At 48.5% G+C, this 57671-nt stretch carries 48 protein-coding genes, 2 pseudogenes and 1 riboswitch (2 of these 51 cut by a window edge); of the genes and pseudogenes, 21 read left to right on the top strand and 29 right to left on the bottom strand.

All coding sequences use genetic code 11. From position 1 onward, the window contains the following. The 7 genes from CW734_RS04945 to CW734_RS19570 form a co-directional block, all read left to right on the top strand. A protein-coding gene (locus tag CW734_RS04945; RefSeq protein ID WP_374703199.1) for a galactokinase crosses the window boundary here: on the top strand, positions 1-403 show its 3' end. It extends 785 nt beyond the left edge of the window; only the last 403 of its 1188 coding nucleotides appear in the window; the start codon falls outside the window, past its left edge; its stop codon occupies positions 401-403. Next, a complete protein-coding gene (gene galE / locus CW734_RS04940) occupies positions 400-1401 on the top strand; it encodes a UDP-glucose 4-epimerase GalE (protein WP_101189682.1) in 1002 nt (333 codons plus the stop codon). The genes CW734_RS04945 and galE overlap by 4 nt, the downstream gene beginning before the upstream one ends. Next, complete coding sequence (gene galT, locus CW734_RS04935; RefSeq protein WP_101189681.1) at positions 1398-2894, top strand: UDP-glucose--hexose-1-phosphate uridylyltransferase; 1497 nt, start codon at positions 1398-1400, stop codon at positions 2892-2894. The genes galE and galT overlap by 4 nt, the downstream gene beginning before the upstream one ends. A 42-nt stretch (positions 2895-2936) precedes the next feature. Next, positions 2937-4034, top strand: coding sequence for an ABC transporter ATP-binding protein (locus CW734_RS04930; protein WP_101189680.1), 1098 nt, complete (start codon positions 2937-2939; stop codon positions 4032-4034). Between the two features lie 133 nt (positions 4035-4167). Further along, positions 4168-4593 carry an HTH domain-containing protein gene (locus tag CW734_RS19580; protein ID WP_101807014.1) on the top strand — a complete coding sequence of 142 codons (426 nt, stop codon included), beginning with the start codon at positions 4168-4170 and terminating at the stop codon, positions 4591-4593. Beyond that, complete coding sequence (locus tag CW734_RS19575) at positions 4521-5342, top strand: IS3 family transposase (protein WP_332871044.1); 822 nt, start codon at positions 4521-4523, stop codon at positions 5340-5342. Before CW734_RS19580 ends, CW734_RS19575 begins: the two co-directional genes overlap by 73 nt. After that, on the top strand, positions 5311-5493 hold the full coding sequence (locus tag CW734_RS19570; RefSeq protein ID WP_332871016.1) for an IS3 family transposase: 183 nt from the start codon (positions 5311-5313) through the stop codon (positions 5491-5493). Before CW734_RS19575 ends, CW734_RS19570 begins: the two co-directional genes overlap by 32 nt. Positions 5494-5560: 67 nt before the next feature. Here the strand turns inward: CW734_RS19570 and CW734_RS04920 are convergent, their stop codons facing one another. The 3 genes from CW734_RS04920 to CW734_RS04910 form a co-directional block, all read right to left on the bottom strand. After that, the gene (locus tag CW734_RS04920) at positions 5561-6109 is read right to left on the bottom strand and encodes a GbsR/MarR family transcriptional regulator (protein WP_101189679.1); all 549 of its coding nucleotides are present in this window, start codon (positions 6107-6109) and stop codon (positions 5561-5563) included. Positions 6110-6151: 42 nt separating this feature from the next. After that, on the bottom strand, positions 6152-7321 hold the full coding sequence (locus tag CW734_RS04915; protein WP_101189678.1) for a M20 family metallopeptidase: 1170 nt from the start codon (positions 7319-7321) through the stop codon (positions 6152-6154). A gap of 63 nt (positions 7322-7384) precedes the next feature. Then, a complete protein-coding gene (locus CW734_RS04910; RefSeq protein WP_101189677.1) occupies positions 7385-8977 on the bottom strand; it encodes an ABC transporter substrate-binding protein in 1593 nt (530 codons plus the stop codon). Positions 8978-9511: 534 nt separating this feature from the next. Here CW734_RS04910 and glcT point away from each other — a divergent pair. The 3 genes from glcT to CW734_RS04895 all read left to right on the top strand — a co-directional run bounded on the left by glcT (position 9512) and on the right by CW734_RS04895 (position 13506). Next, complete coding sequence (glcT, locus tag CW734_RS04905) at positions 9512-10354, top strand: glucose PTS transporter transcription antiterminator GlcT (RefSeq protein ID WP_101192142.1); 843 nt, start codon at positions 9512-9514, stop codon at positions 10352-10354. A gap of 186 nt (positions 10355-10540) precedes the next feature. Further along, complete coding sequence (gene ptsG / locus CW734_RS04900) at positions 10541-12601, top strand: glucose-specific PTS transporter subunit IIBC (RefSeq protein WP_101189676.1); 2061 nt, start codon at positions 10541-10543, stop codon at positions 12599-12601. Between the two features lie 113 nt (positions 12602-12714). Continuing rightward, positions 12715-13506: an endonuclease/exonuclease/phosphatase family protein gene (locus CW734_RS04895; protein WP_101189675.1), complete on the top strand. Its 792-nt coding sequence runs from the start codon at positions 12715-12717 to the stop codon at positions 13504-13506. A gap of 162 nt (positions 13507-13668) precedes the next feature. Here the strand turns inward: CW734_RS04895 and CW734_RS04890 are convergent, their stop codons facing one another. Next, positions 13669-14607 (bottom strand): Gfo/Idh/MocA family protein, encoded by a 939-nt coding sequence (locus CW734_RS04890; RefSeq protein WP_101189674.1) that lies wholly within the window; start codon positions 14605-14607, stop codon positions 13669-13671. A 349-nt stretch (positions 14608-14956) separates the two neighbouring features. Between CW734_RS04890 and CW734_RS04885 the strand changes: the two genes are divergently transcribed. Beyond that, the gene (locus tag CW734_RS04885; protein WP_101189673.1) at positions 14957-16393 is read left to right on the top strand and encodes a carbon starvation CstA family protein; all 1437 of its coding nucleotides are present in this window, start codon (positions 14957-14959) and stop codon (positions 16391-16393) included. Positions 16394-16442: 49 nt separating this feature from the next. Here the strand turns inward: CW734_RS04885 and CW734_RS04880 are convergent, their stop codons facing one another. Beyond that, positions 16443-16994 (bottom strand): Ltp family lipoprotein, encoded by a 552-nt coding sequence (locus tag CW734_RS04880; RefSeq protein WP_101189672.1) that lies wholly within the window; start codon positions 16992-16994, stop codon positions 16443-16445. Positions 16995-17030: 36 nt separating this feature from the next. After that, positions 17031-17687, bottom strand: a complete 657-nt coding sequence (locus CW734_RS04875; protein WP_101189671.1) for a vWA domain-containing protein — start codon at positions 17685-17687, stop codon at positions 17031-17033. A 257-nt stretch (positions 17688-17944) separates the two neighbouring features. Further along, positions 17945-18049, top strand: a riboswitch (SAM riboswitch). A 117-nt stretch (positions 18050-18166) separates the two neighbouring features. Here CW734_RS04875 and CW734_RS04870 point away from each other — a divergent pair. The 3 genes from CW734_RS04870 (at position 18167) to CW734_RS04860 (ending at position 20516) form a co-directional block, all read left to right on the top strand. Next, positions 18167-19012, top strand: a complete 846-nt coding sequence (locus CW734_RS04870) for a transporter substrate-binding domain-containing protein (protein ID WP_101189670.1) — start codon at positions 18167-18169, stop codon at positions 19010-19012. 62 nt (positions 19013-19074) lie between these two features. Continuing rightward, entirely contained in the window at positions 19075-19758 is a 684-nt protein-coding gene (locus tag CW734_RS04865) for an amino acid ABC transporter permease (RefSeq protein WP_101189669.1), read from the top strand. 14 nt (positions 19759-19772) lie between these two features. Beyond that, on the top strand, positions 19773-20516 hold the full coding sequence (locus CW734_RS04860) for an amino acid ABC transporter ATP-binding protein (RefSeq protein ID WP_101189668.1): 744 nt from the start codon (positions 19773-19775) through the stop codon (positions 20514-20516). 70 nt (positions 20517-20586) lie between these two features. Here the strand turns inward: CW734_RS04860 and CW734_RS04855 are convergent, their stop codons facing one another. The 10 genes from CW734_RS04855 to CW734_RS04810 form a co-directional block, all read right to left on the bottom strand. Continuing rightward, the gene (locus CW734_RS04855) at positions 20587-21573 is read right to left on the bottom strand and encodes a macro domain-containing protein (RefSeq protein WP_101189667.1); all 987 of its coding nucleotides are present in this window, start codon (positions 21571-21573) and stop codon (positions 20587-20589) included. A 234-nt stretch (positions 21574-21807) separates the two neighbouring features. Beyond that, positions 21808-22650, bottom strand: coding sequence for an aldo/keto reductase (locus CW734_RS04850; protein ID WP_101189666.1), 843 nt, complete (start codon positions 22648-22650; stop codon positions 21808-21810). 444 nt (positions 22651-23094) lie between these two features. Then, complete coding sequence (locus tag CW734_RS04845; protein ID WP_101189665.1) at positions 23095-24756, bottom strand: glycerol-3-phosphate dehydrogenase/oxidase; 1662 nt, start codon at positions 24754-24756, stop codon at positions 23095-23097. Positions 24757-24900: 144 nt separating this feature from the next. Next, positions 24901-26397 (bottom strand): glycerol kinase GlpK, encoded by a 1497-nt coding sequence (gene glpK / locus CW734_RS04840; RefSeq protein ID WP_101189664.1) that lies wholly within the window; start codon positions 26395-26397, stop codon positions 24901-24903. A 36-nt stretch (positions 26398-26433) separates the two neighbouring features. After that, the gene (locus CW734_RS04835) at positions 26434-27273 is read right to left on the bottom strand and encodes an MIP/aquaporin family protein (protein ID WP_101192141.1); all 840 of its coding nucleotides are present in this window, start codon (positions 27271-27273) and stop codon (positions 26434-26436) included. Between the two features lie 392 nt (positions 27274-27665). Then, complete coding sequence (locus tag CW734_RS04830; RefSeq protein ID WP_101189663.1) at positions 27666-28334, bottom strand: type 1 glutamine amidotransferase domain-containing protein; 669 nt, start codon at positions 28332-28334, stop codon at positions 27666-27668. A gap of 96 nt (positions 28335-28430) precedes the next feature. After that, positions 28431-29279, bottom strand: coding sequence for a tryptophan-rich sensory protein (locus tag CW734_RS04825; protein WP_232787156.1), 849 nt, complete (start codon positions 29277-29279; stop codon positions 28431-28433). A 181-nt stretch (positions 29280-29460) separates the two neighbouring features. After that, entirely contained in the window at positions 29461-31731 is a 2271-nt protein-coding gene (locus tag CW734_RS04820) for an excinuclease ABC subunit UvrA (RefSeq protein ID WP_101189662.1), read from the bottom strand. Between the two features lie 246 nt (positions 31732-31977). Next, complete coding sequence (locus CW734_RS04815) at positions 31978-33624, bottom strand: hypothetical protein (protein ID WP_101189661.1); 1647 nt, start codon at positions 33622-33624, stop codon at positions 31978-31980. Further along, on the bottom strand, positions 33617-34417 hold the full coding sequence (locus CW734_RS04810) for an ABC transporter ATP-binding protein (RefSeq protein WP_101189660.1): 801 nt from the start codon (positions 34415-34417) through the stop codon (positions 33617-33619). The genes CW734_RS04815 and CW734_RS04810 overlap by 8 nt, the downstream gene beginning before the upstream one ends. 241 nt (positions 34418-34658) lie before the next feature. On the opposite strand from CW734_RS04810, the gene CW734_RS04805 reads away from it, so the two are divergent. Next, on the top strand, positions 34659-35708 hold the full coding sequence (locus CW734_RS04805) for an aromatic acid exporter family protein (protein WP_101192139.1): 1050 nt from the start codon (positions 34659-34661) through the stop codon (positions 35706-35708). A gap of 76 nt (positions 35709-35784) precedes the next feature. Here CW734_RS04805 and CW734_RS04800 read toward each other — a convergent pair whose 3' ends face one another. The 4 genes from CW734_RS04800 to CW734_RS04785 all read right to left on the bottom strand — a co-directional run bounded on the left by CW734_RS04800 (position 35785) and on the right by CW734_RS04785 (position 39864). Further along, a complete protein-coding gene (locus CW734_RS04800; protein ID WP_101189659.1) occupies positions 35785-36063 on the bottom strand; it encodes a toxin-antitoxin system YwqK family antitoxin in 279 nt (92 codons plus the stop codon). A gap of 123 nt (positions 36064-36186) precedes the next feature. Then, positions 36187-37413 carry a DUF819 family protein gene (locus CW734_RS04795; RefSeq protein ID WP_101189658.1) on the bottom strand — a complete coding sequence of 409 codons (1227 nt, stop codon included), beginning with the start codon at positions 37411-37413 and terminating at the stop codon, positions 36187-36189. 310 nt (positions 37414-37723) lie between these two features. Next, positions 37724-38239 carry a YfiT family bacillithiol transferase gene (locus CW734_RS04790; RefSeq protein ID WP_101189657.1) on the bottom strand — a complete coding sequence of 172 codons (516 nt, stop codon included), beginning with the start codon at positions 38237-38239 and terminating at the stop codon, positions 37724-37726. Between the two features lie 146 nt (positions 38240-38385). Further along, positions 38386-39864 (bottom strand): flavin-containing monooxygenase, encoded by a 1479-nt coding sequence (locus CW734_RS04785; protein ID WP_101189656.1) that lies wholly within the window; start codon positions 39862-39864, stop codon positions 38386-38388. Between the two features lie 227 nt (positions 39865-40091). Here CW734_RS04785 and CW734_RS04780 point away from each other — a divergent pair, with 227 nt between their 5' ends. Continuing rightward, positions 40092-40940, top strand: a complete 849-nt coding sequence (locus tag CW734_RS04780; RefSeq protein WP_157824120.1) for a CPBP family intramembrane glutamic endopeptidase — start codon at positions 40092-40094, stop codon at positions 40938-40940. On the opposite strand, the pseudogene CW734_RS04775 reads toward CW734_RS04780, so the two are convergent. After that, a pseudogene (locus CW734_RS04775) lies at positions 40919-41251 on the bottom strand (serine/threonine protein phosphatase); the annotation flags it as partial. The gene CW734_RS04780 and the pseudogene CW734_RS04775 overlap by 22 nt on opposite strands. 45 nt (positions 41252-41296) lie before the next feature. Between CW734_RS04775 and CW734_RS04770 the strand changes: the two are divergent. The 3 genes from CW734_RS04770 to CW734_RS04760 all read left to right on the top strand — a co-directional run bounded on the left by CW734_RS04770 (position 41297) and on the right by CW734_RS04760 (position 43366). Continuing rightward, a complete protein-coding gene (locus tag CW734_RS04770) occupies positions 41297-42073 on the top strand; it encodes an MFS transporter (protein ID WP_101189654.1) in 777 nt (258 codons plus the stop codon). A gap of 120 nt (positions 42074-42193) precedes the next feature. Beyond that, on the top strand, positions 42194-42646 hold the full coding sequence (locus CW734_RS04765; protein WP_101189653.1) for a VOC family protein: 453 nt from the start codon (positions 42194-42196) through the stop codon (positions 42644-42646). An 81-nt stretch (positions 42647-42727) separates the two neighbouring features. Then, a complete protein-coding gene (locus CW734_RS04760; RefSeq protein ID WP_180956278.1) occupies positions 42728-43366 on the top strand; it encodes a peptidoglycan-binding domain-containing protein in 639 nt (212 codons plus the stop codon). A gap of 189 nt (positions 43367-43555) precedes the next feature. Here CW734_RS04760 and CW734_RS04755 read toward each other — a convergent pair whose 3' ends face one another. Beyond that, positions 43556-46318, bottom strand: coding sequence for a M14 family metallopeptidase (locus CW734_RS04755; protein ID WP_232787155.1), 2763 nt, complete (start codon positions 46316-46318; stop codon positions 43556-43558). A gap of 280 nt (positions 46319-46598) precedes the next feature. Between CW734_RS04755 and CW734_RS04750 the strand changes: the two are divergent. Next, positions 46599-48055 (top strand): annotated as a pseudogene (locus CW734_RS04750) (amidase family protein). A gap of 108 nt (positions 48056-48163) precedes the next feature. Here CW734_RS04750 and CW734_RS04740 read toward each other — a convergent pair. From CW734_RS04740 to CW734_RS04715, 6 genes are all read right to left on the bottom strand, one after another. Continuing rightward, a complete protein-coding gene (locus tag CW734_RS04740) occupies positions 48164-49000 on the bottom strand; it encodes an SDR family oxidoreductase (RefSeq protein WP_101189648.1) in 837 nt (278 codons plus the stop codon). A 26-nt stretch (positions 49001-49026) separates the two neighbouring features. After that, positions 49027-50436 carry a glucuronate isomerase gene (gene uxaC / locus CW734_RS04735; RefSeq protein ID WP_101192138.1) on the bottom strand — a complete coding sequence of 470 codons (1410 nt, stop codon included), beginning with the start codon at positions 50434-50436 and terminating at the stop codon, positions 49027-49029. 74 nt (positions 50437-50510) lie between these two features. Then, positions 50511-52910, bottom strand: coding sequence for a glycoside hydrolase family 31 protein (locus CW734_RS04730; protein WP_101189647.1), 2400 nt, complete (start codon positions 52908-52910; stop codon positions 50511-50513). Between the two features lie 64 nt (positions 52911-52974). Then, positions 52975-54270 (bottom strand): TRAP transporter large permease, encoded by a 1296-nt coding sequence (locus CW734_RS04725; protein ID WP_101189646.1) that lies wholly within the window; start codon positions 54268-54270, stop codon positions 52975-52977. Positions 54271-54283: 13 nt separating this feature from the next. Then, the gene (locus tag CW734_RS04720) at positions 54284-54793 is read right to left on the bottom strand and encodes a TRAP transporter small permease (RefSeq protein ID WP_101189645.1); all 510 of its coding nucleotides are present in this window, start codon (positions 54791-54793) and stop codon (positions 54284-54286) included. 86 nt (positions 54794-54879) lie between these two features. Beyond that, positions 54880-55914: a TRAP transporter substrate-binding protein gene (locus CW734_RS04715; protein WP_101189644.1), complete on the bottom strand. Its 1035-nt coding sequence runs from the start codon at positions 55912-55914 to the stop codon at positions 54880-54882. Between the two features lie 443 nt (positions 55915-56357). On the opposite strand from CW734_RS04715, the gene CW734_RS04710 reads away from it, so the two are divergent. Beyond that, on the top strand, positions 56358-57350 hold the full coding sequence (locus CW734_RS04710) for a LacI family DNA-binding transcriptional regulator (RefSeq protein ID WP_101189643.1): 993 nt from the start codon (positions 56358-56360) through the stop codon (positions 57348-57350). A gap of 166 nt (positions 57351-57516) precedes the next feature. Here the strand turns inward: CW734_RS04710 and CW734_RS04705 are convergent, their stop codons facing one another. Then, positions 57517-57671, bottom strand: partial view of a LacI family DNA-binding transcriptional regulator gene (locus tag CW734_RS04705; protein WP_101189642.1) — the final stretch only. Its footprint extends 850 nt past the window's final position; 155 of the gene's 1005 nt are visible here — the last part of the coding sequence; the start codon falls outside the window, past its right edge — the gene reads right to left on this strand; its stop codon occupies positions 57517-57519.

The raw sequence follows: 57671 nt of genomic DNA, 5'->3' as shown, positions 1-57671 counted from the left end.
GTTGATCACAAACGACATCAACCGCAAACGCGCCAAGCACGCCGTCTACGAAAATGAACGGACCGTGCGTGCGCTCAGCGAACTCGAGCAAGGTCATCTCGAAGCGTTCGGAAAACTGATGAACGCGTCCCACGTCTCGCTTCGTGACGATTACGAAGTCACCGGCGCAGAACTCGATAAAATCGCAGAAACGGCCTGGAACCATCCGGGTGTCATCGGCGCGCGGATGACCGGGGCAGGATTCGGCGGCTGTGCGATTGCGATCGTCGAGCGAGTACAGATCGACAATTTCAAAAAAACACTGACAACAGTCTATAGCGAAGATTTCGGCTATCCCCCATCGTTTTACGAAACGAAAATTTCGGACGGCGCAAAAGAGCTAGTAGAGGAGTGGCAATTATGAGTGTATTGGTATTAGGCGGAGCCGGCTATATCGGTTCTCACGCGGTTTATCAATTGATCGACCAAGGCATGCAGGTCGTGGTCGTCGACAATTTGGAGAACGGGCACCGGCAAGCGGTCCACCCGGAAGCGGTTTTTTACGAAGGCGATATCCGGGACGCGGACTTCCTCGATACCGTATTCGAAAACGAGTCGATCGACGAAGTTCTTCATTTTGCCGCCAATTCATTGGTCGGCGAATCAATGGAAAATCCGTTAAAGTACTTTGACAATAACGTCTACGGCACGCAGGTCTTGCTGCAGGCCATGACGAAACACGGCGTTAAGAACATCGTCTTTTCTTCGACAGCCGCAACTTACGGAGAGCCGGAAACCGTGCCGATCACCGAAGCGATGCCGACGCAGCCGACTAACACATACGGCGAAACCAAGCTGACGATGGAAAAAATGATGAAGTGGACGTCTGTGGCACACGATTTGAAATTCGTTTCCTTGCGCTATTTCAATGTAGCGGGCGCACGGGCGACTGGCGAAATCGGAGAAGATCACCGTCCTGAATCCCATCTCGTTCCGATCATTTTGCAGGCAGCTCTCGGGCAGCGGGAGGAAATCACTGTTTTCGGCGACGATTACGACACACCGGACGGCACGTGCATCCGCGACTACGTCCATATCGAAGACCTGGTCAATGCCCACTTGTTGGCACTCGACTACTTACGGAACGGCGGAGAAAATGATGTCTTCAACCTCGGCAGCAGCCAAGGATTTTCGGTCAATGAAATGATTTCCGCTGCGCGCTCTGTCACCGGCAAAGAAATCCCTGTCAAAATCGGGCCGCGCCGTGCAGGCGATCCAAGCATTCTGGTCGCCAGCACCGAAAAAGCGACACGCATTCTCGGCTGGCACCCAAGCCATACTTCAGTGACGAAAATCATTGAAGATGCCTGGAATTGGCATTCCTCCCATCCTGCAGGCTACGGAGAAGAGGTCAATATATGATCCACCACACCCTTGCTGGACTTATTCAAAAAGCCTTGGCCACTGGATTGATTGAAAAAGACGATATCGATTACGCCCGCAACCAAGCGATGCACTTGCTTCAATTGGACGCTTTCCCGGAAGAAGCTGTCGAACCAAGAGACGACACCATTCCAAATCTATTGGAAGCGCTCAACGACTACGCAGTTGAAAATGGCGTGATTGAGGACTTATTGGACGACAAGGAAATGCTGTCGGCGAATATCATGAACTGCTTCGTCGCCAGGCCATCTGCCATCAACGCCGCATTCAACGAAAAATACGCTGAATCGCCAATCGCTGCGACCGATTATTTTTACGAACTGAGCCAAAACAGCAATTACATTCAAATGAACCGGATCCGAAAAAACATTTCCTATCAACACGACAGCCCTTACGGCAAGATGGACATTACGATCAATTTGTCCAAACCTGAAAAAGACCCGGAACAGATCAAACGTGAACGCGAAATGAAGCAAACGCTCAGCTACCCGAAATGTTTATTGTGCAAGGAAAACGAAGGCTACGTGGGGCGAATCGGCTATCCGGCACGCGCCAACCATCGCGTCGTCAAAATTCCGCTCACCGGGGAAAATTGGTACTTTCAGTATTCACCGTACTTCTATTATAATGAACATAGCATCCTTCTTTCCGAAGAACACCGCGACATGAAAATCGACCGCGGCGGCTTTGAACGATTGCTGAGATTTACCGAACAATTCCCTCATTACTTTGTCGGTTCGAATGCCGATTTGCCGATCGTCGGCGGATCCATCCTGAGCCATGACCATTACCAGGCGGGCCGTTACGAATTCGCCATGACCCGCGCTGAAGATGCGTTTACGTTCCGCTTGGATTCATTCCCAGGCCTACGGGCATCTGTCGTCAACTGGCCGATGTCGGTCATCCGCTTGAAAAGCGGTCATATTGATGAGCTGGTGAATGCCGCAGATGAGATTTTGCAAATTTGGAAGCAGTATTCGGACGAAGCGGCAGATGTCCTTGCCTTTAGTGGGGATACGCCGCATAATACGATCACGCCGATTGCCAGAAAACGCGACGGTCTATTCGAAATCGATTTGGTATTGAGAAACAACCGCACGACACAGCAGCATCCTGCCGGGATCTTCCATCCGCATGCAGATGTCCATCACATCAAAAAAGAGAATATCGGCTTGATCGAAGTGATGGGGCTCGCTGTCCTGCCGCCGCGCTTGAAACAGGAACTGGAACAAATCCAGGAATTCCTGCTCGGCAAATCAAACCACGTAGAACCCGCTCACCTCGATTGGGCGGAGCAATTGAAAGCGCAATACGGCCCCATCGCGAGCCACGAACATGCCGAAGCGCTCGTGCGGGAAGAACTGGGCAAGAAATTCGTACGTATCCTCGAAGACGCCGGTGTGCTGAAAGAACAACAAGCATTCAAACGATTTATCCACGCCGTCAACGAACAAACAGCAAAAACCATTTAACAACGATTACACAAAGCACTTACATACACGGGAGGGATTTAGATGGCAGGCTTAACTTTAACGAATATACGAAAAGAATACGAAAAAGGGGTCGTATCTGTTCAGGACTTCAATTTGGAAATCCGCGATAAAGAGTTTCTAGTACTCGTCGGGCCTTCAGGCTGCGGCAAGTCCACTACTTTGCGCATGATCGCAGGCTTGGAAGAAATCACAGACGGCGATTTGTACATCGGCGAAAGACGCGTCAACGACGTTTCACCGAAAGACCGCGACATCGCCATGGTGTTCCAGAACTATGCATTGTATCCGCATATGAGCGTTTACGACAATATGGCGTTCAGCTTGAAACTGCGTAAAATGAAGAAAGATGAAATCAAGTCACGCGTGGCCAACGCTTCCAGCATTCTCGGCCTTGATGCTTATCTGGACCGCAAACCGAAAGCGCTCTCAGGCGGACAACGTCAGCGTGTCGCTCTCGGGCGTGCCATCGTGCGCGATGCAGAAGTGTTCTTGATGGATGAGCCATTGTCCAACTTGGATGCCAAACTGCGCGTACAGATGCGCACCGAGATCCAAAAGCTGCATCGCCGCCTGCAGACGACGACTATTTATGTCACGCACGACCAGACAGAAGCGATGACGATGGCGACACGCCTTGTTGTCATGAAAGATGGCTTTATCCAGCAAGTCGGCTCACCAAAAGAAGTATACGACAAGCCGGACAATATGTTTGTCGGCGGTTTCATCGGTTCGCCGTCCATGAACTTCCTGCGCGGGAAAATCGTTGGCGATTCGTTCGTCATGGGCGATGTCAAAGTGCTCGTCCCTGAAGGCAAGCTTGCGACACTGCGCGACCAAGGCTATAAAGATAAGGAAATCGTTCTCGGCATTCGTCCGGAAGACATCCACGATGAACCTTTGTTCCTCGACCATTCACCGCATACAAAAGTGAAAGCTTATGTAGAAGTGGCGGAATTGATGGGCTCGGAAATCATTCTTTATTCGAATGTGAACGAACAGGATTTCGTCGCACGCGTCGATGCCCGCTTCAATGTAGAATCCGGCCAGACGATCGACATGGCCTTCGATATGAATAAAGCCCATTTCTTCGATAGCGAATCGGAATTGCGTATTAAATAAAAGGAAACCCGGCCAGAGTGTTTGAACTGAACCCCAAATGGTAGACACTTTAAAAAGTGCCCCCCATTTGGGGTTTTTTCTGTTTTCAGACCCCGGTATACTGAACATATCTACTGGAACGGGAGAGGTTGTTATGAGTAAAATCATTTTTAACGAACATCAACGGCGCACATTGGAAGCGAATCCGAATGTCAAAACGGTTTCGGATCGAACGATTCAATACACACCTGAATTTAAGGTGAAAGCCGTCAATGAAAACTTGCAAGGCAAAGGACCAGCGCAAATTTTTGCCGAAAACGGTTTTGACCTGACGGTAATTGGATCGGACAAACCGAAAGAGACATTAAAACGTTGGCGGAAAACGTTCCGACTTTACGGCGAAGAAGGGTTTTGGGAAGAACGCCGTGGAAAAGGCAGTACCGGCCGCCCTTCTACTCAAGAGCTCTCTGCCGAGAAAAAGTTGGAGAAGGCGGAAGCGCGCATCAAATACCTGGAAGCCGAAAACGAGTTGCTAAAAAAGCTCGAAGCACTCGAGAGGCAGGCGAAGAAACGCAGCTGACCCCAGCGGAAAAGTTAGAAGCGATCAATGCGGTGGTCCGGAAATGCCAACTGAAGAATTTGGTGGAGGCCCTATGCCAGACAGCGGGCATCAGTCGAAGTGGCTATTACGCTTGGTTGGAGAAAGTGGAACAGCACGCCATTCGCGAAGAACAGGACTATGAAGATTACCTGTTGCTTAAAAGCATCTACGATGCGCATCGTGGGAAAGTCGGGTATCGCACCTTTTATATGGCACTCGCTGAACTGCTCGAAACGCCGATGAACCACAAGAAGATTCTGCGCCTCATGCGCAAATTCAATCTCTTCGCCAAAATCCGACGAGCGAATCCTTACAAGCAAATCGCCAAAGCCACACAGGAGCACGCGGTCTGTCCAAACCTCTTAAACCGCGAGTTTGAACAAGACGAACCCGGGAAGGTGTTCGTGACCGATATTACGTACCTGCCCAACCGTTCGGGGCAAATGGCATATCTTTCTGCCGTGAAAGACGTCGCGACCCGAGAAATCGTCGCCTATGAAGTGACAACGACGCTCACAATGGAAATTGTGTACCACACCTTACAAAAGCTGAAGGAAGCGCTGGATGAAAATGTCCATCCAGAAGCGATGATTCATTCCGATCAAGGCTTCCACTATACCCACCCTGAATACCAACGACGCGTGAAGAAAATGAAATTGACCCAGTCGATGTCCCGCAGGGGCAACTGTCTCGACAATGCCCCATCGAATCGTTTTTGGGCACTTTAAAGATGAAGTCGAGTTTAAACAAGCGACCAGCCTAGCCGAAGTAAAGGGGCTGGTGGATGAATACATGGCGCATTACAACGAAACGCGCAAGCAATGGAACCTAAAAAAGATGACTCCGGCACAATACCGAAGTCATCTGATCGCAGCCTAGCTGCTGGGTGCTTTTATTAAATTGTCCACTAAATGGGGCTCAGTTCAATGAGGAAGAAGGCTTTCTATTATTTTTCCATTTTCTGCTCTGTAGGTACTTTCGGAACCAGATCAAAAATTTCATGCGATTCAAACGTGCCGATGAGTCGGATCAGCCAGTCATAATAGGCCAAGCCATCATGCAACTTTTCCAGGTCTTTGTGGATCAGTGCTGTTGTCTCTTCATCCATGCCCTCACTGCTAAGCAACAGGTTCAGTTCGTCGATGGACTTTTTCATGGAAACCGTTTTGGGATTGATGACTTTACGCCAATGATAGGAAAAGAACTTGAAAAAACTTTCGTAATTGTCTTCTTCCACTTTATACAAGTCTTTCCGTTCGCCTTTTCGCCAAACCTTTTCGACAAGGCCGATTTCGTCAAGCTCCCTCACGGCGTTGCTCATGCTTGCCTTGCTCATGCCGAGCAGCTCCATCATATCTTCCAAGGTCATCGGTTTTTCGTAATAATACATCACCGACATCAGCCTCTTCACCGTCGACGGCATGCCGAGCAATGTTTGGCTATCCGAGTTCTGGTCGATGATCCGTTCTCTCGCTTCCAGGAATTTATCGTTCATAAAAAGCCCACCTTTTGAGATGTTTGTATCTCTTATCATACACTACTGGCTATTGAAAACGGCAGCGATAAAGATTTTCCCGGTAAGCAGCATCGACTTTTCGTCGACATCGAATTTCGGGTGATGATGCGGATAGACGGCGTTGATTGCCGGATTTCCTCCACCTACCCAGAAAAAGGACCCTGGTATGGCATCCACATAATAAGCAAAATCTTCCCCGCCCATGTCGGCCGGTTTACGGACAACATTCTCTTCACCGACTATATCCTGCGCCAACCCTTTGATGAATTGCGTTTCATTGGGATGGTTATAGAGTGAAATAAACCCTTTCGAATACTCGACGTCGATTTCAGCCCCATATTTTTCCGCCGTCTTTTGCACAATCAGTCTTAGTTCGTTTTCCATTTGTACCCGGACCTCTTTGTCGTATGTGCGGACGGTGCCTTTCAAATACGCTTTATCCGGAATGACGTTATGGGCATCTCCGCTGTTGAAAGCGCCAACCGTCAAAAGTGCAGGTTGAAGAGGGTTGATGCGCCGGCTAACAATATGCTGCAAATCGACGACCAAGTGGCTGCCGATCACAAGCGGATCGATGCACCAATGTGGTTCTGCCGCATGTCCCCCTTTGCCGTTGATGGTAATATCAAAAGCATCCGAAGCCGCCTGTACATAGCCATCATTCACGGCTACCTGGCCGACCGGGTAGTTGACTTCTACATGAGCTCCGTATACTTCATCCACCCCGTCCAGACAGCCATCTTCCACCATGGCTTTTGCTCCACCGGGCGCCAATTCTTCGGCGTGCTGATGTAGAAACACAACATTTCCGGGAATTTGATTTTTGATGGAACTTAACACTTTCGCCGTCCCGAGCAAAGCGGCTGTATGGATATCGTGGCCACAGGCATGCATGACGCCCGGAACTTTCGATTTATAGGCCACGTCTTTTTCATCTTCAACCGGCAGCGCATCAAAATCGGCGCGTAAAGCGATGGTCTTGCCGGGCTTGCCACCTCGCAACAGACCGACTACGCCATTTCCACCGACTTTTGTCTTTACTTCCAGTCCCAGTTCTTTTAAGTAACCAGCAATAAAAGCGGGCGTCCGTTCTTCTTTAAATGAAAGCTCAGGATGCATGTGCAAGTCCCTGCGAATCTCCACCATTTCCGAATATACACTGTCCAATTGCTCAAATGCGTTTTCCAACAAAGTAAAACTCCTTTCCGTCTCACAGAAAGAAAGGCGGCATTTTACCGCCCCCTTCCCTTTCCGTTATTCAAATTCAATTTTTGTAGTGATCAATCTGCCAGTCGGATGCGGATCAAATCCGGTGATCGTCGATTTTGCCGCCATTAAAGGGGTTGGGTGAACCAACGGAACGATTGGCGGGTCTTCGTACATGATCTCCTGTGCTTCCCGGTATAGTTCATTGCGCCGTTCTTGATCCGTAATGGTGCGCGCTTCCTCCAGCACCTGGTTCAATTCCTCATTGGCGTATTGCGTCGAATTCAAATCGCCGATATTGTCTTCATGCCATAAGGAATAGATGAAATCATCCGCATCCCCATTTGTCCCGGTCCATCCAAGGATAAAGGCATCCGCTTCCCCCTTTTTCGCCCGATCGAGGTAAGTGGCCCATTCATAGGAAACGATGTTGGCCGTCACGCCGATCTCCGCCAAATTGGACTGTAAAAATTCAGCGACTTTATTGGCGTCCGGCATATATGGACGCGGAACGGGCATCGCCCAAAGCTCCATTTCAAAGCCATCGGGATATCCGGCTTCAGCTAGTAATTCTTTCGCTTTCTCCGGATCGTAGTCATATGCTTCGATGCTGTCGTTATAGCCTTCGACACTTGGTGGAATAGGGTTTTTGGCCGGTTCCGCCTGACCTGCAAACAAACCGTCGACCATCGCTTCTTTATCGATAGCGTGGTTGAATGCCTGGCGAACCAATTTGTCGTCGAACGGTTCTCGCGTTACCGTCAGCCCCAAATAACCGATATTTAGTGGTGGCCTCGACAACACCCGCAACCCTTCAGTACTTTCGATTTGTTCGACACTATCGGGATCGACGCCGTCGATCATGTCCACTTCGCCGCTCAACAGTGCATTCAGGCGGGCGGAGTTATCTGGAATCGCTCGGATAATGACTGAATCCAGCTTCGGGTAACCTTCTAGCCAGTAATCTTCGTTTTTATTCATCACCACACGGTCATTGCGCAGCCATTCTTCAAAAACGAATGGACCGGTTCCCACCGGATTGGTGCTGTATTCTTCCCCTTGTTCTTCAATGGCCGTCGGACTCGAGATGGAGAACGGTGTCAATGCGAGATCTTTCAGGAAAGTTGGCTTGACTTGGTTCAAGGTGATTTGGACGCTATGGTCATTCTGCGCCTCCACCGAATCGACGATATGTGCTTCGTCTCCTTCATATCCGCCGAATACAGAACCGTACATCGGGAATTGATCCGCTTCACCCGTCATCCAGCGCTGAAAATTGGCGACCACGGCATCTGCATCGAAATCCGTACCGTCATGGAATTTAACGTCCTGCCGCAAATCGAATGTATACGTCAATCCATCTTCCGATTCTTGCCATTCCACAGCCAGCAAAGGCGCCACTGTTGTTTCTCCTTCTTCAAAAGTTACAAGCGTCTCCAATAGGCTTTGCGCAACATTTTCTGATTCACTATCCGTGACTTCTGCAGGATCCAGCGACACCGAATCCGCCCCGCGCGCAAATATAAACGCATTATCTCCCGATCCTGAAGCTTCACCACCGTCTGCGTTATCATCCGAACACGCCGCTAGACCCATCGCCAATGCAAACCATAATGTGAACAGTAAATACCTTTTACTCATTGTGCTTCCCCCCATTAATTAGTATCACTGCAGCTCAGGATTTTTCATGAGGAACTGCAGGCGACTTGATTTCCGGTCCGGGAACAAGTGTCAATTTAAATTACAAAAATAACAAAACGTTTAAAACGTTTAATATTTATTAAACGTTCGATGTTCCTACTATAAAATAAGGAGTAGCATTTGTAAACAACTTGTGGGAAATTTCTGAATTTTTTATAGCAATATTGGCACACACAGATAAAATTAATGATTGCCTTTAGCACTGGGATATCAAATTAAAATCGCTAATCTCGATCATATGTACTGAACAGGAATTGTGCCTTGCACAGGGACGCAACCAACCACACAAGATCAGAAAATCCACTTCCGCCGTTCTTTTCGCCAGCTCCTTGTCACTCGAATTGTGTGATGCACAGGGACAAAGACGACGCCACACCCCACATCCCAAATCTCGAGCTTGTTTTTTTATCCCCCTTTCCTGTATAACTTGAATTATGCTTAACACATCGAGGCGTTTTTTGAATGGAGGAAATCATGGAACAGCTATTGACCATAGAAAAAGTACTGAATAACAACGTCGTGATCGCCCGCCATGATGCCTATAAGGAAGTCGTCTTGATCGGAAATGGCCTTGGCTTCAACCGAAAAAAAGGCGATGTCATTTCGTTTGACCATGCCGATAAGACCTTCCTGTTAAAAGACGAGGCAGAAAAGGAACAATACGTCAATTTGATCCCGCACATCGATGAGAATCTGATCGCGTTTATCAACGATCAGCTATTATATATCGAAGAACAGATGGGCACCGAGTTGAATGAACATATTCACGTAGCGTTGACGGATCATTTGTCTTTTGCCATCAAGCGCATCCAGCAGAATATGCAGTTCTCGAACTCTTTCCTGTTTGAAATCGAATCTTTGTATCCGAAAGAATACCAGGTGGCCAAAGGCGTCGTGAAAGAGTTCGAACACCAGCTGGGCATCGTGTTTCCGGAAGGCGAGATCGGTTTTATCGCACTCCACATCCATAGTGCCGTGACCGACAAGTCCTTGCGCGACATCAACCGCGACCACGCGCTCATTTCCCGTCTGACGGAATTGATCGAAGATGGGCTGAAAGTCGATTTGAGCAATGACAATGTCAATTACCATCGCCTGATCCAGCATCTGCACCGGGCGATCGACCGCATCCATCAAGGGGAATCGCTCGGCGATGAAAATAAACTCCAAGAGCTATTGAAAGCCGAATACCCCGTGTGCTATAATCTGGCTTGGAAGCTCATTAAAGTAATGCAAAACCAATTAAAAAAGCCTGTCGACGAAGCGGAAGTGCTTTATCTGACGATTCATTTGCAGCGCTTGACCCATACAAACTGATTCATACGTGTTACTGATTCGATCAGGCATGAGTATGAAAAGGTACAACGGTTAATCTAGGGAAATTCTCCCCTTTTTTACCGATGCCTTTTCCGCTCATGCCTTTTTTGTATGCTTTAGCTTCCGCCAAACACGCTCAATCCCGTTCGATCCGTAGTAAGTTTTACCAATAAAGGAGGAAATTTTATGTCTACTAATGTATTCGGTACATTGCAAAAAGTCGGGAAGGCATTGATGCTGCCTGTCGCACTCTTGCCCGCAGCAGGAATTTTGCTGGCATTCGGCACAAGCTTTTCACAAGACACATTTGTGGAAGCGGTACCATTCTTCGGCACCCCTTGGGTCCAGTCATTGCTCTTCATCATGGCTGAAGCCGGCGGTGTAATTTTTGATAATTTACCACTGCTCTTTGCGGTCGGCGTCGCGATCGGCTTAGCCGGCGGTGACGGCGTCGCAGGCCTTGCCGCGATCATCGGCTATTTGATCATGAACGTCACGATGAAAGCAATCGGCGGCATCACAGAAGAGATGGCCACTTCAGACCCTGCGTACGCCATGGTCCTCGGCATTCCGACCTTGCAGACCGGCGTCTTCGGCGGGATCATCGTCGGGATATTGGCCGCAGCGATGTACAATAAATTCTACAAAATCAACTTGCCGCAATTTCTTGGCTTTTTTGCCGGCAAGCGCTTTGTTCCAATCATTACCGCATTCTCGGCACTGTTTCTCGGTGTCGCGATGTTCCTCGTCTGGCCTTTCGCACAGAACGGCTTGAACACCTTGTCTTATTTCATGCTTGAAACGAACCGCACACTCGCAGCCTTTGTATTCGGCCTTGTTGAACGCTCGTTGATTCCTTTCGGGCTTCACCATATCTTCTATTCGCCGTTCTGGTTTGAGTTCGGCTCGTATACGAATGCGGCTGGCGAAATCGTCCGCGGTGACCAGCGCATCTTCTTTGAACAGTTGCAGGATGGCGTCGAGTTCACAGCCGGCACGTTCATGACAGGGAAATTCCCGTTCATGATGTTCGGCCTTCCAGCAGCAGCACTTGCGATCTACCACTGTGCACGCCCTGAACGCAAGAAAGTTGTCGGCGGCATTATGGGTTCAGCTGCCCTCACTTCATTTTTGACAGGGATCACTGAACCACTTGAATTTGCATTCCTTTTTGTAGCACCTGTGTTGTTTGGGATCCACGCAGTATTCGCTGGACTATCCTTTATGATCATGCACATTCTTGATGTTAAAATCGGCATGACTTTCTCCGGCGGCCTCATCGACTTCCTGCTGTTCGGCGTCATGCCGGGCAGAACGGAATGGTTCTGGGTTATCGTCGTCGGTCTGTTCTTCGCCGTCATTTACTATTTCGGCTTCCGCTTCGCCATCACGAAATTCAATTTGATGACGCCAGGGCGTGAAGACGAAGAAGAAGACGAAGATGGCGATTCAGCCGTTGCTGGTGAATTGCCATACGAAATCCTGCAAGCGATGGGCGGACAGCAAAACATCACCCACCTTGATGCCTGCATCACCCGCCTGCGCGTCAGTGTTGAAGACAAGAGCGCAGTCGACAAGAATAAATTGAAAAAACTCGGTGCTTCCGGTGTCATGGAAGTCGGCAACAACATCCAAGCGATTTTCGGGCCTGTTTCCGATAACCTGCGCTGGCAAATGCAAGACATCATCAACGGCAAAACGCCGCGCACGAAACAAGATGTATCCCAGATCATCGACCAGGCGAAAGACGGCGGAGACGCGCCAGTCCGCTTGGGCGCACTCGATTTCGGCATCCCGATCACAGGCGACATCCTGCCGATCACCGATGTGCCGGACCAAGTCTTTTCGGGCAGAATGGTCGGCGACGGCTTTGCGATCAAACCGTCTGAAGGCAAAGTTTTCTCGCCAGTGAACGGTGAAGTCGTCACTTTGTTCCCGACGAAACACGCCATCGGTTTGAAAGCGGATGACGGCACTGAAATGCTCATCCATATCGGCATCGATACCGTCCATCTAAAAGGCGAAGGCTTCACTGCTCACGTTGAGCAAGGCGACCTTGTCGAACAAGGACAATTATTGATGGAAATGGACCTCGCCTATATCGGCGAACACGCCCCGTCTATCATCACGCCGGTTGTCTTCACGAGCCTCCAAGAAGGACAGCAAGTGAACATCAAAACATCCGGCCGAGTATCCGCGAATACGAAAGACTTGATTGAAATCACAGCTGGAACTGAAGAAGTCTAACAGAACCTTCCTTATCAGCTTCAAACCCGGATCCGTGCGAATCACTTCGCATCGGGTCGGGTTTTTTATACTAATGAAGCTCACTCATTAAACCGTTTTGGAGGAATGAATCAATGAAACTACTGACCTTGAATTGCCATGCGTGGCACGAAGAAAACCAGCTGGAGAAAATACGCCATTTGGCGCAAGCCATCGCAGAAAAAGAATATGACGTCATCGCCTTGCAGGAAGTCAACCAGTCGATCGACGATGAAGCAGAGCATGTCGTCAAGCACGACAATTACGCTTTAGTCTTGCTTCAAGAGCTGGAGCAACTCGGCGTTACGGGCTATTCGATGGTATGGGACTTCTCCCATCTCGTCTACGGGCGCTACGAAGAAGGGCTGGTGATCTTGACGCGCCATGCCGTCATCGATGAGCACAGCTTCTTCGTCAGCCAAAGCACCGACAAGCATTCGCCGAAAACGCGGAAGATTGTCGGCGCAACCATCCACTACGAAGACCAGCCCTTCACGTTTTATTCCTGTCATACGGGTTGGTGGCACGACACAGTAGAGCCGTTCAAGTTCCAGGCCGACCAGCTGCTTGAGCAAATGAAAACCGAGGCTCCTGCCTTCTTGATGGGCGACTTTAATAACGACGCTTCACTCGAACAACAAGGCTATGAATACTTGTTGGAAAACGGGCTGCACGACACCTACACATTGGCTGAGGAAAAAGACGCCGGCATTACCGTCAAAGGCAAAATCGCCGGCTGGAGCGACAACAAGCAAGACCTGCGCATCGACTTGATCCTCTCCACTGAACCGGTAACTGTCAAATCGTCGAAAGTCATCTTCAACGGCGAGCACAAGCCGCTTGTATCGGATCATTTCGGGGTGGAAGTTCAGTTGGTAATGAATTAGCGAAGAGTCAGCTGAGCTAATTCATTTGCGACGCATTTACGTAGTAAATGTGAGAGCAATGGTTTTATGTGATGCTCGAACTCAAATAACTAGACAAATAAAACCGCTTTTCCCTCCACATATACTGGACGGGAAAAGCGGTTTTTTTGTTGGCTATTTTCATTAAAGCAAAAGCTTCGTCACTTGCCGGGAGATCTCGTGCGTGTTGATCGGGGACTCTATTTGGCCTTTGTGCACGCAGCGGATAAATTCATCGAGTTCGTAATACATCGTATCGAACTCGTGCGGGACGGAAATGTCTTCGGTCGTGCCGTCGCGGTATTTGATCAGCACGTGTTTCGGGTCGCTGATTCTGTCGATTTCGACGACGCCGTTTTCTCCTTGGATTTCACTCGGCAAATACGAATCCGAAATTTTCGAGTACATGACGATCGCTTCGCATTCGCCGTAATCAAGAATCATGCTGCCTTGCCCTTCCGCCCCGGTCGACAACAGGTAGCGGTTGCGCAACACGGACTGGGGCTCACCCGCCAGATGGACGAGCGGCGCCAAACCGTAAACGCCGAGATCGGTTTTCGCGCCGTTGCCGAGTTCAGGCTTGAAAGCATTTTCGACGATGCCTTCTTTGTATTTATCGTAGCGAGACGAATACTGGTTGTAATGAAACACATACCGGCGGACCGGGCCGATTTTATGCAGCTCTTCTTTCAGCCGCAGGAAAGTCGGCGTCACGGTCGACTTCATCGCTTCCATATAGGTCATGCCGGTTTCCTGTGAAGCCGCAATCACCCGGTCCATCTCGTCCAGGCTGACAACAGCCGGCTTTTCGCAAAGCACATGCACGCCGTGTTGCATCGCGAGCAGGCTTTGTTCAGCGTGAAACGCATTCGGTGAAGCGATATAGACGGTGTCAATTCCGCCTTCTTCGAACATCTGCTTCATGTCGGTATAGACCGCCTCCACCCCGTATTTATCCGCAAATGCACGGCCGGTCTCTTCACTTCTCGAATACACGGCGCCGATGCGGAAATCAGGATGCTGCTTCGCTGCTTTGATGAATCGATCGGTGATCCAATTTGTTCCAATGATTCCGAAATTCATGATCTATTCCCTCTTCTCTTTATGTACTAGAGTTCAAGCATAATGCAATCACGCCGATGTGTCACATAACATCAAATCTATCCGATGTCTGGAATGAATGTTTCACTTTACTTTTATTTCAAGATAATGAAATTCAGAACTTCACGAACTTGTGTGAACAACTGCAAAATATCTTTAGTCCTCAAAACCCATTGGATACGCTTTCACTCCCGATTATCTTATCAACTATCTATCGGTTTGCTATATATAAATAGAAATATTAGTTTTTTCGAAATATTAACTTTAATTTTCGTCAAAAGATGCTATCATGTGTATACGATATATCACTGACACCAGGAGGACGACGCATATGATTACATTTTTCGCAGCACTTGCACTCTTAATATTGGGATACGTTTTTTATTCAAAATTTATCGAAAAGGTATTCGGCGTCGACGATACAACTCCAACACCCGCATACGCGCAGGCCGATAACATCGACTATGTGCCGATGAGCTGGTGGAAAGGCAATTTGATCCAACTCTTGAACATCGCAGGGCTCGGCCCGATCTACGGCGCTGTAGCTGGCGCACTCTACGGACCCGTCGCATTCATCTGGATCGTCGTTGGCTGCATCTTTGCAGGCGGCGTCCACGATTACTTTTCCGGTATGATGTCGATGCGCCACGGCGGAGCGCAATTCCCTACTCTTGTCGGGCGTTATTTAGGCAAGAACGCAAAAGTCTTCATCAACGGTTTGTCGCTCGTGTTGATGCTGCTCGTAGCGGCTGCCTTCACGGCTGGCCCTGCTCAATTGATCGCACAAATCACGCCGATCTCCTTTATCTGGGCGCTTGCACTTATTTTTGCTTATTTCGTTCTTGCAACGATCTTGCCGATCAACCGCATCATCGGCCGCATCTACCCGCTACTCGGCGGCATCCTGTTGTTCATGGCCATCGCAGTAGCCGTGGCACTCGTGTTCTCAGGAAAACCAATGCCGAACTTGACCTTCAGCAATTTGCATCCAGGCGAATTACCAATCTGGCCGCTATTGATGGTTACCGTTTCTTGCGGCGCAATCTCCGGCTTCCATAGCACGCAAAGCCCGATCATCGCCCGCACGATGAAAAAAGAAACTGACGGCCGTAAAATCTTCTACGGCGCCATGGTCATCGAAGGCATTATCGCTTTGATCTGGGCGGCTGCTGGCATGACCTTCTTCAACGGAACTGAAGGACTTGGCGCAGCACTTGCAGCTGGCGGGCCATCAGGCGTGGTCAATGAAATTTCGATCTCGCTCCTTGGTACTCTCGGTGGCATCCTCGCGATCTTCGGCGTCATCATCTTGCCGATCACAACGGGCGATACCGCGCTTCGCTCATCGCGCATGATCTTGGCTGACTTGCTGTCGAAGTTCACCAAGACTGACGGCACTTTGAGAATCCTATTGATCACCATCCCGCTCGCCATCCCGACGTTCTACATGGCGACGATCGACTACACCTTCTTGTGGCGCTACGTCGGCTGGACCAACCAAGTGGTCGCGACATTTATGCTGTGGACAGCGACGATGTATTTGCTCAAGAACTACAAAATGCACTGGATCAGCGGCGTACCGGCCATGTTCATGACAGGCGTCGTCTCCATGTACATCTTCTACGCACCGGAAGGCTTGAATATGGAATACCACATCGCCGCCATGATCGGCTCGGTCATCACGCTGGCTATCGCTTTATGGTATATCGCACAGATCATGAAGTACCGCGCTGCGAAGCAAGTGGATTCGGAAGTTGAAACGGTTTAAATGAAAAAAGATGAGCCCCGGCAGTTTTGCCGGGGCTCATCTTTTTGGTTTATTCCAAATTTTCGACCGCGTAGTCAGCTTCTTCTTGTGTAAATTGACCGCCATAATCAGAAGTCAATTGATTGCGAATAGCTTCCTTGGACATACTCATGCTTTCCTGATAAGTCTTGGCCGACTCCAAAGCGTTCGCATTCCAATCTGCATCCACATTGTCGATCGCATATTGTGCAGCATCTTCTGGGAACTGTCCGCCGTATTCAGAAGTCAATTGATCGAACACACCGGCTTTCGACATATGCATGGTATCTGAATAGGTCTGTGCTTGATTCAATGCAGATTCAAACTCAGTCGATACTTCCGGCTCAGCTGGCTCTTCTTCAACCGGTTCTTCCGTTTCAGCGGCTTCTTCCGTTTCAGCTGGTTCCTCTGCTTCTTCCGAAGAAGTTTCTTCGGTTGCGGTTTCTTCTGTTGCCGGAGCTGTTTCTGTCGGGCCCTCGGTTTCAGTGGAATCTTCTCCTCCTCCGACTAATGCAACCAGTATGGCCATTAATACAAATAGGCCAATGATGCCGAGACAGCCAATCTTAAATACTTTTTTCATGATGAATCCCCCTCGTTTTCGAATAAATTTCACTTATTATTGCTTTTCTTTATTTCCGCGAGCTTCATAATCCCGCTCAATCTCCCTCTTCCACTCCCGGCCAATCTTTTTCCCGGTCCGGAACGAACTCACCGCTTCGCTCAACACTTGATAATTCAACTCCGTCCCCTCCGCATCCGCATGGTAATCCACCGCAAAATCTTCGTCGACACCGAATTTCTTTGCGGTCGCGGCCGCGTCGATGTTCGCACCGAGAAAAATGAATTCCCACCCAGCCGTCTTTTTCGAGGCAATCATTTCATTAATTTTCTTGTATGTGTATTCACAGCTGGAGTTTTCCAGGCCATCCGTCGTGATGACGAACATCACTTGATCGGCCTGGTGCTTTTTCAATGTCCCTTTTTGCGCATTGCTGATCTTTTGGATTGTCGAGCCGACCGCATCGAGCAAAGCCGTCATGCCGCCTACTTCATAATCGCTATCCGTCATCGGCGAAATACCTTCGAGCGAAATCCGATCGTGAAGCAGCTCGTATTCGTGGTTGAATAGAACCGTCGTCACGCGGACCTCGCCTGGGAGCTTTCGCTGTTTGTCGATTAGGGCATTAAAGCCGCCGATCGTATCTTTTTCGAGCCCCGCCATCGAACCGCTCTTGTCGAGAATAAACACCAATTCTGTCGTTTCATTTTTCATCTCAATTTCCTCCTTCAGGTTACTTGCTACCCCAAGGATACGATTTTCCAATAGAAAAAAGGTCGCTTTTAAAGCGACCTTTTACAAACCAATCAACTCACTGCACGACATAATTTATGTACTAAAAAGCAGGAGTAGCAGATGAAACTTTACGTTTATCTTCGAAAAAATTAAATCCCTACTAAATATATAGGAATACATATTGACCTCATTAAATGTCGATGGTATGGTCTTAATATAGCTGAATAGTTAATACGTTCTTATCATGAGAGGTGGAGGGATTGGCCCTACGAAACCTCGGCAGCGGACTCTTTTCGGGTACTGTGCCAAATCCAACAAGCGAATCGCTTGAGAGATAAGAAGAGTTGAAATCTTTTTTTTTGAGATGCAAACCTCTTCTTATTGAAGAGGTTTTTTTGTTTGGTTTCATGAAGAACCATTGCTGTTGCGCTAACTTCATTAAGGATGGTGTCATACATATGAAAAAGTCGAAAAAGTTTTTGCTTTTTACACTGATTTCAGCAACAGCATTAATCGCAGCTGCATGCGGTAATGAGGATTCCAATAGTTCTGCCAGCGCTTCTGAATCAGGCGAACAGAATTCGTGGGAACGAATTGAGGAATCAGGCAAATTAGTAGTGGGTACAGAAGGTTTATATTTTCCGGTTACCTACTTCGATGAAACAACGAAAGAATTGACTGGCTTTGATGTAGAAGTAGTACGGGCGATTGGGGATAAGCTAGGCCTAGAAGTTGAATTTAAAACGATGGAATTTGACGGCCTTTTGCCCGCACTAAGAAATGGTCAGATCGATATTGCAGCAAATGACTTTTCGATTACAGAAGAACGCCTCGAGAAATTTGATTTTACAGTTCCCGTCAAGCATTCCTATGGATCAGCCATTGTCCGGGAGAATGATGATTCTGGAATTACAACGGTGGATGATTTAGCAGGTAAGAAAGTTGGTGGAGCTGCGACGAGCAATTACTCCGACTATGCTAAAGAACAAGGCGCTGAGGTAGTGGTCTATACTGGATCAGATACTGTGCTTCCTGAAATTGTGCAAGGACGCGTTGATGCTACACTTAATGATTATTTAGTACTAATTCAAGCACTAGAACAATTCGACAAACCTGGATTGAAGCTTGCTGAAAATGTGAAGTTTTCTCCTAACAGCAGTGGCTTAGTGATGCAAAAAGACAGTCCGGAATTGAAAGAACAACTTGATGCCGCCCTTACAGAATTAATCGAAGATGGCACCGTGACGGAAATCTCACTTGAATTTTTAGGTGCTGACGTCACAAAGCCAGTTGAAGTTGAATAATCCTACAGGGGAATCCTTTGATTCCTCTTTTTTCTATCCTGCACATCCAAAGGAGATAAAATATGTCTGAGTTTAAATGGGAATATCTTTTTAATATAGAAGTCGCAATAGAGGCTCTTCCGTTTATCTTGGAAGGAGCTTGGTATACTCTATTGATCGCAATTGTAAGCATGCTTCTCGCTCTATTTCTAGGGTTGTTCGTTGCCCTTGCCCGCATGAATAAACTAGCTTTGATTTCCTTTCCTACACGCCTATTTATCTCATTTATGCGCGGAACGCCCCTTCTTGTTATTTTATTCATCCTGTATTTCGGGTTTCCGATGGTCGGTATCGATATGCAACCATTGACAGCCGCCATCATCGGCATTAGTATCCACTTCTCCGCCTATACGGCCGAAGTGATTCGGTCGGCCATCTCATCGGTAGCAAAAGGTCAATGGGAAGCGGCGGAAACTCTCAGAATGACTTACTGGCAAACAATGCGGCGCATCATTTTGCCACAGGGTACGCGCATTGCGCTGCCACCTTTATCAAGTATTTTTATGGACATTATAAAAGGCACCTCACTTGCCATGGTCATTACTGTTTCCGAGATGTTCTACCGGGCGAAGGTCGTTGTTGGACAAACTTATGAAAGCTTGACCCTGTATATTCTAGTGGCACTCATTTATTGGGCAATTTGTTCAGTTGTCACCTTACTGCAGGATTATTTAGAGAAAAAAGCAAATCGTTATGTCATGACGTGAATGGAGTTTTGAAAATGATTAAAGTCGATCAGCTCAGCAAAAACTTTAATGACAACGAAGTCTTAAAGTCCATTTCCCTCGAAATCGAACAAGGCGAAGTTCTTAGCATCATCGGACCGTCCGGATCAGGTAAGACCACATTACTTCGGTGCTTGAATTTATTAGAGTCCCCTACCTCAGGATCACTTAAAATCAAGGATGTAGTTGTCACTTTTAACGGCAAGGCACCATCAAAAAAACAGAAAGTCGATATACAGCAGTACTCTGGAATGGTATTTCAGCATTTTCATCTATTTCCGCATAAAACGGTTATCGAGAACGTTATCGAAGCACCGCTAATCGTCCAAAAACGAGACAAACAGGAAGTTGTAACAGAAGCAGAAGAACTGCTCCATAAGGTTGGTTTATCAGCTCATAAAAACCATTATCCCGAACAGCTTTCGGGAGGCCAGAAGCAGCGAGCCGCTATTGCACGCATTCTCGCTTTAAAACCAGATGTATTGTTATTTGACGAACCTACATCGGCTCTGGACCCTGAACTCGTCGGTGAAGTATTAACCGTCATCAAAGATTTAGCGCAAGAAGGCCAGACAATGATCATTGTGACACATGAAATGCATTTCGCTCGCGAAGTATCCGACCGCGTTGTTTTTATCGCGGATGGCTATATTGTTGAAGAAGGAAAACCAGAAGTTCTATTTTCATCTCCTCAAGAAGAACGTACAAAGAAATTTTTGGAGAAAGTCCTCGTCCGATAAATTCGCAAATATAAAACAGCCCCGTTCCGTGAACAGGGCTGTTTCTAATTTAGAAACTGTATAGAATCTTTTACGAACCAAGAAGCGCTTCATCAAATGCAAACAAGGCTTCATTGATTTCAAAGATATTGTATTGTTCCCGCTCAATGAAATAACGGACGATCAAGTCGAATTTATGGCTGTTCGACAAGCGGTAGCCCGCCGTCCCGAGCAGTTCCTCCGTCTCGTCGAGATCCAGTTCGAGCGCGATCGCAAACGCCAGGATGGTCTTTTTCTTCGGCGTGTAGCCTGGGGAGTTTCTGATTTTGGAAAACAGCTTCTTGTCGAGATTCGCCTTTTTATAGGTCTCGGCATCGGTCATGCCTCGGTCGTCAATGAACCTGAACAGACGCTTCGAAAAGGATTCGTCCAGCTCTTCCAAGAACTCTTCGAGGCTCAGTTCCTGTTCCAGCACTTCTTTCGGTTCGTACATCGGGATTTCCAGTGGCTGCTGGTCGCGATAACGGACAGCCCGGTCTTCTAAAACCGACGCTTCCTGTTCATTGATGAATGTTTCAATCGATTCATAAAGCTTCTGGCTAATGCCAAACGACTGCTGGTCCAAGACGACCAGATAGACGTCCATATCGCGCAAGTTCAAAAAGGTATCAATCTCTTCCGTCGCCACACGCAACGCCGGTTCTTTCGGATAGCCGAAGATACCGGTCGAGATGAGCGGAAAAGCAATCGACTCACAGCCAAGCTCGGCGGCAAGTTGCAGCGAGTTGCGGTAGCAATTGCGCAACAAGGTCTCTTCATTGTGACCTCCGCCTTCCCAAACAGGTCCGACCGTATGGATGACGAACTTTGCATCCAACGCAAAGCTTTCGGTGTGCACCGCTTCCCCGACCGCACAATGGCCGATTCTGTCGCACGCTTCCTGCAGCTGCTTCGGCCCCGCTGCCCGGAAAATTGCCCCGCATACACCGCCGTCCATCTTCAGGCTGGAGTTTGCGGCATTGACGATGGCATCGGTTGTCATTTTGGTGATATCGTTGCGCACGATTTGCAGTGGCATGGGCTCATCCCTCTCTGTCTTCAGTCTCTATTGTTCTATAGTACCTGATTGGCCCGTCCCTGTGCACCACACAATTCTGAACACCGGATTCGCCGAGATATGAGGCGCAGCGCGGGGGTTCAGTTTAGCGAACCGATTTTTGTCCCTGTGCGCCAAACAATTCGAGCATAAAAATACACCCGGCAGGCGCATGCTGCGGATGTGTTTTTGTACACTATATCGGTCGATACTTCTTTAAAACTCTTCGTGAGTTGCCGGATCCATACCAAACAGCCTGCCGTCTGGGCGGGACAATCCAGCGATCGCCGTCATTTCGGTTTCGCTTAATTCAAAATCGAAAATATCCAGATTTTCGCGCTGACGCGTCGGGGAAGTCGAGCGCGGAATGGACACAGAACCGATTTGGTATTGCCAGCGCAGCACCACTTGAGGGATCGTTTTGTGATGGCTTTCTGCGATTTTGCTGACAGTGTCATTCGACAGGATATCGGCCGCTCTCGCTATCGGGCTCCATGACTGCGTTTGGATATGATGTTCCGCGTGGGCTCTCCGCTGTTCTTCCTGGTTGAAGAACGGATGCAGCTCCACTTGGTTCAAACTCGGCGTCACCCCGGTCTCCTTTATGATGCGCTCGAGATGTTCAGGCAGGAAGTTGCTCACGCCAATCGACCGGACAAGCCCCCATTTTTGCGCATCGATCAGCGCCTGCCAGGCTTCGGCGTACAAGTCTTGATTCGGAAGCGGCCAGTGGATGACGTAGAGATCGAAATAATCCAGCTTCGAACGGTATAACGATTCTTGAATCGCCACCATTGCTTTGTCGTATTCATGATAACGCCCCGGCAGTTTGGAGGTGATCCATAAATCATCGTGGGAAATGCCGCTGCGTTTGATGCCTTCCCCGACCGCGCCTTCATTCTCATAATTATACGCCGTGTCAATCAAGCGGTAGCCAGCGTTGATCCCGCTGCTGACCGAGTTTGCTCCGGCATTGCCCCACAATCCATATGTACCGAGCCCTGTAACCGGCAAGGTCGTTCCGTCGTTCAATGTCACTTCTGGAATTGCTTTGTTCATCCACTTTCACTCCTCTCAGTTATATTTTCAGATTACTCTTACATTATCAGGAACTCAAACTATATGGTTGGCCGGGATGTGTTTGTCCCTGTGCACCACACAATTCACGGGAGATGTTTATCCCGGAAGCTAGTCGGGGCAAGGGATTTCGTATAGTGCTGAGACTCGCACGTCCCTGTGCATCACACAATTCAAGACCTGATTTCCTACTAAACTCATATTTAAAAGCCTTGTAGTGCTATTTGGCGCAGAAGCCGTTATGATAAAGCCCAAGCTTTTGAACGCCCTCGCTTTTCTACCCAAAAGCCGCCTCTGTTAGTGAGCACAATAAAAAAACACACGCGACAGACAACAGTCGCGTGTGTAAATACAATTTGAACGGTAGCTAGTATAATAGAACATAGACGATTCGACTTGCTTCTGACACCAGGATTCCACTCAGTTTCAGTGGTCTTCTACCGGATTTACCGCTTCGTACAACGCCGTATTTAATTCTTCCGTATAAGCAGCTGCCTGTTCGTCACTCCAAGCAAATTCTTTCGCCATATATGAAATAACGGCTTCTTTGTAGACGTGAACCCACTCAATGTTGAAATACAGGGCACCTGTCCGGCGCACGAAAAAATCGACCGGTTTATATGCTGCCTCATATTCCATCGCATAGCGGAGCATCGCGTAAACAAGCGGATCGAGAGCGGCCTGTTCCGCATGTTCCCGGCCAGTCGAAAAAATGGCTAACACTTGATCGACATTGGCGCCGTAACGATGGGTTAGCATTTGGGCTGTGCGACCATTCAATCCGAGTTGCATCGCCTGCTGTTCCCGGTCCACCCGGAATTTCTCGAATTGCTTGGAACCTCCAACTTCCCCTCCAGAAATCGGCAATTGCTTTGTGGAGACTTTCGTCAAACGAATGCCTTGTTCTTTCTGCAATTGTGCGGCCACTTGATCGACTACGTTTTCACCCATTTTGCGGTAGCCGGTCAATTTCCCACCGGCAATCGAGATCAACCCGGACTCTGAGATGAAAATCTCATCTTTCCTAGAAATTTCCGATGGATCTTTTCCTTCTTCGCGGATAAGCGGACGCAATCCCGCCCAACTCGATTCGATATCTCGCACCCCGATGCCTACTTCCGGGAACATGAATTCGATGGCGCGCAAAACGTAATCACGGTCAGCACGGGTCATCGTCGGATGGGCGATATCCGCTTTATACACCGTATCGGTCGTGCCGACATAGACTTTGCCTTCACGCGGGATGGCAAACGCCATACGCCCGTCCGGCATGTCGAAATAAATCGCTTGCTTTAAAGGAAACCGTTTGCCATCGAAAACCAAATGGATTCCTTTTGTCAGTTGCAGTGTTTTGCCTTCTTTCGACTGGTCTTTTTCCCTTAATGTATCGACCCAAGGACCGGCAGCATTAATGATTTTCTTTGCATACACATGATGGACATTACGGGTTATCTGGTCCTCCACTTTCACACCGAGCACTTTCTGGTTCTCGTAAATAAACTCCGTCACTTTTGCGTAGTTTAAAGCAAGGGCTCCCTTCTCGACGGCTTTTTTCATGACTTCTATCGTCAGGCGTGCATCATCCGTCTTGTACTCTACATAATAACCTCCGCCCTTCAAGCCTTCTTTCTTCAATAAAGGCTCGCGCCGCAAGGTTTCTTCCCGGCTCAGCATCTTGCGTCTTTCGCCTTTCTTCACGCCGGCCAGAAAATCGTAAACCCGCAAGCCGAGATTTGTGCTTAAGGGCCCAAACGTTCCGCCTTTATAAAACGGCAAAAGCATCCACTCCGGTGTGGTTACATGCGGGCCGTTTTCATAGACGATTTCACGTTCCTTGCCGACTTCGGCGACCATTTTCACTTCGAATTGTTTTAAATAGCGCAAGCCGCCGTGAACGAGTTTGGTCGACCGGCTGCTGGTGCCTGCAGCGAAATCCTGCATTTCAATGACCGCTGTTTTCAAACCTCTTGCTGTGGCATCCAAGGCGATGCCGGCACCCGTGATTCCGCCGCCGATCACCAGCAGGTCCCAGTGCTGATTTTCCAAATGGTGATAACTTTCCTGTCGATCATAACTGGAAAACTTCATTTCCATCCCTCTCCTTCATTCGAAAAACTGAATGGCGATTGGTAAAAAAAACAGGGACCTGAAGACATCACAGAATATAATCTGCAGATGGTCCCGGTCCCCTGAATGCTGCTGCTTTCACACTAGCTTACTGTTATTTGAGTGTTAGTTTTTAAATGCTCTAGTAGCTTCCACCGCTTTTTTCCAACCATCGTACAGTTTTTCACTTTGTTCAGCTGGCATTTCGCTGGTGAAGGTTTTATCGACTTTCCATTGCTGCGCGATCTCTTCCTTGCTTTCCCAGAAACCAACTGCCAATCCAGCTAAGTAAGCTGCGCCGAGCGCTGTCGTTTCCTGGATGACCGGACGTTCAACTGGCACGTCCAAAATGTCGCTCTGGAATTGCACGAGGAAATCGTTCGCTACCGCTCCGCCATCCACACGCAAAGTTTTCAGTTCGATGCCCGCGTCTTCGATCATGACGTTCACGACATCTTTCGTCTGGTAAGCGAGTGATTCAAGCGTTGCGCGGATGAGATGCGCCCGTGTGGTGCCGCGCGTCAAGCCGAAAATGGCGCCGCGAGCGTCCGTATCCCAGTAAGGCGTGCCGAGTCCGACAAATGCCGGCACCATGTAGACGCCGTCTGTTGATTCGACGGAAGTGGCGTATTGCTCACTTTCCGGTGCGGTGTCCAAAATCTTCAAGCCATCGCGCAGCCATTGAATCGCAGAACCGGCAACGAAGATACTGCCTTCAAGCGCGTATTCCACTTTGCCGTCGATGCCCCATGCCAATGTCGTCAACAAGCCGTGTTCGGAAACGACGCCTTCTTCCCCCGTGTTCATCAGCATGAAACAGCCTGTTCCATACGTGTTTTTAGCCATCCCTTTTTCAAAGCAGGCTTGGCCGAATAACGCAGCCTGTTGGTCACCTGCGATGCCGGCGATCGGCACTTCATTGCCAAAGAAATGATAATTGATTGTATTGGCATAGACTTCAGACGATTGGCGTACTTCCGGCAGCATGCTTTTCGGCACCGTCAGAATATCCAGCAATTCCTGATCCCATTCCAAATCATAAATATTGTACATCAGCGTACGGGAAGCGTTGCTGTAATCGGTAATATGCGCAGCGCCGCCAGATAGTTTGTAGACGAGCCACGTATCGATCGTTCCGAACATCAAATCGCCGTTTTCTGCTTTCTCCCGCGCGCCTTCGACATTATCCAAAATCCATTTCACTTTCGTTCCTGAGAAATAAGCGTCAATCAACAAACCCGTTTTCTTGCGGAACAACTCCTCGTGGCCTTGTGCTTTCAACTCTCCGCAAATGTCCGCCGTTTGTCTCGATTGCCAGACAATCGCTTTGTAGATCGGTTTTCCCGTGTTGCGGTCCCAAACGACAGCCGTTTCGCGCTGGTTGGTGATGCCGATTCCTGCCACTTGATTTGCTTCAATGTCCGCCGTGCGCAAGGCTCCTGCCATACAAGCTAAAACTGAGGTCCAGATTTCATTCGCGTCATGCTCTACCCAGCCCGGTTTCGGGAAAAACTGTTCAAACTCCTGCTGGCCAGTTCCTACGATTTCTCCTTTGTGGTTGAACAATACCGCCCGTGAACTCGTTGTTCCTTGGTCAATCGCCATAATGTAATCTTTAGTCATCAATTATTCCTCCTCGAATGGTGTTTTGATCAATCGTTATTTGTCATCCACTAACGTGTCTTCGATTTCATTCGCTACAGTACGGCCTTTTTTCAATTCGGCGCTTGCTGCCCCAATCAAGATGCCGGCCATTACTATGCTCAAGCCCCAGAACAACAGGCTGTAATCACTTGTGAAGAAAGCTTTATAGAAAACTGCGCCATAAATACCGCCGAAAATCGGGCCGACAACTGGCACCCAGGCATAGCTCCAGTCCGAACTACCTTTTCCAGGAATAGGAAGTAAAGCATGTGCAATACGGGGGCCAAGGTCACGCGCCGGATTAATGGCATAGCCTGTAGTGCCGCCGAGCGACATGCCGATTGCAATAATCAGAGCTCCAACAATCAAAGGATTCAAGCCATCTGTAAAGTCATTGGCGCCAATGAATAGCAACCCCATTACCAACACAGCAGTTCCAATAATCTCACTGACTAAATTCGAAAATGGGCTTCGAACAGCGGGACCCGTGGAGAATACAGCTAATTTCGCTCCTTGATCTTCCGTAATCTTCCAATGCGGCAAGTAATTCAAAAAGACGATTACTGCGCCGATAATCGCGCCGATCATTTGGGCGAGAATATACATCGGAACTTTCGACCACGGGAACTCGCCTACAGATGCCAATCCAAACGTCACCGCCGGATTGACGTGGGCTCCTGAAAAACTGCCCACTGCGTACACCGCCATCGTAACGGCCAGCCCCCACGCAATCGTGATGACGACCCACCCGCTGCCTTCAGCCTTGGAATCTTTCAAGACTACTCCCGCCACTACACCGCCGCCGAAAATAATCAAGATCATGGTCCCGATCAATTCTGCTAAAAACTCTGACATGCTTAACACTTCCTTTCCTTTTAAAGCAACAGCTGTGCAAATGCCCATTAAAAAAATCCGCAATTAATGAAAGTTCTCCTCGATAGAAGTACTCATTAATGTGCGAATCTCCGGGTCTCCAACACAACTCTTAACTTGTTATCTATAAGTTATACTTAAAAGAAAGCGCTGTCAATATATTTTTCTGAATTTTTGTTTAAATATTCCTGCTCTGCCTCCTAAATAATTCCCCCTGCTTGCTTCAAACAACTTCGCTGCGGCTCATCTTGCACTGAGAAAAGATTTCACGAAAAGCTAGCGCAGGAGCATCTTCATTTAAATAAAAAAAACAAGGCTTTGCACGAGAACGATGCAAAGCCTTGCTTATCGAGATGGCGGTTGTCGCCTATCACTTAGTTGTTTTTGTTATCCAATGCTTTGACCAATTCCTCAGCCAATGCTTCAGAAGCAAATGGGTCGCGGCCCGTCAATACTTGCTCATTGCCCCACACCACTTTTTCGTCTGCGGTGTAATTGGCCACTTCGTTCATTTTGCCTTCCAAGCTAAATGGCAGGATTTCCGGGAGACCTTCAGGTTCGACAGCTTCCGGGTACCCAGTAACGTCCAATCCAGCGATGATGCTTTGGCCGTCTGGGCGTTTCGTCCAGATCAACGGTGCAGGTCCATGGCACACTGCCGACACGATCTTGCCGTTGTCGTATACAGCGTTGATGATGCCGTGAAGCGTTTCATCTTCCGCGAGGTCATACATCGCGCCGTGTCCGCCGACGATGAAAATCGCGTCATATTCTTTCGCGTTCACATCCGATAATTTTTTCGTGTTGTCCGCAAGGCCGGATTCGTACATTTTCTTGTACTTGCCTTCTGGGTCATACTCTTCACTGATGCTGACTTCGTCAAGCGTCGGTTTGCCGCCTTTTGGCGAAGCGAGCTCCACTTGATGTCCTGCGTTCTTTAAAATTTCCATCGGTGCGAACAGTTCTTCTGCCCACCAGCCGGTTTCGTAATTGTTCTCCGTATCTTTATGTCCACTTGATAGCACTGCTAATACTTTAGCCATTGATAGTTCCTCCTCTGAAAATCATTCTGTCACTAGTTGTTCCCGAATGTTTTCGGATTTAAACAAACTTACAATTCCCTCAAATCCGTGCTTATTCTATTCACGGGCTGGCTGTTTCAAGAACAGCGCATTGCCATTTTTAATGAAACGCCAAACGACCGCCGCCAGGAAAATGACGATACCTGCTATTAACACGCCCTGGATGACCGAAGCCATCGCCGGGTCGAGCTGACCGTTCGCATACGAACTATAGATGCCGAAAAATGCCCAAGCGAGCGGAATCGGAAACGCTGCGTTTTTGAAGCGCGACAAGTAGAACAGCACAAACGCGATGGCGATTCCGAGGACGATGATGGTCCACACCGAATCCGAAATGCCGAAACCGTTCCATTCCAATTGCACCAGCAACAGCGAGATGTTGACGATTGTCGCGATGAATACCCAGCCGCCGTATAACGTGAACGCAAGCCCTGCCAATGTCGATGGAAACTCGGAGCGATGCTTGTAGATCCGTTCGACGATGAACAGCAAGGAGAACAATAGCCCCAAGATCAACAAAGTCGAGATGCCAAGCGCCTCATACGAAAACGCCACAATCCAGCCCATATTAAACAGCGAACTCGCGATGAATAACGGTGAGATCAGCAGCACCAGCCGGCTGACCTTATCGTCTTTTCGTTTAATGAATAAATAAACGAGCGTCACCAGCACGAGCGTATAAATGACCCCCCAAATCGAAAACGTAAACGGCGCCGGCGAAATGAGCGTCATGTATTTATCCGAAATGTCTTTCTGCGTGTTGCCGTTAAAGAATCCTGATGATCCGAGGTAATTGACGCCAAGCGTCGTGAAATAAGCAACCAGGTTCAAGATCGTGAACAGTTGGGTTTTCTTCAATGTGCGTTCATCCATGATGCGTTCATCCTCCCGAAAGATAATAGTCACTGGCAATATGTGCCTCTTTCTTTCTACCTTCCCGTTTTTGCCAGCCGGTGAAACGGTTTCCTGGAATGAATCGGATGAATTGTGTCATGCACAGGGACGTGCTAGTGACAAAACGCTGCTATATCAAGGTTTCTTGTGCTCGAATTGTGTCTTGCACAGGGATAGACAGAACGCTGCCGCTCTATCCTTTCACACCATCTCTCATCCATTTCGCGGTCAAAGTATCCGCTTCGAGCATCTCTTGCGGCGTGCCTTCAAACAGCACTTCGCCGCCTTTTTTGCCGCCGCTTGGGCCCATTTCGATGACCCAGTCGCTCGCTGCGATCAAGTTCAGGTTGTGCTCGATGAGGATGACCGAATTGCCTTTGTCGACGAGTGCTTGAAAGACGTCCAACAGATGGGCATTGTCTCGGGTATGCAAACCGAGTGACGGTTCGTCCAATAAATAGATCTGCCCTTCTTTTTTCAGGTGGCTCGCGAGCTTCAAACGCTGCACTTCGCCTCCGCTTAACGAGCCCGTCGTTTGCCCAAGTGTCAGATAGCCTAAGCCGACATCTTTTAACGTATCCACTTTTTTGACGATTTTGGGCATTTCCAAATACTCATTCGTTTCGTCGATCGTCAACTCCAAAATTTCCACAATGTTTTTTCCTTTATATCGGTAAGACAAAGCTTCATCTGAATACCTCATGCCCTTGCATGCTTCACAAGTCACCGTCACGGGATCCGCAAAAGCGACGTTCGGCGTGGTGATGCCTTTGCCTTCACATACCGGGCAGGCGCCCAGTGAATTAAAGCTGAACAAGCCCGCCGGCTGTCCGGTTTGTTTTGCGAGAATCGACCGGATGTCACTCATGATGCCCATGTACGTTGCGAGCGTCGAACGGCTGGACGTGCCGATGCTGCCTTGGCCGACCGCAATCGTTTCAGGATAATTGCCGGTAAATGCGCCAAACATCAACGAGCTTTTTCCCGAACCTGAAACGCCGCACACCGAGACGAGGGCATTCTGTGGAATTTCCACGCTGATATTTTTCAAATTATTATCCGATGCATTTTTGATCGAAAACGTGTTTTCAGCTGTTCTCGGCTGTTCATTCACCGTTACGGTGTGGTCCAAATCCGTGATGGCGGAAGCTTTCTTCAAGCCTTCCTGCCCGCCTTGATAGACCACTTCACCGCCGCTTCTGCCTGCGCCCGGCCCCATTTCAATGATTTCATCCGCTGTCTTGATGACCGCCAGATTGTGTTCGATGACGACGACGGTATTGTAATTGTCCCGCAAACTTTCCAGCATATGCGTCAACATATTGATTTCTTCGGGATGCAAACCGGCGCTCGGCTCGTCAAAAATATAGGTGATGTTATTGAGGCTGCTGCCGAGGTGGCGTGCGATTTTCACGCGTTGCGCTTCCCCGCCGGACAAAGTGCCCATTTTGCGCGACAAGCTCAAATAGCTGAGCCCCAAACCGACCAGCTGCTTTACGCTCGGATGCGCTTGCTGTGCAATCGACTTGCCGATCGGGTCGTCGATTTTCTCCAGTTCACCAAGCAGTTCCGTCAATTCCAAACGGGCATAATTGGCGATGTTCAAGCCGTTGATTTTGCACTCCAGCACTCTCGGATTGAGTCCAGAACCTTCACAAACCGGGCACGGGGTACGCGTCGTCAACGCCAAGACGTCTTCCTGGGAGACGATTTTCAGTTTCGTCAGGTCCCGGTTGATGTACAAGCGAATAAACCTCGGAAGCAGACCGTCCCACTCGATTTCGCGATCGCCTTCTTTGTAATAATAAGTGCTAAATGCACGTTCTCCTTCCGGCGGACCGTATACGAGCAGATTGTACTTTTCTTCCGTGAAATCTTTGATGGGGAGATCGGGATCGAACAATCCGCCGTCCCTCATCCATCTGCCTTGCCAACCAGGAGGCGCAAGCGGCTTGAAGCGCACCGCGGACTCCCGGATTGATTTCGTGTGGTCGATCAGCTTGTGAATATCCGGCGTCACGACTTCCCCGAAGCCATTGCATTCCGGACAGTTGCCGAACGAACTTTCACTCGAAAATTCAGTCGCCGAACCGATCGGCGGACTGCCGATTCTCGAGAACAGCAGCCGGATCAACGGGTCGATGTCCATATACGTGCCGACCGTCGAACGGGAATTGCCTCTGACCGGCTTTTGTTCCACGACCACCACTGGGCTCAAATGCTGCATCAAGTCGGCATGCGGCCGCTCGTATCTAGGCATCTGATGGCGGATGTACAGTGGATAGTTCAAGGTCATCTGCCTTCTGCTTTCTGTCGCCAAGGTATCGAAGACGACCGAACTTTTCCCCGAACCCGACAAGCCGGTAAAGACGTTGATCTTCTCTTTCGGGATATTCAAATCGATATTCTTCAAATTGTTTTCGCGAAGCCCTCGCAATATGATTTCATCTCTTTTTTCTGGCATGTTAACATTCTCCTTTTCCAATCCAATCAAGGGATTACGCTACTATATAGAAGCATTCCCTGTTTCGGGCCGGTTCACACAAACAGTTTGTCCCTGTGCGCACACGATTCATCGAAATACACCAAAAAAGACGCATCCGCCAGCGCGGATGCGTCAAATTGTGTGATGCACAGGGACGTTCTGTCACCAAAATGTTGCTACACCGAGGAACGGGACCTCCGAATTGTGTCTTGCACAGGGACATCGCTACCCAAATGCCACCGCCGCTTTCTTCCTTTTTGGAAACACCAGTCGCCAGCCGATTCCTACAGCAAGCAATAACACCACGAGATACACATAAATACCGTAATCGAAAGCATTCGCGAGGAAATGTGCGCCGATAAAGGCGCCGGTGATCAATGTCAGAAGCAGCATCTTCGCACCGCCTGATTCTTGGGCAAATTCGAAGGAAGTGGAGAATGGAAATTCACCTTCGTTCACTATTCTGTAAGTGATTAATATTTGTAGAAGACCGCCAAGCAACACCGCTGCCAAATCCGGGAGAATTCTAGCCGAGAAAATCCAGAGGAAGATCACGGACAAGAACACAAAAACCGGCACATACATTTTCACGATAAAGGCTTTCAAGGTGCCGCTATAGGCACTTGATGCCTGTTCAATCGGCGCCGCCCTGAACAGCCAGCTGCCTTTATAGCCTTCCGAAAATTTCAGCATGAATACGACGCTCGGAATGATGACATTGCAGAAATAGATGAACATGAACATATTGCCGCCTGAAATCTCTTCCAAGCCGCCGTCCACCGAATAGGTGAAAATGAAGAGAAACGGGAAAAACAACGACATCCCGAGCACCGGGAACACCTTCAGTTTGAATTCACGTTCTTTTTTCATCATCGATGCAGCGAAACGGTAAAATACGCGTTCTTCATTCGAACGGCATAACCATTTAGCGCCCGCCTCGTCCAGCCAATTCCTCGATTTCTTACGGGTTTTCGTGTCGCTCAACAGCTTTTCAAGATTGCGTTCAAACGACGGCATCAGTTTGGCATAGCCGAAAATGGCGATGACCGGCACCAGCACCGCGAGCACCGTGAACGCGATGAAATGACTCGACGAATTGCCATTCAAGAATACTTCAAATGGCGCCCCGTACCAAAGCGGCGGAATGAGGAAATGCCACCAGCTGAACGCGTACGCCATGTTCAAATCAACAAATTCAAACGACCGGATCAACACCTGATAGCCCACGACCACTCCGACCGACAGCAAAATCTGAACGTAATTGATGATGTCTTTCAACTTCTCCCCGTCGAAGAAGCGCAAGATGAATAAATACAGCAAGGACGTCAAGACGACGACCAATAAAATCGTCAACACGAGTTCAAACAGGAAAATCAATGAAAAGACAATGCCGTGCCGGAACAAGCCGACCAGAAACGGAATTGTCGTAAAAGCACCGGCGACAAAGGTCATATAAATCATGATGTGGACGATTTTCGCCGCCGCGATAGTCTGTTTATTCACCGGCTTGGTCTGGATGATGTTCTTATCCCGAATATCCAATAGCACGACGGAAAAATCGGAAATCATCGATGTCATCAAGATGAATAGGATCATGCCAAAAACGAGGCTCAATTGATACATATAGTTTTCCCCGAGCAATAAAAACGGGATCAAGATCAAACTGTAAAGCCCGTAGACCCACAACGACTTCAAGAACTGGTTGCCCTCTTTCTTCTTTTTGCCGTTATCGCCGAAAATCGTCGGCACGCGCCGCTCGTCCATCGTCAATTTGATTTGCAGTATTTTTTCCATCACCGCATAATCAACGCCAAATCGGGTGAAAATACCCTTAAATGCGCCAAGGAATTTCAAGGATTGGAATTCACGCATACTCCTCGTCTCCCTGGACGATCGACACAAAATCCTTGGCCTTGCTGCGGTGCTCGGTAAAGCCGGTCAATTGATTGAAAATCCCGGAAAGCGAGCCTTCCTCACTCATTTCCTTCAGTTCTTCAAACGTCGCATCCGCTACCACTTCCCCTTTTACCAGCAGAACGATGCGGTTGCTGATTTTCTCCACGAGGTCCATGATATGTGACGAATAAAAAATCGTTTTCCCTTGAGCCGCCAATTGCGCCAGGATTTCCTGGATGACCATCATACTATTGGCATCAAGCCCACTGAGCGGCTCATCCCAAAACAATAAATCCGGGTCATGAAGCAAGCTCGCGATGATCAGCACTTTTTGCTTCATGCCTTTTGAAAATGAAGACAGCCGGGAATGGCCGACATCCCGCAATTCGAATTGCCCCAGCAGCCGCTCTGCTTTCGACTGCGCAGCGTCCCGGTCCATGCCATACAGTTCTCCGGTAAACACCAAATACTCCATCGCCGTCAGATTATCGTAGGCTTCCGCATTTTCCGGAACATAACCGATTTTCTTTTTGTAAGATGGATCGCCGGACGAAATATCCTGCCCGAAAATCACCACTTGCCCCTGGTAATCATCGATCAGCCCGAGCATGATTTTCACGGTCGTGCTTTTGCCCGCACCGTTTGGCCCGATGTAACCGATGATTTCGCCTCTCGCCACTTCAAGATTGATTCCATTCAATACTTTTTTGCCACCATAATTCATCGTCAGATTGTGAATTGTTAGCACCTTATCGTTTTCTCTAGTCATCTAAAAACCCCTCACGCTAATTATGTGTTTATTCTAACATTCAACTAAAGTGATTTGGGAGTTTTTACCGATTTAATGGAAATCGACTTGAATTGTGTGGTGCACAGGGGCACTTACATGACGAAAGCCTGGCAGTATAAGCTTTTCACCTGCTAAATTGTGCCGTGCACAGGGACACTCGACACGAATGATATACTAAAAATACAGAAATTCTACGCAAAGGAGATAGTGGCTGGATATGATGCGATCCTTTCAATTCGCTGGCAGTCGAATAGTAAAAACCGGGTTGGCCATCTTTTTGACTGCCACGATTTGTCTATGGTTTAACTGGCCGCCTGTCTTTGCGGTCATCACAGCGATCGTGACAATCGAACCGACCGTCAGTGATTCGATAAAAAAAGGGTTGGTCCGCTTCCCTGCTTCGGCTATCGGTTCAGCCTTTGCCGTGTTCTTTATCACCTTGTTCGGGAATTCCCCGATTACCTATACGCTTGCCGCAGTCGCCACGATCCTGGTCTGTTTCCGGCTCAATCTACATGCCGGCTTGCTGGTTGCGACATTAACCTCTGTCGCGATGGTGGAAGTCATCCATGACAATTTCCTGTTCTCGTTCTTCATCCGTTTAGGGACGACAACAATCGGCCTGGTCGTCTCGACCGCCGTCAATATGCTTGTGTTCCCGCCAAATTACAGCACCGCTATCTTAAAAAGCATCCACGGTATCAGCGGGCGTGCCGGAAGCATGCTTGAACATACTTTCCGCACTATCCTCTTCGACGGAGATGCAAATCTTCAGGAAGATCAAAAGATCGTGAAGCAGCTGACGACCGAAATCCGTAAGACCGAGAAACTGGTACATTTTCAACGCGACGAAGCGAGCCTATACCCTTGGGTCCGCAACCGCGAAGCCGAACTTCAAATGGCGGAACGGCAATTGCTGTTTCTCGATAACTTCGAATACCACTTGAATGCTTTGCTTCGCGCCCCGTTCCAACAAATCCAGTGGACAAAAGCCGAGCGGGAAATCATTATGGATGCCGTTATGGCACTTGCAGACGACTTGCGGCATTCCATCAATTTCGATCACGAAAAACACCAAGCGCAATTGAAAAGCATCACCAATCTGTTTTGGGAAAACAGTAAACGTGTGCCAGCAGATGACGCACTTCACCCAACTCTGTTCCCTCCAGAATTCACGATTCTATACGAACTCATCACCATCTACGATTTGGTCGATAAATTTTTCGATCCGAATAGCGTAAAAGCCGTGCAGGAAGCAGAACAATCATAAGAAATGAAAAAAGGCCGTGGCGGAATTTCGCCATGGCTTTTTCGATTGAATTGTGTGGCGCACAGGGACAGAGCCACTATCTATCCCGATTCGTCACCTTATACGTTTCGCCCTTGCTGTCATACGTGATCCATTCGCCTACCGGTTCGCCTTGTTCAAAATGGCCTGAGCGTTTCAATGTCCCGTCAGCCCGGTACCATTCCCAGTAACCCTCTGGCTCCCCGTCAACGATTTTTCCTTTCGACCATATCGTTTTTCCATTGGCGTGGTACTTGATCGTATAGCCATCGATCACTTCGAGCTTCTTTTCCTTCACGCCCTTTGGTTTCACCACATCACATTTTTCCTCGTCCATGATTGCTTCCACTCCTCCCGGATGATTGAATTGTGTCACGCACAGGGACGCATCGCACCCGAAATGCCTCCACTGCAGCTATTTCACTCCCGAAATTGTGTCTTGCACAGGGACACAACCACACTACATCATCGTCGCAAACCACAATCCAAGCGTCGTGCCGATATAGTTGCCGATCACATAGCCAATCGTCCCGACCACCAAAATCGGTCCGATCAGTTCGCGCCAGCCTTTGGCGATCGCCATTGCAGCCGCGGTTGTCGGGCCGCCGACGTTGGCGTTAACGACCAATAAAATCTCTTCCAGGTCGTACTTCAGTAATTTCCCGGCCGTCAGCGATACCGTCAAGTTGACGATCACAATGACCGCGACAAAGACCAACAATAGCGGTGCGTTTTGGACGATCAACGGAATGGACGCCGGAATACCGATGACCACGAAGAATAAATAAATCAAGAAGGTCCCGATTTCCTGGCTGCCGTTGATGCCATCGAAATAACGCGGGAACAAGGCGAGCGCAAGGAATGTCAAAGTCGTCAGCACCAAATACTGGTCGCCGATCAAGCCGCTTAGCAAGTTCCAGCCGAACCCGACTTCTTCTCCGGACGGAATGATGCCGGCAAAAAACTCAGCGATCTTCGTCGCAACCACCACGAGGAAAAACGCCGTCCCGAGTGACATGGCGATATCTTTCAAGGAAATATCCTGGCGCTTCCAGAAGTTTTCGGCGTTGGTCTTGCCGCCGTTCGCGCCAGCTTCCCGCTCCACTTGCGTAACATGCGGATGCGGGTAGGTTTTCCGGAAGAAACCGAATGTCGGAATCGCCATCAACGTGATGAACACGAGCGCCATCATCAAATTATCCGCAACGACCGCAGCGGACACCAAATCTTCCGGCGCTTCAAACTTCGCCGTCATCGCCGCAAAGTTAACACCGCCTCCGACATAAGAGGCGCTCATCATGCCGCCGATACGGTCGAGAAACGGAATCGTGTCTTTTAACAAGAAGAAGCTGAGGATCGTCCCGGCGACCGTCCCGATCGAACTGATCAGGAAAATCAGCAGCATGCGACCACTTTCCTTCCAGATCTTCTTGAAGTTCACATGGAACAACAACAGCGGGATTGCGAGCGGCACGATAAACGCCCACACCGCATCATACGCAGGCGACGCCGTCGGGATAATCCCGATATTCGATAAGATGATGGCAGAAACGAGCGCAATGACAGCGCCGGAAATCTTCCCAGCCCAGCTGTACTTCTGCTCGAGCACAATGCTCATCGCCGCGACGATAACGATGATGCCCCATAATGTCAGCAGATCATCTGCCTGGATTAATGAATTCTCCATATGTATTCTCCCTTCGCTCGCTGCACCTCAAGTCTTCCTGACTCGTGCGCACAAGCTGTGTTTAAATTGAAATCTTCATCTTCCAGTATCCTATTATTGTCAGATTATGTCGAGTAGTCTTGCAATTAAGCACATACTTCTGCTCTAACGCAGAAAAGGCCGTGCCGGAAACTCAGCAGTTCCCGGCACGGCCTTTTCACGTTTAAATTGTGTCACGCACAGGGACATCCAAGATCTGAAACCCTGCTATTTCAACAATCTCGTCCCTGGAATTGTGTGATGCACAGGGACAACTAAGAAAAGCGGAAAACTAAAGCTCCATACCCAACGCGATCCGAATATGCGCCAGATGATGCTCTTCGTGCCAGGATAGCTTCGCGAGGTTTTCAGCGACGCGAACCTCCCCGTCTGTTTCGTGGATGAAGACGCGCTCCAATTGCGTGCCTGTCACATAGTTCCCGAGCGCGACAATCCGCTCGTTCAGCCCTTCAAGTATGCGGATCGAACTTTCCACCGGCAGGCGATTATCCGGCAGATACGCCCATTTGTCCTGGTCGAACTCAGACACGGTCGGCTGGTATTCCGTCAATGCCATTTTCAGGCGCTGATAGAGAGACAATTGCGAATCCGCAATATGGTGCACGAGCTGCCGGACTGTCCAGCTGCCTTCTCGATAAGTCTTGTTCAAGTCCTCATCTTTCAAGGAATCCACCACTTCGCGAAGCCGCGTCGTGTAGCTATTGATTTCCCTGAGCCAATTGTTGACATCTTCATTCGTTACTTGTTCCGGAACTTGCATGTGCCCAATCGGAAATTTCACGTCCATTTGTTTAACCCCTTTTTATCTGTATTTGTTGAATGATATATTTCCAACAGTCCTATCAACATACCATTTTAAACCAGAAAATAACCAAGTTTGCCCCAAATCCAAAATCCCGGCTTGCAGTCGAAACAGCGAACGCGACATCCTCCTTACTTAGTGGCGATATAATCCTCCTTGTTAAACTGGCCCGCTTTTTTCATAAACGACAGCGTAGTTCCCGGCCATAGCGTCGAATTTCTGCCGGTTTGATCGAGATACCAGCTGCGGCAGCCTCCGGAAGTCCAGACTGTTCCTTTCATCAATCGATCCGTTTCTTCAACAAACCGCTCTTGAGCGCCCACTTTCGGCTCAATCATTTCGAGCCGCCTGCGCTTCATGTACTTCAACGCATTCAGCAGATGATTCACTTGCGCTTCGATCATAAGAATAACCGACGTATGCCCAAGCCCTGTGTTCGGCCCTTGAATCAGAAATAAATTCGGAAAGCCGGTAATGGTGGTGCCGAGATATGCTTTCGGACTGCCATTCCATTCTTCTTTCAACGAATGTCCTGCCCGGCCGTAAATGTGCCGAGCAATCGGGAACTCCGTGACCTGGAATCCGGTGCCGAAAATGATGCTGTCTACTGGAATGCGCTTGCCCTGTGCATCGATGACGGCATCTTCCACAACTTTTGTTATGCCGGTCGTATGCACTTCTACATTCGATTCTGCCAGTGCAGGATAATAGCTATTCGACAGCAAGATCCGCTTGCAGCCAATCCGGTAATCAGGCGTCAGTTTCGCTCTCAAAGCCGGATCTTTGATTGCTTCGTTCATATGTTTGACGGCTAGCTTCTCTACCGCTTTCAACCAGTTTGGATGACGGAAACCGAAAACCATCGCCTCACGTTTCGTGTAAATGTTCAACCGCGCCATTTTCTGAAGAACGGGGAACCTGCGATAGGCTTGCTGTCGCTCGGCCTTGATGGCTTTATCTTGTTGCGGAATGACCCAAGCCGGCGTGCGCTGAAACACGTGGAGAAGCCCCGCTTGCGGCTGGATATGCGGAATGAATTGAATAGCGGAAGCACCCGTGCCGACAACTGCGATGCGTTTTTCTGCCGGGTCGAAATCCGCCGGCCACTGCGCCGAATGAAACACCTCGCCCTGAAACCGTTCGATACCTTCAAGTTCAGGAATGGAAGGTTGGCTGAGCGCCCCTACCGCGCCTACCACGATATCGGCAGCAAATTCCCCCATGTTCGTCTGGATCAGCCATTCGCGGGTCGGCTCATCCCAATCCAAGCGCTGGACTTCGTGATGAAAACAGATATGACGCATGAGCCCGAACTCAGCCGCGCATTTTTGCAGATAGCTTTGGATTTCGGCTTGGGGCGAAAATTTCCGGCTCCAGCCAGGATTCGGAGCGAATGACAGCGAGTAGAGATGCGACTCCACATCGCATGCACAACCCGGATACTGGTTGTCCCGCCAAACGCCGCCCACATCATGGCCGCGCTCCAAAATAAGCAGATCGCGCTCGCCTTGTTGCAAGAGGCGCGCGGCGGCTGCAATGCCGGAAAATCCGGTACCGATCACGATGATTTTGGCTTTTCGGATTCTCTTTGCCTGATGTTGACGTTCCATCTTCATCTCCCCCTCCAAACAATCGCTATCAGCCTTTTAAATGATTCTATTCATTTCAGTACATCACTTAACTGTCCCTTTATTTAACGGAATATCCTAACCCATAACAAAGAACTCCCGAAATTCGGGAATTGCACTCCATCAGTTTTCTTGTTCTGCACAAAATCATGCTACTATAAAGTCAAAATATCATTCATTCTGCACCTTAATGAAAGGCGGCGATGAGGATGGTCAGGGAAAAGAAGCCACGGTTTGTTCTCGGTTTGATGACAGTCGCATCCATCGTCTCGATTTCTCTCTTGTTGCAAGCTGCCGCCGACCCATTCCTGAACAGCATTGTCATGCTGCTCGTTTTCTATATCGTCCTGCCGGGATGGATTTGCAGCTATTACTTCCAAAAGCGCGGCGTAAAACTGCGCCAGGTCGTCTTCTTCCGCGGCATCGCCCGCTGGCTGCTGCCGATTGCCGGGCTTACGTTCTTGCTTATGGTGTTTTCCATGAGCATTTATTGGCTATTGCTGCGCGGGCTCATGGCGACAGCGCCTGCCCTCGTAAATCTCTTCCTCACCCCGCAGCCCCTCCCCGATATCGTTTGGTACTTGGCCGCGACCGGTTTCATCGTCGCCATCGTTGCGCCGATCGCCGAAGAATTCGTCTTCCGCGGCGTCATTTTGAATCAGCTGATGGATGTATTCGGCTTATGGAAAGGCATCGGCATCACGAGCCTGATCTTCGCTGTCTTTCACCTTAATTTTTTCGGCGCCTTCCTGTTCGCGGTCATCGCGTCCATCCTGTATGTCAAAACCGGCAATTTGCTGGCGCCCATTTTGCTGCATAGCGCCAACAACACACTCGCCGTGTACCAAGCCTTCGCCAACACCTCATTTATGGAATGGCTGACGGTGACGAGCGTCAACGACCTGTATACTAAAGCCGCGCCGAACCTCATTGCGCTGATTGCCAGCACGGTTCTTCAAAGTAGGCACTACAGAATAAAAAAATGCCCTCGCTATTCAAAGCGCAGGACACAGCTCATTATGAACAAACGCACATCTCATTCTTTCCTCACAAAATAAACCTGCTCACCCGGCAGCTCCAAGCAATTCAATTGCCCGCCATACACCGCGCCTCCGTCGATGCCGATGATGCGGTTGTCGCCAAAATAAACGCTCGTATCATTCGACCCTCTCAGATTAAACGTCGGCGTGTGACCAAAGACGATTTTCTTATCGCCTGCGTAGCCTCGATGAAATTCATCGCGGATCCACATTAATAAATAAGGATCTGTCTCTTCAACCGGAATGCCCGGCTGAACGCCTGCGTGCACGAAGATATAGCCATCCGTTTCATAGTAATAATCCGTATCCTTTAAAAACTCGATATGCTCCCAAAATAGCTCTGTTACCGGAAGCTTCATGCCTTCTATGGAAGAATCATAACGTGGATCAATACCGGCACGAGCGTCGGCGTCGTCGCGAGCGGCCCTGTCGCATTGGCATTTGCTGAACAGTGGCGTTGGGGCTATGTGCTGTTTGCTCTGCTCGCCTTTCTGACATTTTGGTGGAATGCGCGTTCGATCGATCGCCCGAAACAGGAGCCGGAAGAATCCACCGGCAGCCAGTTCAAACTGAGCCTGCTCGGCCAAGCGCGCTTTATGATTCTCGCGGCAATCGGCATCGGCTTCAGTTCCTCCATTTACTGGACCTTTTCACGAAGCTACCTGACCGAAGCACACGATTTCTCGGTAACGGAAAGCATGGTCTTCTGGATCGTCATGGGCGCTGCCGGCATCATCGGCGGCATCGCCGGGACCATCATTCAACGCCTCGGGCTCGGCTGGTCTTACCGCCTGGGCGTGATAGTCGTGACCGCGTCACTTGTCACCTTGACCATCCAGCACTCTGCCGCCATTTTCCTATCAGCGATTTTATTCGGCATTTCATTCATTTTCATGACCGGCTTATTCATCGTCTGGGGCACACGCCATTTCCCGGATACGCCTTCTGTCGGCGTGAGCTTGTCGTTCTTCTCGCTCGGCATCGGACAGTCGCTCGGGTCGATCGCGGCAGGTGTCTTGATCGACGGCATGTCCTACCCGATCGCCTTTCTGTCATTCGCGGCGATTGGCCTGCTGTTTATTTTCATTAAAACGACTGCCCATCCGATTTCTGCACAGGAAACCGCTGGGCAGCCGAGTAAATCTGTTTAGGTAATAAAAACGGGAAAGGTGCTTCGTCGGCATCTTTCCCGTTTTTTATTTGGAAGGAATCCACCGATTTAAAGAGAATGGATATGAACCATCACTATTCACAAGAAAGGAGACTTTTTCATGGAGAATAATCAATTACTCCGCATGGACAATGTCGGCATCGTGGTCGAATCATTGGATGACGCCATCGCGTTCTTCGAAGAAATCGGCCTGCAGCTAGAAGGCCAGGGCATGATCGAAGGCGAATGGGCTGGCCGCGTCACGGGACTTGGCGACCAGCAAGTAGAGATTGCGATGATGGTGACCCCCGACGGCCATAGCCGGATTGAATTATCGCGCTTTCTCAAACCGACTGTTATTGCAGATCACCGCATGGCACCGGTCAATGCGCTCGGATACTTGCGCGTCATGTTCACGGTCAGTGACATTGATGAAATGATCGCCCGGCTCACGACACACGGAGCCCAGCTCGTCGGCGAAGTCGTGCAGTACGAAAACGCGTACCGGCTCTGCTATATCCGTGGACCTGAAGGGATTCTCATCGGTCTCGCGGAACCACTCGGGAATAAATAAATGTGACTCTGTTATTATTCGTTGCGATTTACAATGAAGCGGGTATACAAGAGGCAACTAACCATTCGGGAGGAATCCGCCATGAAGAAAATTTGGCTTCCACTGTTTCTGGCATTCGGGTTATTCGCTGCGCTTCCCCTGTCCTTTGATTCGGCTACTGCCGCAAGCCATGGATCTGCCGCAACAGAAGACCAGCTGCCCGAAAACCTCGAGAACCTTATGGATATCGCCCCGGAGCATCAATTCACGCTGCGCCAAGGCAGCAACCGCATTGAAGTGAAACTGCTCCAATGGACATTGAACGACTATGGATTGAAGACGGAAGTCGATGGCATCTTCGGGCCAAAGACCGACCGAAACGTCCGGCAATACCAGCAAGATAAAGGCCTCGTAGTCGACGGCATCGTTAGCATGAATACATGGGTCGCCATTTATGCCGAACACCAACCACCTGCCGACGACAATGAACTGCCCGCCAGGCTGAAGAATTTGATGGCGATCGCACCGGAGCATCAGTTCATCCTTCGTGAAGGCAGCAAACGCATCGAAGTGGAACTGCTCCAATGGACATTGAACGAGTACGGACTGAATACTTCGGTCGATGGCATCTTCGGGCCGGAAACCAAGCGGAACGTCCGGCAATACCAGGCGGATAAAGGCTTGAAAGTCGATGGCATTGTCGGCGTCAATACGTGGACGGCACTGTACGGAGAATATTAGAAAACATGCTCGCCAAAAGAATAAGACCTGCCAATCCGTATATTCGGATCGGCAGGTCTTATTGTATTTTCTAGAACGGGTTCGTTTCGCACGCCCAAAATTGTGTCGTGCACAGGGGCGCCACGTCACACAAACGCCGCTATCTCAAGGTTTTTACCTAGAGAATTGTGTGGTGCACAGGGACATTTACTACTGCTTCTTCTTCCCTTTTCCTTTCCCCTTCTCTACCACTTCAGCTTCAACGCTCACTGCATCGTAAATCGAGTTCGCGAGGAAGCGGTAGCTGTGCTCGGTATGAGCGCGGAATGCTAGAGAGTTGGCAAACAAATTAAACGTCGTCTCTCCCTGTTCAGCCGTGATGGCCATCGTTTGGCCTTGTGCTTGTTCATAGCCAGGCCACCAGCCGGCGAGGTAGAAATCGTCGCTGTCCTGGAAGCTTGCGAGCACTTCTGAGCCTTCAGGAACGCCAGAGATCCACGAACCTGTTGTGACATAAAGGTTTTCTTGTTCTTCATATCCAGCCGTCAGCGGATGCTCTGCGACGTCTGCTTTCACGAGTCCTTCGTGTCGGCTTCCGGTGCTTGTATACGCAAACCCTGGAAGTAAGCCGCTCTTACTCACTGCATTCAAAGCAGGTGCACCGATCCCGACAAAGGTTTTGCCGGTGACTTGTGCTGCATTAAATGAACCGCCATCGCTGACGATGACATCCGCATCTGCAGCGTCCGTCAGTTCAAAGCCAAGCTGGCGTAACGAGAAGTTCAGCTGCGCAGAACCGGTTGCCGCAACACTTGGCTGCTCCAGCACTTCGGTTTCGGCATTTTTGCCGTTGCCGAACACTTGCGTTTCAAAATAATAATCATCGGCATACGCGCGAAGGTCGTTCGTCGCTACGACGAAATCGCCTGCCTCTGCTTTTCCTTTGCTTTCCGTCAGCACTTCCACTGTTTTGCCGTCAGCGAGTAACGCGTTGACGACGCGGATCGCATCGTTCGTAGAATTCTCGAGAATCTGTTTCGGCGGGTTGCCTTTTATTGTGCTTGTCGGAACAACCGCTTCTTCAAGTTCTTGAGTTTTCCCATCGAACAAATCTTCCGTACGAACTTCTTCCAGATCAAAGCCTCTCAAATCGGAGAAGTTGACGACGATCGGGTCATACATCGCATCCCAATCGGAGACGTTATCGCCTTCATAAAGCATGGCATTCGCCAAGCCGCGTTTCGCCTGGTCCATCGGCACGATGAATGTGCCTTTCGGATACTTCACACCGTCCACCTCAACAGGTTTCACGGTCTTCTCGACTTCCACGCCGTTGCGAATCAAATAATCCGCCATCTTATACGCTTCCAACGCATTTTTCTGATTCTTGTCATCTGTCGGAATCACGTAATAATCCGGGAAGAAGTTTTCATTATCCCCGCGGTCGCGGCCGATCACTTCACCCGCCGCATTAACGTAGTATTCATCGACGGCACGGTTATCTTCCCCGTCCACGCCGCGCTTAAAAATCTCCAATTGCTCTTTATACAATTGGTCTTTATTGTCATGCACATAATTTGCCGCACCAAGGCCACTGCCGACCAACGCATTATAGCCGTCCTGGCTCAATGTCGGCACTTCGATTGTATGGCCGAGCGCGCCGTGCAGCATCGCGTAAATCGCCGTATACGCTGGCGTCATATCATCCCAACCGGAGCCATAACCGTCTTTGGCAATGAAATACGATGTCAGCTCTGAATTGGCGATGCCCGCCTGGCCCATCGCATTCGCTTGTTCCATCATATTGTCAATCAACAGATCGTACTCAAAGTTCGGGTTATGCGGCGGTGTTGCCGGTTCGATTAAGAACCCGTCCACATAGCCATGGAAATCCACAAATGATAGTGGCGTCCATTTCGATAGCACTTCATTGACTTGCTGCGTTTCCACTTGCGTCTGGTACGCATTGTCACGGTTCAAGTCAAAGCCCTCGGCGTTCGCACGCGTGTTGGCCACTCTGCCGTCCGGGTTGCTCGTGAACATATAAAGGAAAATCGCATCGTCCAAAACCTCGTCGACGTTCAAATTCTCTTCGAATTCCGTATCGCCATCTGTATTCATGAATTTCACTTCGTCTTCCAAAGCGAATTTCTCCAACAACTCGACTTGCACATCCACGCCTTCCACTTCGTCCGGGTGGATATTATTGAACCAGATCGGCACTTGGTAATCGCCCATCGTATCGTTCTCAAGTTTTTCAATTAAGCTTTCCGGGTCTTCGAGTGCAGTCGGCAAAGTTTCATTCAAATACTGATCGACCGCTGCTTCATCTCGAGCCAAAATGACGAAATGAATATCGCGCCCTTCCACCGTTTTGCCGACGGTCTGATACTCGAGGTAGCGATCGTTGTCCGCATCTTCTTCAGCGGCTTCAAAAATATCATCAATCGCTGGTTTTAATTCATCGTAAAACTTGAACTCATCGTAGACGTTCAATTCGACGATCGCTGCCGCTTTTTCGCCGCTTGCCGAATCAACTAGCGCCAATTCATAATCACCGATAAATTGCTGGTATTGCGTGCGGATCGTCCGGTTGGACAAATCATCCGTCCCGTACAGCAGACCGAATTCCAGCACCGCAGTGATTTGGTTAGTGCCTTCCTCAAAAGAAGGCTCTTCAACGACGGTGATGAACGGGTCGCCATTGTAGCTTTGGCCTTCTGTCCATTGCTGACATTCAGACAACGGCTTTCCGCCAAACTGGAATTCGACATCTTCCAAGTCGACCCCTTCGCCTAAATCAGCCGACACTTCGACAGTGCGCGCTTCGGTCAGTGAAAAGACCGAACGGCTCACTTCAAGCGCAGTCGGTTGGTCAGTCGCGCTAGCCCCCGTTTCATTTGCGGCCATTGTCGGCACAAACGCTGACAATACCAGCACGACCGAGAGCCATCCTGCAAAAACTTTTTTCATCCACATAACATCCCTTCATTGCATAATTTTATTACTAGCTCCTAATATAACAGAATATTTCGTAATCCGAAGTAGGTAAATGGATTAATTCTTAAAAATAGGACTTTATTCCAGTTAATTGTGTGATGCACAGGGACGTCTCAACATATAAACCCTTCCACAACAAGGTTTTTACCCGGAGAATTGTGTCGTGCACAGGGACACGAACCAAAACTTTATGCAAAATTAGGAATTCATGTACAATTAAAGAAAGTACATCTAATTAGCGAGGAGCCTACCTATGGAAACAAGCACATTCAAACTGATCGAAGCGACCATTGAAGATATCCAACAAGCCTTCCGTGACCAAAAACTGACCTCCGTCGAACTGGTCCAAGCCTATCTTGACCGAATCGAAGCACTCGATCAAAACGGCCCGAAAATCAATTCCGTCCGGGCGATCAATCCAGACGCGTTGGCAATCGCAGCCGAGCTGGACGAAAAACGCGGACAGACTGAGCAAGGACCGCTCTACGGAATTCCGGTATTGGTGAAAGATAATATCGAAACGAAAGACTCTATGCCAACTACTGCCGGCGCCATCGCACTTGAACACAACTTCACGAATGAAGATGCTTTTGTAGCGAAGCAACTGCGAAACGCCGGCGCCATCATTCTCGGCAAAGTGAATTTGAGTGAATGGGCGTATTTCATGTCGCAAGACGGCCCGAGCGGCTATAGCTCACTCGCCGGCCAAGTGAAAAATCCGTATGGCATCGATGTCTTCGAACCAGAAGACGTCGGCGGCTCGAGTTCTGGAACGGGTGCTGCGATCGCCTCGAACTTCGCGGTGGTCGGCGTCGGTACCGAAACGTCGGGCTCGATCCTCAGCCCATCAAGCGCCAATTCCATCGTCGGCATCAAACCGACTGTCGGGCTCATCAGCCGCTCGCGCATTATCCCGATTTCTGAAAGCCAGGATACCGCTGGACCGATGGCACGCACCGTTACGGATGCGGCGATTCTCTTAGGCGCGATGACCGGCGTCGATGAACAAGATCCGGCAACACTCGGGAGCGCAGCATGCTCACTCACCGATTACACGCCGCATCTGAAAACAGACGGCTTGAAAGGCGCGCGCATCGGCGTCGACTTATCGTTTTTAAACAATGAAGCACCGGAAGAACGCGCTATTATGGACGCAGCAATCGAGCAAATCAAAGCACTCGCCGCGACCGTCGTCGAATTGACGATTCCCAACAGGAGTTTGAATCAGATGTCTTATGGTACGAATTTAAGCGCGGTGTCAACGACTATCTCGCTACTACACCAGATGACGTACCGGTCAAATCACTCGCTGACGTCATCGCCTTCAACAAACAAGAGCCCGAGCGCCGCATGAAATTCGGCCAGGCAGAACTGGAGAAAGCGCAAAACTTAAGCGACGATCCGAACGACGCGACTTACTTGGAGCACCGCGAAATCGATTGGCGTTCTTCTACGACTGAAGGCATCGACCATGTCATGCAACAACATAAACTCGATGCGCTCCTCTTCCAAAACAACCGCGGCGCGGCGATGCCTGCAAAAGCGGGCTATCCGTCCATTACTGTTCCAGCCGGCTACACGAGCAGCGGACATCCGGTTGGTGTGACGTTCAGTGCGCAGGCATTCAGCGAATCGCGCTTGATTGAACTGGCTTTTTCCTATGAACAAGCGACGCAGAAACGGATTGTACCGGATTTGGAATCGCACTGAATTTTATAGACACATAAAAACACCCTCCGCTTAGCGCTTGGCATATTGCCGGCGTTTCAGCGAAGGGTGTTTTTATAAGAGCTTTAACTTGTTAGCAGGTTAGCGCTTTTATACTCCGGAATAAGCCATGAATCCACCATCGACTGCCATTGTTGTTCCTGTCACGAACGATGAGTACGACTCATCCGCCAAAAACAATAAGGCTCCAAGCAAGTTTTCGGGTTCGCCGAATTTGTTCATTGGCGTTGCTTCTAGGATTTTCTTTGTACGTGCTGTAGGGTTTCCGTCTTTGTCCATCAACAAATCTCGGTTTTGATCTGTTAAGAAAAAGCCTGGAGCAATTGCATTGACGCGTAAGCCTGTTTCTGCAAAATGCACTGCCAGCCATTGCGTGAAGCTGTTGATGGATGCTTTAGCAGCACTATAGGCTGGAATTTTCGTTAGTGGTGCATAGGCACTCATCGATGATAAATTGATAATTGCCGGCGATTCACTTTTCAACAACTCTTGCCCAAATACTTGGCAAGCCAGAAAGGTCCCCGTGAAGTTGAGTGAAAAGACCGAGGAGAAGCCACGCTCATCCAAATCGAAAAAGGATTGTCCCACGGCTTTTTCATCATAGGTTTCAGGAGCCGTGATCGCATCAGGATGATTACCGCCTGCGCCGTTGACAAGCAAGTCGATCCGCCCGAATTTCTCTAGGATTTGTTGTTTTGCCTCTTCCAGTGAATCACGATCCAGCACGTCGACTGGCAACGCAAGCGCCTGTCCCCCTGCTTCAATGATGGAATTGGCTACACTCTCACCTTTTGAAGCGATACGGTTAAGAATCGCGATTTTCATGCCTTGCCGCGAAAGTTCACGCGCCATTTCCGAACACAGGACACCACTGCCCCCTGTAACAACAGCTACACGCCCAGTTAAATTTTTGTGGATAGGAATCATAAAGCACCCTCATTTCCAGACTGATATTAGTCCAAATTAATAGCGAAGTAATGTGTTGCGTTGTGGTAAGAAATATCTTGAATCATCTGGCCGACGAATTCATAATCCGCCGGGATTTCCCCTTCTTCGATCCAGTTTCCGACCAATTGGCACAAGATTCTTCTGAAATAATCGTGGCGTGTAAAGGACAGGAAACTGCGCGAATCCGTCAACATGCCGACAAATAGACTCAATAACCCGGCATTGGCCAATTCTTTCATTTGCCGCATCATGCCATCTTTTTGGTCGTTGTACCACCACCCGGAACCAAATTGAATTTTCCCTTTCATTTCACTTGATTGGAAATTGCCGATTGTGCTGGCCACCATTTCAAAATGGACCGGGTTGAGCGGGTAGATAATCGTTCTTGGCAATACTTCTTTTCGGTCCAAGCTGTTTAGAAATTGATTGAGCGGGCGCGCCAACTCAAAATCATTCATGGAATCGAAGCCACTATCGGCGCCCGCCTGCTCAAACATCCGAGTATTGTTATTGCGCAATGGCCCGATATGCAATTGCATTGCCCAATCGTGTTTCGCATACAGCTCGCCAAGGAACTGCATCGTAAACGTTTTATGCTTTTCTTCTTCTATTTTGGAAGTCTTTTCGCCAGATAACGCTTTTTCGAAAATACTTGCAGCTTCTTCAAAGTGAGTTTCTTGATATGGCAAATACTCAAAGCCGTGATCCGAAATGCGGCATCCGTGCTCGTGGAAATAGTCGACTCTTTCAGCTAAAGCCTTCAAGAAATCGGCATAGTTATGAATAGCCAGCTGAGCTGATGTTCCGAGCTCTTGAATGTAGGAAGTGAATCCGTCAGCAGAAATGGCAAGGCCTTTGTCCGGGCGGAATGTCGGCAGCACTTTCGCTTCAACACTCGCATCTGCAGCAATTTGCATGTGATATTCCAAATTGTCAGCCGGGTCATCGGTAGTGCAAATGACTCTGACATTGCTATCTCTTACTAACTTCTGCACCGAGAACGCATCGGATTGAACAACTGCGTTGAGTTGCTCCCACAACGTCTCCCAGTTTTCTTCTTTAATCACTTCGTGGTAGTTGAAATACTTTTTCAGCTCCAGATGAGACCAGTGATACAAAGGGTTCCCCATCGTATACGGCACCGTGCGGATCCATGCGTGAAATTTCTCTTTGTCGCTGGCATTTCCCGTAATGAATTGTTCATCGATCCCAAATGCGCGCATCGCTCTCCATTTATAATGGTCGCCTTTTAGCCAGACATCGGTAATGTTTTCAAAGCGATGGTCTTCCGCAATCTGTTGCGGACTCAAATGACAATGAAAATCGTATAAAGGAAGATCTTTTGCGTACTCATGATAGAGGATCTTCGCGCTCTTGCTATTCAGTAAAAAATCTTCATCCATAAATTTCATCAGGCCACTCCCAGTAAGGCAATTATTTTCAAAAAGTCTTCGCATTGACTTGCTACTCAAGTCAAGCGTCCGACTCTTTAAATTTCAACTTCGAAACTACCGTTTTCCTTCTCGATTTCGCTGCCATTTACCGACACGGCACGCTTATCGTCCCCGTTCACGTAAAACCGGATTGTGTCGTAAGGCAAAGTGTAAGTTCCTTTAACGTCAAAGTTCAATTCGATTTTTGAAGCGCTCGATTGCATCGAAACCGTGATCGCTGCATGATTTTGCTCGTAGTCTGCAGAAATGCCATCGTCCTCGTACAAGCGATACGTCGAGCTGCCTTCCTCACGATGCGGAAATAGCATAAAGCCCCTTTCCACTTTATCTTTCGTCGCGAAGCCCGGCTCCGCATCATTGATTGGGATGATGCTTCCCGCTTTAATCAGCAACGGATTGTAGTCGAGCGGCGCCGGCACGGTCACAAGCTGACCTCCATCGTGCCATTCAGACGTATGGAAGTTGAACCAGCCGCCTTCATTTACCGGCAAATAGACCGCTCTTTCCGTTTGCCCTTGTTCGACTACTGATGCCACCAAAATGGACTCGCCCAACATGAACTCATCGTTCTCTTCGTACGTTTTGACGTCTTCTCCGAAATCGTAGAAGGTCGGCCGGATAATCGGCTCGTAGTTTGCATGGGCTTCGTACAACGCCGTGTACAAATATGGCGTAATGCGGTGCCTAAACTTCATCAGCTCACGGATCGTACTTGTCGTTTCTTCGTACATCCACGGGACATTGACGGTTTGATCGTCGTTCCAAGAATGAATCGTGAAGCGCGGATGGAAGATGCCATTTTGTACCCAGCGCACTAGCAACTCGGGTTCCGGAGCAGGCCCTGAAAATCCGCCGATGTCATGGCCGACATTGTAAATACCGGACATGCTCAGCCCCAAGCCCATTTTGATATTGTATTTAAGCGATTTCCAATTCGTGTAATTATCACCAGACCAAGTTTGGACATAGCGCTGCATACCTGGGCTGCCAGAACGAGAAATCAAGTAAGGACGTAAATGAGGTGCATATTCTTTTTGCGCTTCATAGGATGCCTTCATCATGAGCAGTGGCTGGATAGCACGCATTGTTTCAAATGGCAGCTCTTTGCCGAATCCATTGGAGACAGCCTCTGTCGACCAGACTTCGAATTCGTTATTGTCATTCCATGTGGAGTCAATGCCGTACTCCAATAACTGGGATGTGACATTTTCTTTCCACCATTGAATGGCTTTTACATTGGTGAAATCAATATAGGCGCCAACTTCGTCCCAGAACTGAACCATTTCCACTTCGCCTGAACGGTTGCGGATGAACACGCCTTGTTTTTCCAGCTCCTCGAATTGAGGATGGCTTTTCAATAGCGCCGGCTTGATGTTCGCGCATAACTGCACGCCCTTTTGATGGTATTCATCGATAAAGCCTTTCGGATCGGGGAACTTGTCCCGGTTCCAAGTAAACACATAGCGCTTGTCGCCGATTGAAGTATAGCCCGAAGACAATTGGAACGAATCGCAGATGATGTCGTTTTCTTCACAAAGTTCGATAAAACGTTTTAGTTGCTCTTGGGCATCAGGTGCATCGGTATAGGTCATCGTCGACCCAGAATAGCCAAGACTCCACTTCGGAGAGAAGATGGTTTTACCCGTTAGCCAAGAATAGCGTTTCACAACATCTTTCACTTCTGGCCCGGCAATTATGTAATAATCCAAGTCTCCGGCGAATGAATGATAGTAGCGGTACCAACCGTGGTAGTTATCCATTTCATTGCCCATGTCGAAAACACTTTGCGCCATATTGTCGTAGAAAATCCCAAAAGAAATATCCGATTGTTTATTGCGCGTAATGTAAAACGGAATGTGTTTATACAATGGATCTGTGTGTTGTGCGTCATATCCCATTGGATCGACGCTCAGCATCCGGTAGCGTTTGCCATAACGGTCCATATCGCCGCTTTTTTCCCCTAAGCCGAAATACTGCTCATCGTGATTTCTTTGCAAGTAATGGAATATGCCATTTCCAAGTGAACCGTCGAAATTATACGCTTGGGTTTTCCGGTCAGCTGCAATCTCGGTGAGTTTTCCGTCTCTTCCTTTGAAAAACCACTTGATTTTAAAACCGTCTAAGTCGATGGATAGTTTGACCATTTCCGTTTCAACGCTCGCTGTGTTTCCTTCGGTATGCGCGTCATAAGAAGGAAGTGAAAACGGCGACAAATCAAAACGGCTTCTGCCTTCAAATGGGACATCGTCCATTCCCGGAGCGACCAGCCATGTATTGTCAACTTCTAGTTGATCACCTTTTGTCATCAGCACTCGGATGATATCTTGTTCCAATACCATCACTTGTGCGGTGACTGATGGATCTCCAAGATGGAACGTGAGGACATTGTCTTGTTCTTTTTGAAATTCAAATAAATACTGTTCTTTTAAAGACATAAGCGGTTCACCCTTTCGTTGTGCATTGAAAAACCTTATTTTTTAGGAATGTTGCATGCCCAGATTAATACCCGAGCAAATTCGGCAACCACATGCTGATTGAGGGAATATACGTAACCAATAAAAGGACCACGATGATCGCTGCATAAAATGGAATGAGTGGTTTGATAACATCTTCAATATCCAAATTCGCAATACTGGATCCGACAAATAACGCACTGCCTACAGGAGGCGTGATGTTCCCGATGCTCAAGTTCATGACCATCATGATGCCAAAATGAATTGGATCCATATCGAAACCGACCACAATCGGCAAGAAAATCGGCGTAAATATAAGGACAGCCGGCGTGATATCCATAAAAGTTCCAATAAATAATAAGAAGAGATTCAAGATCAGCAACAAAATAATTGGGTTTTCTGAAATGCCCATGATCAGTTCACTGATTGCTGACGGAATACCGGTAAATGCCATTACCCATGACATGACCGCCGAAGCGGATACGAGCAGCATGATGACAGCCGTTATTTCCACCGATTCCATGATGATTCTTGGAAGGTGCTTGAACTTAACCGCGCCATAAGCCAAAGAGAGAATAAAGGTATACGCAACTGCAACGGCTGCTGCTTCTGTCGCAGTGAAAATCCCTGACAAGATTCCCCCGATGACAATGACAATCAACATCAAACTAGGAATCGCATCCAAAAATGTTTTGAAAGCTACTTTAAAGCTGACTCTTTCTGAGGTTGGGTAATTTCTTCTTTTCGCGATAATAAAGGCGACGACTATACAAGCGAAAGCCCATAGTAAGCCTGGCAAATATCCTGCAACAAACAATGCCGCGACGGATGTTCCTCCACTGACAAGCGAATAAATGATTAAAGTACCGCTTGGCGGAATAATCAAACCGATCGGTGCTGAGGCAACATTGACCGCTGCGGAAAATTTCGGGTCATACCCTTCTTTTTTCTGCAAAGGCCCCATAACGCCGCCAATAGCGGCAGCGGCAGCAACAGAAGAACCAGACAGCGAACCGAACAAGGTGTTACCAAGTACGTTCGTATGTGCGAGTGCACCTGGTGCGCGCCCAACAAGTACCTTGGCAAAGTTAATCAAACGCTCGGCAACCCCGCCGTTATTCATCAAGATCCCTGCCAATATGAAGAATGGAACTGCCAGCAAGGTGAAACTATCGAGCCCCGTAACAAGTTTCTGGCTAGCGGTGAAAATCGCCATATCCATAGGTAAACTAATCAATATTGCTGCCAATGAAGCAATGATGATACTGACCGATATCGGTACACTGATAATGAGCATCACTGCAAATACAATCGCTAATACGATTCCTGCCTCCAACGCCATAACATTCACTTCCTTATTCTAGAATCTCATCTGACTCAAACTTGGTTTTTACGTTTTTCATTTTTTTATGATTGCGGAAATGCTCGATGATATGGATGACCGCGTAGAATAAAAATAAGATACCTGCAATGATTAAGCTTAAATACAAATACTGCGTCGGCATATTCAAGGCAGATGAGACTTGCCCGACTGAATTTTGATAAGCTTGCATGCCTCCGTAGAGCAAGACGATGAAAATAAACGCCAACACAATGAGTTCAACAAGCATATCCACATAGAACTTAAACTTTTCTGGTATTTTACGTGCTACAAATACAACGGCTAAATGCTTTTTTTGGCCGTATGCATAGGCTGAACCAAGCATCGTAAGCCAAATCAGGGAATAGCGCAGAAATTCTTCCGATACTGTACTTGGTGAATTTAAGACAAAACGTGTAAACACTTGCCAACAAGCTACTAGAACCATTGCTACCATCAAGGAACATGTTAAAAATGCCGTGATCTTATCCACAATATCTCTCATTGGGATTCTCTCCATTCCTGAAATAAATTAAGGGTCTCACAAGTGCAAGGGTTTCTTGCCACTAGTTGAGACCCTTTTTTCATTGTTTATTCGACGTAGCTTTGGAAGTCTTCGAAGTAACGTTTGCTGTCTTCGCTTTCAGACTGGTACGTCTCATGAAGCGGTGATGCAGCATCAATAAACGGCTGTTTGTCGATGTCATAGAACGTTACCCCCATTTCTTCTGCGTCTGTAATTGCTGTTTCAATGGCATCAGCCCATACTTGCTTGTGGCTTTCAGATGATTCAACTGCTGCATCAGAAATGGCTTGCTGCTGCTCTTCTGACAATCCGTCCCACATGCTAGTGCTGACGATCAAGACGTCCGGTACATACTGATGCTCTGTGTAGCTGTATGCCTTAGCTACTTCACCGTGTTTATTGCTCGTCAAGCCTGTTTCGTTATTTTCCGCACCGTCGATGACTCCTTGCTGAAGTGAAGTGTATACTTCACCGAAAGACATTGGTGTTGGTGCTCCGCCCATCGCTTCGATCATTGCGATAGATGTTGGGCTCTCTTGAACACGGATCTTCATGCCGTTCATATCTTCTGGTGTCGCAATTTCTTTATCCGCGGTATAGATGCTCCGCTGGCCGCCTGTGTACCAACCGGCTGCGAAGAATCCTTCATCCCGCGTATTTTGGAAAATTTCCTGAACCGCTTCGCTATTATCCATTACGTTGAAATAATGTTCTTCACTTTGGAACACATAAGGAAGTGAGAAAATGGAGTAATTGCTGTCAAAAGATTCTAGAGCACTTGCGCTGACTTTTGCCATATCGAGTGTTCCTGATTTCACGAGTTCGATGACACCACGTTCATCACCCAATTGCCCATTTGGGAACAATTCGATTTCCACACTGTCTCCTGAATTTTCGGCAGTCACCTCAGACAGCTCAACGAGTGAGGTATGTACCGGATGATCTTCGCCCTGGTTATGAGCAAGTCGCAAAGAGACAGATTCTCCTTCTCCTTCACCTTCAGTACTTCCTTGCGCGCTGTCATCGTTTCCGCAAGCTGCTAGCAATAAAAATGAACTTAGACCGATCGTTGCGAATGAAAACCCTTTTTTGAATTCCATATGAAATTCCTCCTTTTTTATAAAACGCTTTCAATTATCAAAATGCCCTGCAGCGATTTTCATGAGTGGATCCTTTGCTTTATCGAACTAGTTGAAAATTCCGTGAACTCAAGTTATTGAGTAACAAACGAACAGTTCTCCTCCTAAAACAAACAATTGTCATTCTAAAGGCAAACGCTTTCATTTTGTTGAAAAATATAAATTTACATTAGACTTGAGACAACAACAAAATAACAACGTTGTTATTACAAATTTCATCTTAAAGTAATATAACTAAATAATCAAGTACGTTTTTTGAAATTTCTTTTTTCGGCGGGTCAAGTGGCTGAATCCAAGCTATTGCAAAGCGATACTTTTGGCATTGCTTCTGTTAGTATGCAATTGATATCATGTTTTTGAACCCATACGAAATTTTAAAACGCTTACATGGAGGGAGGGTTATTATGACCATCACAATAAAAGATTTGGCTGTTGTTGCCGGAGTCAGTTACTCAACGGTGTCAAAAGCATTAAATGACAGTTCACTTGTTAAACCCGAAACAAAAGATCGAATTATAAAGATCGCAAAAGAAATGGGATACGAACCGAATTATGCAGCTCAACGCCTGGTTTCAAAAGAATCGAAAGTCATCGGCCTTATTTGGCCGACTTTGGAACGTGTGGCGCCATCTGTACTCGTGACAAAAATCAACGAAGAAATATCGAAAAGCTCGTACTCAATGATTCTGTCCGTCAATCCCCTTCAAACCTCTCTTGAAATGTTCAAGCGCTTCCAAGTAGACGGAGTGATTATCTTTAACGAATACCTGAATGATATGCCTACGACTTTCCCTTTGCCTTGCCTAACATATGGTGTCAAAAAAGACACGCCTTTCCCGGTGATCGATGTGAATTACCAAGGAGCGATGAATGATGCCGTGATGTATTTATATGAACTTGGCCATCGCGATATCGCCTTTATCGGTGATCTTACAACCGATGACGAGCGGCAAATAGAAAAAGCAGCCGGCTTTAAAAAAGCCATGAAAAAGTTCGGGATCTACCAGGAAGACCATATACTCGATACAGAAGGCTTGGGCTGGTACGACGGCTATATGGCGACCGTCCGCCTTATCAATTCCCCATACCGCCCAACGGCTATCATTAGTGCCAGTTACGATATTAGCGCCGGCCTCATTCGCGCCCTAAGGCAGGAAAACTATACGATTCCAAATGATATTTCCGTACTCAGCTACGACAATATCCCGCAAATGGCGAATATGGAAATTCCGCTGACAAGTGTCGGTGCACCAGTAGAGGAGATTGCTCAAGCGATGGTCCAGACTTTGACGCGTTACATCAAAGATCCGGATTCTGTTCCCGCTGTCCAAACTTTGACTCCAGTGATTACCGAAAGAAGTTCTTGTGCTGCAATTGGCACGCCAACAGAAAAGTAATCGTCACAAAAACGGATGCTTCCATTTCATGTTCAGAAATGGAAGCATCCGTTTTCTATTTCACAAATCAATATGCCTCTCCCGTTTACTTGGCGTCGTCTTTGCTAAACAATCGCAGATCAAAAACGCCGCTTGCAATAGCGGCGTTTTTTACTGTTTATTTGTGTCAACAAGAAGCTCTATCGATCAATGCTGGTGTGAAACGTTCAACCACCGGTGTATCCGATGTTTTTTCACCTTTGATATGCTCAAGCAGCAACTCAGCGGCACGATGAGCCATATCCACTTTCGGCTGCTCCACGACCGTAATCGGCGGTGTAT

Origin of the sequence: Planococcus sp. MB-3u-03 (assembly GCF_002833405.1) — a bacterium.
Lineage (GTDB): Bacteria > Bacillota > Bacilli > Bacillales_A > Planococcaceae > Planococcus.
This window is presented reverse-complemented; position numbering and strand designations above follow the sequence as displayed.

Excerpts from the sequence above, each read along its gene's own strand:
- CW734_RS04810 (WP_101189660.1), bottom strand. The coding sequence starts at position 34,417 with ATGACTAGAGAAAACGATAAGGTGCTAACAATTCACAATCTGACGATG.
- CW734_RS04870 (WP_101189670.1), top strand. The coding sequence starts at position 18,167 with ATGAAAAAGTCGAAAAAGTTTTTGCTTTTTACACTGATTTCAGCAACA.
- CW734_RS04830 (WP_101189663.1), bottom strand. The coding sequence starts at position 28,334 with ATGGCTAAAGTATTAGCAGTGCTATCAAGTGGACATAAAGATACGGAG.
- CW734_RS04885 (WP_101189673.1), top strand. The coding sequence starts at position 14,957 with ATGATTACATTTTTCGCAGCACTTGCACTCTTAATATTGGGATACGTT.
- CW734_RS04860 (WP_101189668.1), top strand. The coding sequence starts at position 19,773 with ATGATTAAAGTCGATCAGCTCAGCAAAAACTTTAATGACAACGAAGTC.
- CW734_RS04730 (WP_101189647.1), bottom strand. The coding sequence starts at position 52,910 with ATGTCTTTAAAAGAACAGTATTTATTTGAATTTCAAAAAGAACAAGAC.
- CW734_RS04755 (WP_232787155.1), bottom strand. The coding sequence starts at position 46,318 with ATGAAAAAAGTTTTTGCAGGATGGCTCTCGGTCGTGCTGGTATTGTCA.
- CW734_RS04880 (WP_101189672.1), bottom strand. The coding sequence starts at position 16,994 with ATGAAAAAAGTATTTAAGATTGGCTGTCTCGGCATCATTGGCCTATTT.
- CW734_RS19570 (WP_332871016.1), top strand. The coding sequence starts at position 5,311 with ATGCCCCATCGAATCGTTTTTGGGCACTTTAAAGATGAAGTCGAGTTT.
- CW734_RS04850 (WP_101189666.1), bottom strand. The coding sequence starts at position 22,650 with ATGAACAAAGCAATTCCAGAAGTGACATTGAACGACGGAACGACCTTG.
- CW734_RS04795 (WP_101189658.1), bottom strand. The coding sequence starts at position 37,413 with ATGGAGAATTCATTAATCCAGGCAGATGATCTGCTGACATTATGGGGC.
- CW734_RS04765 (WP_101189653.1), top strand. The coding sequence starts at position 42,194 with ATGGAGAATAATCAATTACTCCGCATGGACAATGTCGGCATCGTGGTC.
- CW734_RS04820 (WP_101189662.1), bottom strand. The coding sequence starts at position 31,731 with ATGCCAGAAAAAAGAGATGAAATCATATTGCGAGGGCTTCGCGAAAAC.
- galT (WP_101189681.1), top strand. The coding sequence starts at position 1,398 with ATGATCCACCACACCCTTGCTGGACTTATTCAAAAAGCCTTGGCCACT.
- CW734_RS04815 (WP_101189661.1), bottom strand. The coding sequence starts at position 33,624 with ATGCGTGAATTCCAATCCTTGAAATTCCTTGGCGCATTTAAGGGTATT.
- glpK (WP_101189664.1), bottom strand. The coding sequence starts at position 26,397 with ATGACTAAAGATTACATTATGGCGATTGACCAAGGAACAACGAGTTCA.
- CW734_RS04930 (WP_101189680.1), top strand. The coding sequence starts at position 2,937 with ATGGCAGGCTTAACTTTAACGAATATACGAAAAGAATACGAAAAAGGG.
- CW734_RS04895 (WP_101189675.1), top strand. The coding sequence starts at position 12,715 with ATGAAACTACTGACCTTGAATTGCCATGCGTGGCACGAAGAAAACCAG.
- CW734_RS04875 (WP_101189671.1), bottom strand. The coding sequence starts at position 17,687 with ATGAAAAATGAAACGACAGAATTGGTGTTTATTCTCGACAAGAGCGGT.
- CW734_RS04760 (WP_180956278.1), top strand. The coding sequence starts at position 42,728 with ATGAAGAAAATTTGGCTTCCACTGTTTCTGGCATTCGGGTTATTCGCT.
- CW734_RS04890 (WP_101189674.1), bottom strand. The coding sequence starts at position 14,607 with ATGAATTTCGGAATCATTGGAACAAATTGGATCACCGATCGATTCATC.
- galE (WP_101189682.1), top strand. The coding sequence starts at position 400 with ATGAGTGTATTGGTATTAGGCGGAGCCGGCTATATCGGTTCTCACGCG.
- CW734_RS04725 (WP_101189646.1), bottom strand. The coding sequence starts at position 54,270 with ATGGCGTTGGAGGCAGGAATCGTATTAGCGATTGTATTTGCAGTGATG.
- CW734_RS04865 (WP_101189669.1), top strand. The coding sequence starts at position 19,075 with ATGTCTGAGTTTAAATGGGAATATCTTTTTAATATAGAAGTCGCAATA.
- glcT (WP_101192142.1), top strand. The coding sequence starts at position 9,512 with ATGGAACAGCTATTGACCATAGAAAAAGTACTGAATAACAACGTCGTG.
- CW734_RS04715 (WP_101189644.1), bottom strand. The coding sequence starts at position 55,914 with ATGGAATTCAAAAAAGGGTTTTCATTCGCAACGATCGGTCTAAGTTCA.
- CW734_RS04835 (WP_101192141.1), bottom strand. The coding sequence starts at position 27,273 with ATGTCAGAGTTTTTAGCAGAATTGATCGGGACCATGATCTTGATTATT.
- CW734_RS04785 (WP_101189656.1), bottom strand. The coding sequence starts at position 39,864 with ATGGAACGTCAACATCAGGCAAAGAGAATCCGAAAAGCCAAAATCATC.
- CW734_RS04805 (WP_101192139.1), top strand. The coding sequence starts at position 34,659 with ATGCGATCCTTTCAATTCGCTGGCAGTCGAATAGTAAAAACCGGGTTG.
- CW734_RS04845 (WP_101189665.1), bottom strand. The coding sequence starts at position 24,756 with ATGAAGTTTTCCAGTTATGATCGACAGGAAAGTTATCACCATTTGGAA.
- CW734_RS04740 (WP_101189648.1), bottom strand. The coding sequence starts at position 49,000 with ATGATTCCTATCCACAAAAATTTAACTGGGCGTGTAGCTGTTGTTACA.
- CW734_RS04790 (WP_101189657.1), bottom strand. The coding sequence starts at position 38,239 with ATGGACGTGAAATTTCCGATTGGGCACATGCAAGTTCCGGAACAAGTA.
- ptsG (WP_101189676.1), top strand. The coding sequence starts at position 10,541 with ATGTCTACTAATGTATTCGGTACATTGCAAAAAGTCGGGAAGGCATTG.
- CW734_RS04780 (WP_157824120.1), top strand. The coding sequence starts at position 40,092 with ATGGTCAGGGAAAAGAAGCCACGGTTTGTTCTCGGTTTGATGACAGTC.
- CW734_RS04710 (WP_101189643.1), top strand. The coding sequence starts at position 56,358 with ATGACCATCACAATAAAAGATTTGGCTGTTGTTGCCGGAGTCAGTTAC.
- CW734_RS04855 (WP_101189667.1), bottom strand. The coding sequence starts at position 21,573 with ATGCCACTGCAAATCGTGCGCAACGATATCACCAAAATGACAACCGAT.
- CW734_RS04800 (WP_101189659.1), bottom strand. The coding sequence starts at position 36,063 with ATGGACGAGGAAAAATGTGATGTGGTGAAACCAAAGGGCGTGAAGGAA.
- CW734_RS04720 (WP_101189645.1), bottom strand. The coding sequence starts at position 54,793 with ATGAGAGATATTGTGGATAAGATCACGGCATTTTTAACATGTTCCTTG.
- CW734_RS04910 (WP_101189677.1), bottom strand. The coding sequence starts at position 8,977 with ATGAGTAAAAGGTATTTACTGTTCACATTATGGTTTGCATTGGCGATG.
- CW734_RS19580 (WP_101807014.1), top strand. The coding sequence starts at position 4,168 with ATGAGTAAAATCATTTTTAACGAACATCAACGGCGCACATTGGAAGCG.
- CW734_RS04920 (WP_101189679.1), bottom strand. The coding sequence starts at position 6,109 with ATGAACGATAAATTCCTGGAAGCGAGAGAACGGATCATCGACCAGAAC.